The 56521-nt window shown below is 49.8% G+C and carries 59 protein-coding genes (2 of these 59 only partly in view); 43 read left to right on the forward strand and 16 right to left on the reverse strand.

Going from position 1 to position 56521, the window contains the following annotated elements:
* Positions 1–729 carry the end of a helicase-exonuclease AddAB subunit AddA gene (gene addA, locus GPK90_RS12540; protein ID WP_215703137.1) on the forward strand. The gene continues 3018 nt to the left of window position 1, outside the view, so only the last 729 of its 3747 coding nucleotides appear in the window; the start codon falls outside the window, past its left edge; it ends in the stop codon at positions 727–729.
* Positions 730–1182: 453 nt separating this feature from the next.
* On the opposite strand, the gene GPK90_RS12545 is transcribed toward addA, so the two are convergent.
* The gene (locus GPK90_RS12545; protein WP_215703138.1) at positions 1183–1788 is read right to left on the reverse strand and encodes a helix-turn-helix domain-containing protein; all 606 of its coding nucleotides are present in this window, start codon (positions 1786–1788) and stop codon (positions 1183–1185) included.
* 129 nt (positions 1789–1917) lie between these two features.
* Here GPK90_RS12545 and GPK90_RS12550 point away from each other — a divergent pair, with 129 nt between their 5' ends.
* From GPK90_RS12550 to GPK90_RS12590, 9 genes are all read left to right on the forward strand, one after another.
* A complete protein-coding gene (locus GPK90_RS12550) occupies positions 1918–2157 on the forward strand; it encodes a helix-turn-helix transcriptional regulator (RefSeq protein ID WP_215703139.1) in 240 nt (79 codons plus the stop codon).
* A gap of 12 nt (positions 2158–2169) precedes the next feature.
* Positions 2170–3963 carry a Mu transposase C-terminal domain-containing protein gene (locus GPK90_RS12555; RefSeq protein ID WP_215703140.1) on the forward strand — a complete coding sequence of 598 codons (1794 nt, stop codon included), beginning with the start codon at positions 2170–2172 and terminating at the stop codon, positions 3961–3963.
* A 10-nt stretch (positions 3964–3973) separates the two neighbouring features.
* The gene (locus tag GPK90_RS12560; protein WP_100932144.1) at positions 3974–4882 is read left to right on the forward strand and encodes an AAA family ATPase; all 909 of its coding nucleotides are present in this window, start codon (positions 3974–3976) and stop codon (positions 4880–4882) included.
* A gap of 269 nt (positions 4883–5151) precedes the next feature.
* On the forward strand, positions 5152–5727 hold the full coding sequence (locus GPK90_RS12565) for a hypothetical protein (protein ID WP_178301888.1): 576 nt from the start codon (positions 5152–5154) through the stop codon (positions 5725–5727).
* Positions 5728–5811: 84 nt separating this feature from the next.
* Complete coding sequence (locus GPK90_RS12570; protein WP_118655882.1) at positions 5812–6087, forward strand: Mor transcription activator family protein; 276 nt, start codon at positions 5812–5814, stop codon at positions 6085–6087.
* A gap of 25 nt (positions 6088–6112) precedes the next feature.
* A complete protein-coding gene (locus GPK90_RS12575; protein WP_158237093.1) occupies positions 6113–6403 on the forward strand; it encodes a Mor transcription activator family protein in 291 nt (96 codons plus the stop codon).
* Between the two features lie 4 nt (positions 6404–6407).
* Positions 6408–6593 carry a hypothetical protein gene (locus GPK90_RS12580; protein ID WP_100932140.1) on the forward strand — a complete coding sequence of 62 codons (186 nt, stop codon included), beginning with the start codon at positions 6408–6410 and terminating at the stop codon, positions 6591–6593.
* A 5-nt stretch (positions 6594–6598) separates the two neighbouring features.
* Positions 6599–7186 carry a DUF4355 domain-containing protein gene (locus GPK90_RS12585; protein ID WP_215703141.1) on the forward strand — a complete coding sequence of 196 codons (588 nt, stop codon included), beginning with the start codon at positions 6599–6601 and terminating at the stop codon, positions 7184–7186.
* 15 nt (positions 7187–7201) lie between these two features.
* Positions 7202–8035, forward strand: coding sequence for a major capsid protein (locus GPK90_RS12590; protein ID WP_118655886.1), 834 nt, complete (start codon positions 7202–7204; stop codon positions 8033–8035).
* Positions 8036–8402: 367 nt separating this feature from the next.
* On the opposite strand, the gene GPK90_RS12595 is transcribed toward GPK90_RS12590, so the two are convergent.
* Positions 8403–9023, reverse strand: coding sequence for a hypothetical protein (locus GPK90_RS12595; RefSeq protein ID WP_118298539.1), 621 nt, complete (start codon positions 9021–9023; stop codon positions 8403–8405).
* Between the two features lie 275 nt (positions 9024–9298).
* Between GPK90_RS12595 and GPK90_RS12600 the strand changes: the two genes are divergently transcribed.
* The 4 genes from GPK90_RS12600 (at position 9299) to GPK90_RS12615 (ending at position 13939) form a co-directional block, all read left to right on the forward strand.
* Entirely contained in the window at positions 9299–9832 is a 534-nt protein-coding gene (locus GPK90_RS12600; protein ID WP_118529390.1) for a dihydrofolate reductase, read from the forward strand.
* A gap of 230 nt (positions 9833–10062) precedes the next feature.
* On the forward strand, positions 10063–10950 hold the full coding sequence (locus GPK90_RS12605) for a sulfide/dihydroorotate dehydrogenase-like FAD/NAD-binding protein (protein ID WP_118529391.1): 888 nt from the start codon (positions 10063–10065) through the stop codon (positions 10948–10950).
* A 22-nt stretch (positions 10951–10972) separates the two neighbouring features.
* On the forward strand, positions 10973–12367 hold the full coding sequence (gene gltA, locus GPK90_RS12610) for an NADPH-dependent glutamate synthase (RefSeq protein WP_142411048.1): 1395 nt from the start codon (positions 10973–10975) through the stop codon (positions 12365–12367).
* A 189-nt stretch (positions 12368–12556) separates the two neighbouring features.
* On the forward strand, positions 12557–13939 hold the full coding sequence (locus GPK90_RS12615) for an MATE family efflux transporter (protein ID WP_215703142.1): 1383 nt from the start codon (positions 12557–12559) through the stop codon (positions 13937–13939).
* Between the two features lie 267 nt (positions 13940–14206).
* Here the strand turns inward: GPK90_RS12615 and GPK90_RS12620 are convergent, their stop codons facing one another.
* Both GPK90_RS12620 and GPK90_RS12625 read right to left on the reverse strand, forming a co-directional pair.
* The gene (locus GPK90_RS12620; RefSeq protein WP_118298533.1) at positions 14207–15226 is read right to left on the reverse strand and encodes a GGGtGRT protein; all 1020 of its coding nucleotides are present in this window, start codon (positions 15224–15226) and stop codon (positions 14207–14209) included.
* Positions 15227–15245: 19 nt separating this feature from the next.
* Positions 15246–15938, reverse strand: a complete 693-nt coding sequence (locus GPK90_RS12625; RefSeq protein ID WP_118298532.1) for an iron-sulfur cluster assembly scaffold protein — start codon at positions 15936–15938, stop codon at positions 15246–15248.
* 407 nt (positions 15939–16345) lie between these two features.
* Here GPK90_RS12625 and GPK90_RS12630 point away from each other — a divergent pair, with 407 nt between their 5' ends.
* Complete coding sequence (locus GPK90_RS12630; protein WP_182426547.1) at positions 16346–16588, forward strand: acyl carrier protein; 243 nt, start codon at positions 16346–16348, stop codon at positions 16586–16588.
* An 81-nt stretch (positions 16589–16669) separates the two neighbouring features.
* Positions 16670–17323, forward strand: coding sequence for an endonuclease III domain-containing protein (locus tag GPK90_RS12635; RefSeq protein WP_118298529.1), 654 nt, complete (start codon positions 16670–16672; stop codon positions 17321–17323).
* Positions 17324–17480: 157 nt separating this feature from the next.
* On the opposite strand, the gene GPK90_RS12640 is transcribed toward GPK90_RS12635, so the two are convergent.
* Entirely contained in the window at positions 17481–18326 is an 846-nt protein-coding gene (locus GPK90_RS12640; protein ID WP_118529482.1) for a D-amino acid aminotransferase, read from the reverse strand.
* A 255-nt stretch (positions 18327–18581) separates the two neighbouring features.
* Between GPK90_RS12640 and GPK90_RS12645 the strand changes: the two genes are divergently transcribed.
* Positions 18582–19313 carry a GTP pyrophosphokinase gene (locus tag GPK90_RS12645; protein WP_118298527.1) on the forward strand — a complete coding sequence of 244 codons (732 nt, stop codon included), beginning with the start codon at positions 18582–18584 and terminating at the stop codon, positions 19311–19313.
* Positions 19314–19407: 94 nt separating this feature from the next.
* Here GPK90_RS12645 and GPK90_RS12650 read toward each other — a convergent pair whose 3' ends face one another.
* Complete coding sequence (locus GPK90_RS12650; RefSeq protein ID WP_215703143.1) at positions 19408–20268, reverse strand: GNAT family N-acetyltransferase; 861 nt, start codon at positions 20266–20268, stop codon at positions 19408–19410.
* 362 nt (positions 20269–20630) lie between these two features.
* Here GPK90_RS12650 and GPK90_RS12655 point away from each other — a divergent pair, with 362 nt between their 5' ends.
* The 16 genes from GPK90_RS12655 to purD all read left to right on the forward strand — a co-directional run bounded on the left by GPK90_RS12655 (position 20631) and on the right by purD (position 35786).
* Positions 20631–20990, forward strand: coding sequence for a CidA/LrgA family protein (locus GPK90_RS12655; RefSeq protein ID WP_118529483.1), 360 nt, complete (start codon positions 20631–20633; stop codon positions 20988–20990).
* Between the two features lie 2 nt (positions 20991–20992).
* Positions 20993–21667 (forward strand): LrgB family protein, encoded by a 675-nt coding sequence (locus GPK90_RS12660; RefSeq protein ID WP_118298524.1) that lies wholly within the window; start codon positions 20993–20995, stop codon positions 21665–21667.
* 28 nt (positions 21668–21695) lie between these two features.
* Positions 21696–23492, forward strand: a complete 1797-nt coding sequence (gene pepF / locus GPK90_RS12665; protein ID WP_215703144.1) for an oligoendopeptidase F — start codon at positions 21696–21698, stop codon at positions 23490–23492.
* Positions 23493–23667: 175 nt separating this feature from the next.
* The gene (locus GPK90_RS12670; RefSeq protein WP_215703145.1) at positions 23668–24435 is read left to right on the forward strand and encodes a nitroreductase family protein; all 768 of its coding nucleotides are present in this window, start codon (positions 23668–23670) and stop codon (positions 24433–24435) included.
* 318 nt (positions 24436–24753) lie between these two features.
* Positions 24754–25671 (forward strand): orotidine-5'-phosphate decarboxylase, encoded by a 918-nt coding sequence (gene pyrF, locus GPK90_RS12675; RefSeq protein ID WP_118298521.1) that lies wholly within the window; start codon positions 24754–24756, stop codon positions 25669–25671.
* Between the two features lie 135 nt (positions 25672–25806).
* Entirely contained in the window at positions 25807–26640 is an 834-nt protein-coding gene (locus tag GPK90_RS12680) for a dihydroorotate dehydrogenase electron transfer subunit (protein WP_118298520.1), read from the forward strand.
* Positions 26637–27539: a dihydroorotate dehydrogenase gene (locus GPK90_RS12685; RefSeq protein ID WP_118298519.1), complete on the forward strand. Its 903-nt coding sequence runs from the start codon at positions 26637–26639 to the stop codon at positions 27537–27539. Before GPK90_RS12680 ends, GPK90_RS12685 begins: the two co-directional genes overlap by 4 nt.
* A 112-nt stretch (positions 27540–27651) precedes the next feature.
* A complete protein-coding gene (gene pyrE / locus GPK90_RS12690; RefSeq protein WP_118298518.1) occupies positions 27652–28326 on the forward strand; it encodes an orotate phosphoribosyltransferase in 675 nt (224 codons plus the stop codon).
* 15 nt (positions 28327–28341) lie between these two features.
* Positions 28342–28491: a hypothetical protein gene (locus GPK90_RS12695; RefSeq protein WP_182426546.1), complete on the forward strand. Its 150-nt coding sequence runs from the start codon at positions 28342–28344 to the stop codon at positions 28489–28491.
* A 166-nt stretch (positions 28492–28657) separates the two neighbouring features.
* Positions 28658–29125 (forward strand): VanZ family protein, encoded by a 468-nt coding sequence (locus GPK90_RS12700; RefSeq protein WP_215703146.1) that lies wholly within the window; start codon positions 28658–28660, stop codon positions 29123–29125.
* The gene (locus tag GPK90_RS12705; RefSeq protein WP_118529487.1) at positions 29106–29423 is read left to right on the forward strand and encodes a calcium:proton exchanger; all 318 of its coding nucleotides are present in this window, start codon (positions 29106–29108) and stop codon (positions 29421–29423) included. The genes GPK90_RS12700 and GPK90_RS12705 overlap by 20 nt, the downstream gene beginning before the upstream one ends.
* A gap of 19 nt (positions 29424–29442) precedes the next feature.
* Positions 29443–31512, forward strand: coding sequence for an aminopeptidase (locus GPK90_RS12710; protein ID WP_215703147.1), 2070 nt, complete (start codon positions 29443–29445; stop codon positions 31510–31512).
* 550 nt (positions 31513–32062) lie between these two features.
* Positions 32063–32581 (forward strand): 5-(carboxyamino)imidazole ribonucleotide mutase, encoded by a 519-nt coding sequence (purE, locus tag GPK90_RS12715; protein WP_215703148.1) that lies wholly within the window; start codon positions 32063–32065, stop codon positions 32579–32581.
* A 221-nt stretch (positions 32582–32802) separates the two neighbouring features.
* Positions 32803–33834: a phosphoribosylformylglycinamidine cyclo-ligase gene (gene purM / locus GPK90_RS12720; RefSeq protein WP_118298513.1), complete on the forward strand. Its 1032-nt coding sequence runs from the start codon at positions 32803–32805 to the stop codon at positions 33832–33834.
* Positions 33828–34421: a phosphoribosylglycinamide formyltransferase gene (gene purN, locus GPK90_RS12725; protein ID WP_118298512.1), complete on the forward strand. Its 594-nt coding sequence runs from the start codon at positions 33828–33830 to the stop codon at positions 34419–34421. Before purM ends, purN begins: the two co-directional genes overlap by 7 nt.
* An 87-nt stretch (positions 34422–34508) precedes the next feature.
* Complete coding sequence (gene purD, locus GPK90_RS12730) at positions 34509–35786, forward strand: phosphoribosylamine--glycine ligase (RefSeq protein ID WP_118529490.1); 1278 nt, start codon at positions 34509–34511, stop codon at positions 35784–35786.
* A gap of 133 nt (positions 35787–35919) precedes the next feature.
* Here purD and GPK90_RS12735 read toward each other — a convergent pair whose 3' ends face one another.
* Positions 35920–36690 (reverse strand): hypothetical protein, encoded by a 771-nt coding sequence (locus tag GPK90_RS12735; protein WP_215703149.1) that lies wholly within the window; start codon positions 36688–36690, stop codon positions 35920–35922.
* 293 nt (positions 36691–36983) lie between these two features.
* Here GPK90_RS12735 and GPK90_RS12740 point away from each other — a divergent pair, with 293 nt between their 5' ends.
* From GPK90_RS12740 to GPK90_RS12760, 5 genes are all read left to right on the forward strand, one after another.
* Positions 36984–38381, forward strand: a complete 1398-nt coding sequence (locus tag GPK90_RS12740; protein ID WP_215703150.1) for a P-loop NTPase family protein — start codon at positions 36984–36986, stop codon at positions 38379–38381.
* A 534-nt stretch (positions 38382–38915) separates the two neighbouring features.
* The gene (locus tag GPK90_RS12745; protein ID WP_215703151.1) at positions 38916–40295 is read left to right on the forward strand and encodes a Na+/H+ antiporter NhaC family protein; all 1380 of its coding nucleotides are present in this window, start codon (positions 38916–38918) and stop codon (positions 40293–40295) included.
* 98 nt (positions 40296–40393) lie between these two features.
* A complete protein-coding gene (locus GPK90_RS12750; RefSeq protein ID WP_118321574.1) occupies positions 40394–40753 on the forward strand; it encodes a TIGR04076 family protein in 360 nt (119 codons plus the stop codon).
* Positions 40754–40772: 19 nt separating this feature from the next.
* On the forward strand, positions 40773–41822 hold the full coding sequence (locus tag GPK90_RS12755; protein ID WP_215703152.1) for an aldo/keto reductase: 1050 nt from the start codon (positions 40773–40775) through the stop codon (positions 41820–41822).
* Between the two features lie 315 nt (positions 41823–42137).
* The gene (locus tag GPK90_RS12760; protein ID WP_118298505.1) at positions 42138–42923 is read left to right on the forward strand and encodes a tRNA threonylcarbamoyladenosine dehydratase; all 786 of its coding nucleotides are present in this window, start codon (positions 42138–42140) and stop codon (positions 42921–42923) included.
* A 148-nt stretch (positions 42924–43071) separates the two neighbouring features.
* On the opposite strand, the gene GPK90_RS12765 is transcribed toward GPK90_RS12760, so the two are convergent.
* Genes GPK90_RS12765 through GPK90_RS12775 form a run of 3 tightly spaced genes read right to left on the reverse strand, consistent with a single transcriptional unit; the run spans position 43072 to position 46295 of the window.
* Complete coding sequence (locus GPK90_RS12765; RefSeq protein WP_118529495.1) at positions 43072–44070, reverse strand: isocitrate/isopropylmalate dehydrogenase family protein; 999 nt, start codon at positions 44068–44070, stop codon at positions 43072–43074.
* Positions 44071–44106: 36 nt separating this feature from the next.
* Complete coding sequence (locus GPK90_RS12770) at positions 44107–45420, reverse strand: SLC13 family permease (RefSeq protein WP_118529496.1); 1314 nt, start codon at positions 45418–45420, stop codon at positions 44107–44109.
* Positions 45414–46295 (reverse strand): DUF6282 family protein, encoded by an 882-nt coding sequence (locus GPK90_RS12775; RefSeq protein WP_118529497.1) that lies wholly within the window; start codon positions 46293–46295, stop codon positions 45414–45416. Before GPK90_RS12775 ends, GPK90_RS12770 begins: the two co-directional genes overlap by 7 nt.
* 143 nt (positions 46296–46438) lie before the next feature.
* Between GPK90_RS12775 and GPK90_RS12780 the strand changes: the two genes are divergently transcribed.
* Together GPK90_RS12780 and GPK90_RS12785 are read left to right on the forward strand one after the other, a co-directional pair.
* Complete coding sequence (locus tag GPK90_RS12780) at positions 46439–47359, forward strand: LysR family transcriptional regulator (protein WP_215703153.1); 921 nt, start codon at positions 46439–46441, stop codon at positions 47357–47359.
* Positions 47360–47534: 175 nt separating this feature from the next.
* A complete protein-coding gene (locus GPK90_RS12785; protein ID WP_215703154.1) occupies positions 47535–48926 on the forward strand; it encodes an alanine/glycine:cation symporter family protein in 1392 nt (463 codons plus the stop codon).
* Positions 48927–49073: 147 nt separating this feature from the next.
* Here the strand turns inward: GPK90_RS12785 and GPK90_RS19120 are convergent, their stop codons facing one another.
* The gene (locus GPK90_RS19120) at positions 49074–49334 is read right to left on the reverse strand and encodes an ATP-binding protein (RefSeq protein ID WP_346011258.1); all 261 of its coding nucleotides are present in this window, start codon (positions 49332–49334) and stop codon (positions 49074–49076) included.
* On the opposite strand from GPK90_RS19120, the gene GPK90_RS12795 reads away from it, so the two are divergent.
* On the forward strand, positions 49299–49832 hold the full coding sequence (locus GPK90_RS12795) for a GTP pyrophosphokinase (RefSeq protein ID WP_215703155.1): 534 nt from the start codon (positions 49299–49301) through the stop codon (positions 49830–49832). The two genes, GPK90_RS19120 and GPK90_RS12795, sit on opposite strands and share 36 nt — an antisense overlap.
* Positions 49833–49839: 7 nt before the next feature.
* On the opposite strand, the gene GPK90_RS12800 is transcribed toward GPK90_RS12795, so the two are convergent.
* Entirely contained in the window at positions 49840–50268 is a 429-nt protein-coding gene (locus GPK90_RS12800) for a hypothetical protein (RefSeq protein ID WP_118298497.1), read from the reverse strand.
* 190 nt (positions 50269–50458) lie between these two features.
* Between GPK90_RS12800 and GPK90_RS12805 the strand changes: the two genes are divergently transcribed.
* A complete protein-coding gene (locus tag GPK90_RS12805) occupies positions 50459–50722 on the forward strand; it encodes a helix-turn-helix domain-containing protein (protein ID WP_118529503.1) in 264 nt (87 codons plus the stop codon).
* Here the strand turns inward: GPK90_RS12805 and GPK90_RS12810 are convergent.
* Positions 50676–51086 carry a helix-turn-helix domain-containing protein gene (locus GPK90_RS12810; protein ID WP_147352701.1) on the reverse strand — a complete coding sequence of 137 codons (411 nt, stop codon included), beginning with the start codon at positions 51084–51086 and terminating at the stop codon, positions 50676–50678. The two genes, GPK90_RS12805 and GPK90_RS12810, sit on opposite strands and share 47 nt — an antisense overlap.
* A gap of 479 nt (positions 51087–51565) precedes the next feature.
* Positions 51566–52930: an MATE family efflux transporter gene (locus GPK90_RS12815; RefSeq protein WP_215703156.1), complete on the reverse strand. Its 1365-nt coding sequence runs from the start codon at positions 52928–52930 to the stop codon at positions 51566–51568.
* Positions 52931–53499: 569 nt separating this feature from the next.
* On the opposite strand from GPK90_RS12815, the gene nudC reads away from it, so the two are divergent.
* Positions 53500–54384 carry an NAD(+) diphosphatase gene (gene nudC, locus GPK90_RS12820; RefSeq protein WP_215703157.1) on the forward strand — a complete coding sequence of 295 codons (885 nt, stop codon included), beginning with the start codon at positions 53500–53502 and terminating at the stop codon, positions 54382–54384.
* A 166-nt stretch (positions 54385–54550) separates the two neighbouring features.
* Here the strand turns inward: nudC and GPK90_RS12825 are convergent, their stop codons facing one another.
* Positions 54551–55447, reverse strand: a complete 897-nt coding sequence (locus GPK90_RS12825; RefSeq protein WP_118298492.1) for a LysR family transcriptional regulator — start codon at positions 55445–55447, stop codon at positions 54551–54553.
* A gap of 460 nt (positions 55448–55907) precedes the next feature.
* Positions 55908–56521: the 3' portion of a DUF4392 domain-containing protein gene (locus GPK90_RS12830; RefSeq protein ID WP_215703158.1), read on the reverse strand. Its footprint extends 277 nt past the window's final position; the window shows 614 of its 891 coding nt (coding positions 278–891); its start codon lies off the right edge, out of view; its stop codon occupies positions 55908–55910.

The following is a 56521-nucleotide window of genomic DNA, read 5'->3' on the forward strand; positions in this document are numbered from 1 at the left end:
CTTTCCCTGCATGCGAAGATGTCCGTCTCGGAACTGAAGATGCAGGGACAGTTCACGGATGATGCGGAAAGCGCGTTCCTGGTCCGTTCGGAGCGGGAAGATCCGGCGGAAGAAACGGAACGGGGGCCAGAGGGAGAGCCGGAGAAATCTCCGGAAGCGGAAGAACGTCTGTCTGCCGCTGAGAAGAGGGCACGTCAGAAACAGGCAACAGACCGCGGTACCGCCTGCCACCGGATGCTGGAACTGATCCATTTTTCGGATATTTCCGGGTATGAGGATGTGAAAAAAGAATTTGACCGGGTTCTCTCTGAAAAGAGAATGCAGCCGGATGCGGTCCGCCTGGTGTCACCCGGCATGATCGCGAAGTTTTTCCGGTCCGGGATCGCCGGCCGGATGAAGATGGCAGACAGGCAGGGAAAACTGAGAAAAGAGAGCCAGTTTATCCTTGGAATTCCGGCCCGGGAGATGAAAGCGGCGGATTCGAATGAACTCGTTCTGATTCAGGGAATCATCGATGCATGGTTTGAGGAGAAGGACGGACTTGTGATCGTAGACTATAAAACCGACAGAGTGAAGGAAGGGGAAGAACAGACTCTTCTGGACCATTATCAGGTCCAGCTTCAGTATTATGCCCGGGCGCTCTCCCAGATCACAGGAAAAAGAGTGAAGGAAGCGGTCATCTATTCCCTGACGATCCAGAAGGAGATAAACGTACCGATCGGGCAGTAGAGAAGGCAGCTGCGAAAGGCTGCCGGAGCTGACTGAAAAGGAAGGCTGCATAAAAAAGACTGCCCGATGTTGTGAAAAAAGGTTACTTTTCACGTGTTGTCCTGTGAGTAAAATGTAACTATTCCCTTAGTCTTTGGGGGATTCATGAACCCTTAAAAAACCTTAAAAGACTTTAAAAATCCCCAAAAATCCTTATTTTATGCGGCTTTCTCCTTAAAAGCATTTAAAACAACGTAATTGTTGACTAAGGGAACAAAACGCAACTAACCATTCAAAAATAACTGACTAAGGGAATTCATAGCAATTTAAACAAAGTCCGAAAAATACGTTTAAATCAGTATTTTTCGGACTTTTTGGATGCCATTTCTTAAAAATGGACTAAGGGAAAGAAAGGAACTTTGTTACGTATAAATATTCATAAAATATGTATAAATATGCTATTTTAAAATATGCCTATAAAGTTAAGTCTTTTCCGTACTGTGTGAGATAGCAGGATAAAGCTTTTTTAATATCATCATCTATTTTGCTGATCCCAGTATCAACCTTTGTCTTATGTTGTAAAAGAGCTTTGTAATTGTTATCGGATACGGACTTCAACATATACGAACTATATGTGATTTGCTCCAGTATATCAATTACACCATGAAGAGCTTCCAAATATCTCGATTGGTTATCGTTATTCAAGCCAGGCATAGTGACAAGGCTGACAAAATGCGAATAGGCTTGAACAATATTTTTTAGATTGTCTCCAGTCTGCTCTACGATTTGCTTTTCAAGAAAGTCTTTCATGGTCTGATATTTAGAATTTAATCCTTCATCTGTTATAGTATCAAATCCTTTGCTACTCTCCTTTATTTCTCCGATGCCATCCTTTAACCAATCAAGAGAAATCTTAAAATCCAAAGCAATCAATTTTAAAAGCATATCTGTAGGAACCTCTTTGCCAGATTCGACTTTGCTAATATATGATGCTGATACGGAAACGCGCTCCGCAAATTCTTTCTGCTTGATATTATACATTTTTCTTATTATCTTTATTCGTTCTCCTATATGTTCCATGGCAACCTCCTAAAATGAGTATAATCAACTTTTGTATTGACAAGTTGAGTATACTCAACTATAATACAGATAGTCACAATAAATATAACAAAGAAGAAAAAAAATTTCAACGGTTAAGGAGGTGGAGAAATGCCGAGACCTACTAATATGAAAACAAAAACACGCTTCGGAGTGCTTATATGTAACCAGCTTAGCAAAATGGGGAAAAATCAGAAAGATCTTGCTCAAGAATCTGGTCTCTCACCGTTCTATGTGAGCGAGATTCTTAATGGTAAACATAACCCATCTGTAAGGGCAGTGTACAACATTTCGAAAGCGATTGGAATCAGCATTGAAGAACTTACTAAAACCTTACTTGATGAAAGCTAGGCGGTGAGAACTTTGACATGGCTGAAAGTAAAAGAAGCAGCTAGGCTTTTAGATTTAACAGATAGTGCTATTAAAAAAGCGATTAAGAAAAATAAATATGAATTCCGCCATGTCGAAGGAATTGGCCGGGGCGGTGTTCAAATCGAAATCGCCCTGGAGTCGTTGCCGCAGGAAGTACAGGACAAATACAACAACATTCAAAGGGAACATACTCATAATGACATGATGCAGTTCACCGGGAAACAGCGGGAGGAAGCCAACTTTAAGGCATTGATCGTAGAAAACTATCAGAAAGCGCAAAAATCCCCGGATGACTACATAAAAGATTTTAATGAGCGAAACCCGGACAGTGTGATCACAAAGTCCCAGCTTTTCCGCTGGCAGCGCAAGTATAAGAACGGCGATGTTGCCGGGCTGATCGACACACGCGGAGGGCATAACCGTGGAAAGACGGACATCCCACCGGACGCATGGGAATATTTCTACGCGCTGTATATGACTTTGCAAAAACGCAGTATAGAGATCTGTTGGGAATACACAAAGACGGAATATCCGGAGATTCCTTCCGTATCTGCCTTTGAACGGAAAGTCAAAACAATTCCGGAACCCGTGATCATCTTTTACAGGGAAGGCGAAAAAGCGTTCAATGATTCCCTTGTATGTATGGAACGAAGCAAGGAAGACATCCACTCCAATGACATCTGGTTTTCTGACCACCATTTAATGGATGTAGCAGTTTTAAACAATCGCGGCCGGGTGTTCCGCCCATGGCTCACTGCTTTCTTTGATGCACGTTCCAACAAGGTTATTGCTTTCATTATCCGGGATAAATCCGCAGACGCAACCGTGATAAAGCAGTGCCTCCGGAAAGGAATGGAAGAATTTGGAGTTCCTAAAGAACTTTATTTCGATAACGGAAAAGATTACCGCGAGAAATCATTCAATAAAGATTTCCCTCTTTCCCTTACCAAACAGTTGGGAATCAATCAGATTTACGCGACACCATACCATGGACAGGCAAAGCCCATCGAGCGGTTCTGGGAAACCCTGGAAGACCGTTTCTGTAAGTTTTTCCCCACCTATCTGGGAAAAGACGCGAAGAAACGACCGGAGGATATGCGGGTAACCTTTGAGAAGCTGAAAGATAAATGTCCTACCATGGAGCAGTTCACAGATCTGCTTGGGAAACACATGAACAAGTACAATAATACACCATCTGGCGGAATCGACATGGACGGAAAATGTCCGGATCAGGTATATTTTGAAAACCTGGCCGTAAAGAATGAAGTCCATGACAAGTCAATCCTGCGGATCCTCTGCGGAACCTTTGACGAAAGAACCGTACAGAAAAACGGCGTACAGTACCAGGGAAGATTTTACTACCATACGGATCTTATCGCCCACCAGGGAGAGAAAGTTATCATCAATTATGACCCGTCCAACATGGATGAATTAAATGTTTTTGATGAAAACATGCGTGCGATCTGCAAGGCAGCCGCAAAGGTAAGAACCCCGTTCCGTCACACTACCCAGGAACAGATCCGGGAAGCAATGAAAGAAAAAAAGAATGCCAGAAAGCTGGTCGAACAGTATGCACCGACCAGGGATCTGGACGTTATGGCAATCGTTGCCCGCAACCAGCTTGTAGAAAAGCAGTTCACAGAAGGCGAACATACAAAGACTATTGAGAACATTAACCCTGTTCTTTCAGAAAACAGCAAAATCCTGGAGGAATCAACAAAGCAGAGACGCACGAGCCGCGAGGAGAACCTTTTAGGAAAACTTATGGAAGCAAGCAACCAGTAAGGAGGAACACATGGAAAAGAAAGAATTTCGGGAAGAATTTTCCCAGTTTATGAAGCAGACAGGGAAGTCACAGAAACAGGTCAGCAAAGAGACCGGGCTTTCTACTTCTGTCATCTCCCAGTTCCTGGATGGGAAATACACCGGGGATAACGGGAAGGTGCAGGACATTTTAAACAAGTTTTTAAGCATCAGTAAAGACCGTTTAAACAGCGTTTCAGGAACAACGTACTATCCTGATCTTTACAACACAAAAGAAGTTTTATATGCCTGCTGGTATGCCCATAAATATAACGATATTGCCCTTGTTGCAGGGGATGCCGGAGCCGGGAAAACCACCGCGCTGGAACACTACAGGGACAGCAACGCAGGCGTGACCATGGTAACAGTAAATACCTGCACCACATCCGCAACGTCTGTATTAAAGCTGATCGCGGATAAGATCGGACAGGCAACAGACGGAAGGCGCAGCGCGGTAATGCAGGAACTTATCTCTCAGCTTTCCGGAAGCAACCGTCTGATCATCATTGATGAGGCCGACCGCTTGTCTTTACAGGCTTTACAGGCAATCCGGGACTTAAACGACCAGGCACATGTGGGGATCATTCTTTCTGGCAATGATAAGATCTATAAGCAAATGCTTACAGGCCAGAAAGGCCGGGAATTTGACCAGATCCGGACGAGAATCATTGTTAGGAAGCGTGTAGAAAACAACTATACCGTTGAGGAGATGCAGCATATTTTTCCAGGAGTGCCGGAAAGCTGCCTTGCCTTTCTGATCCAGATGGCAAATCTTGAAAGTCTGCGTACAGCGATCAAGCTTTATGAGATTGCCCTGGAATATGCCCGTATCAGTAAGGAAGCCGTCACATTAAAGATGCTGAAAGATACACAGAAGCAGCTCTTTGGGAGGATGTACTGATGAAGGGCAAAAAAGAAATAGCCAGCCCTGCAAGACTGACTATTCCATCCGGCATAAGCCGGAACACAAGTGTTCACAGATAGTATAGCAGGCCGTTCCCGGTGTTGCAATCATTTTTTGCAGCCGTTCCCAAACCATGAGACGCAGATGGGCGCAGGAATCCGTTTTCAGCGATATATAAAGACTTCCTTACCACGAATGCTTTAAACGGTTTTAAAAGGGATATGAACGGTTTTAAAAGGGATATAAAGCCAAAGGAGGATATGAACATGAAGAAAAATACAGAAACTGCTAAGATCCCCATGATTAACCAGGTGCTGAAAGATGCCGCGCTTGGACATCTGGCAGAATGCGGGCTTCCCCAGAGTCTGATCTCTGGCGTGGACTGCTCCAGCTATGAGCGGATGGAGGAGACGCTGCTGGAAGTGAAGAACTGCTTCTATTCTTCCGTAAGAAAGAATATCGAAGACACTTACGGCCCATCCTGCCGGGCCTATACTCCGGATGACGAGTATAAGCATTTGATGGAATATAAAGAACGGGATTACTGGAAAATGTTCGACAACATGGACTGCCACACAGAAAGCAACAAGTATATTGCAAACCTTTACTGCGTCATCGGAGACCATGTAAAGCTGGGTGAATTTGGAAAAGAGAACGCGAAGCTCTTTGAAAAGGAGCGGCTTTTAGAGAAGATCCTGGAAACAGGCGTGGATGAGGAGCTGCTGGAAAAATTAAAAGCCTACTGGGAACTGCAGGGAGAGATCCGCGGCGAAGTTGAACGTGAAGGGTTTATTTGTGGATTCCGCACCGCTTACCACCTCTTAAATGAATGCAGGTCATAAAGCGGCGCGAAAAGTAAGGGGAACTGTTTTGTCTGTCAAAGCGGTTCCCCATTGTTATATTATCCAGAATGGAGGGATGGACAGATGGGCGCTTCTATTAGGGAATCACAGATCCGCCTTTTAACACCGGATCAGAAGGAAATGGCGGAATGCATTGGGTTTGAAGCATACAGCAAGCTGGCCGCCTACTATGGCGGAAGCCGTGTTTATGTTGCAAAACTGGCATCATTGGAGCTTGCGGAACGTGACAGCCGGATCATCAGAGATTACAAAGCCGGGAAAACGTCAACGGCAGAACTTGCGGCAAGGTACGGCGTAAGCCCCAGGCGTATCCGGGAAATCATCAAAAAGCAGCAGTAAAACAAGGATGTGGAGGAACTACACAATGGGAAAAACACCGGAGGAATTATTAAATGAACTTAGTGAAGCGGATGCAGCCCTTTTGGGTGAAGACTGCCAGGCACTGATCCGAGCCATCGGGCTGGAAGGTTTCAAAAAGCTGATACAGGAATTTTCTGGAGTACAGCTGTATATCCCCAAACAGGAAAAAGTATGCCGCTATCTCAGGGATAAGAAGATCCGCCAGGAGTTTGACGGAAGCAACCACAAGACACTGGCGAAAAAGTATGGTGTTACAGAAGCCTGGTGCCGCAAGATCATTGCAAGCGAGTTTTAGAGCCATGAGCCTGTTTTTAATGATTCAGCAGTACGAAAACGAATTAGCCAGGATCCGGGGACAGATCAGAAGCATGGAACAAACCGGAGAAGCGGACACAGACCGGAGAAAGTACCGTCAGTTAAAGCAGATCCGTTCAGAATTACAGTCCAGTATCCGCCAAATGAAGCAGTATACAAAGAAAGGATGATGAGCATGGGATTTATTGATCAGATCATGGGAGCCATGGGCATGGAAGCAGCCCAGACAGTAACAGAGGAACCTACGAGCAACGCGGATCCGCAACGCACAGAGGAAACCAAGACAGACGAGGTAAAAGAAAAAGCTGAAAAAATCCAGGATTTGGATGATGGAACCGATCAGGGTGAAGGAGCTTCCAGCGAGGAAAAAACTTATTCCCGGGATGAGTTAAACGACATTCTGAACGAAAAGAGAAAAGAATGGGAAGAGGAACGCCTCGCCAATCTCTCGAAGGATGAACAGATCAGCCAGTTGAAAAAGGAACTTTTCAAGGCAAATATGAAAGACCAGATCAATAACCGCCTGACGGAGGAAGGCATCCCCGTAAAGGCTGCGGAGCTGATCCAGTATACAGATGAAGCCGGTACACTTAAAAGCCTGGAAACGGTCATTTCCACCATTAAGGAACTGGTATCCGATGGAATCACGGAAAGACTTCGTGGAAAGACCCCGGAAGGGCTTGGAAAATCAGCTTCTACCGGGTTCTGGGGAAAACCGGAAAATGATTTTGAAACTGCATTTGTCAAAGCAATGAAAAACTAACAGGGAGGTAAAACGATGGCAGTAAACTACGCAGAGAAATTTTCTCAGACAATCGACGAACAGTTAAGTAAGGATTCTCTTACAGATAAAGCGGTCAACAAAGATTATGATTTTGATGGAGTAAACAAGGTCAATGTCTATTCTGTTGAAACAGTGCCTTTAAATGATTATGATATCAATGCAAAAAGCAACCGATACGGAACCCCGGTGGAGCTTGGGAATGATGTGCAGACACTGGAACTGACACAGGACAAGTCTTTCACTTTCAGCATTGACCGTAAAAACGCAACAGACACCATGATGGCAATGAGCGCAGCCAAAGCACTGGCGCGGGAATTAAAAGAGGTGGTAACTCCTACGATCGACCGCTACAGGATCGCGAAATACACGGCCGAAGCGTTAGCAGCACATACCAAAGAGGAGACACTTACCACAGAAACAGCATACAGTGCATTTCTGGAAGGCTCCATGGTGCTGTTTGATGCTAAAGTGCCCACCGAAGGCCGTATCGCCTTTGTAACGTCCGCCTACTACAAAGCAATCAAGTTAGACAAGAATTTCGTATCCTCCGGGGATAAAGGCCAGGAAATTGCCGTTACTGGGGCTGTGGGAACTATTGATAAGACTACGATCATTGTAGCCCCGGCAGATTACTTTGTAAAAGGTACAAACTTTATAATCTGCCATCCAATGGCTATGACTTCCCCGGTAAAGCTTGCGGATTACAAGATCCACGAGAATCCACAGGGAATTAACGGCTGGCTTGTAGAGGGCAGAATTTACTATGATGCTTTTGTGCTGAATAATAAAAAAGCAGCTATTTACCTGTCAAAGCAGGCAGCAAAATAGCCGTTAAATATGGATTAAACACGATTTAAACCGCCTTTCAAATTCGTTTGAGGGCGGTTTAAATCTTTTAAAAAGTAAATCTTTTTTCGTGCCAAATGCAAAAAAATGTATAAAACTTTGCATAAAAAACAGGGCTCTGTAACGGTTCAGTTACGTTTTGCGCGAAGCTCAGTTACGTTTTGCGCGAAGCGCGACATCACGGGTAGGAATTTTCTGAACTGAAAATTCCGTATGATACCGTTGTGGTCGCGGATTTTGCCGATTTGGAATGCGAAGCATCGGCAAAATCCTGTTACAGTACGCGGGCATGGAGTGACCGTGTACTGTAACGAAAAAAGCGCCGGGCAGTCTTTTTATGCAAACTTATTTATTCCGCGATGATCAGCTCTTTCGCATACGGGAGAGATGCGATCCAGTCGCAGAAGGTGTGCCACTCGGTGAGCTTATGATTCTTTCTCGCGTGATAGATGTTCACGAGAGTCTCATAGTTCATCGTGCAGGTGCGCATCTGGTTGTAGCTGGACGGGAGGAGCTGGATCATATCGTACCAGTCCTCTTTGTTCTTGCCCTCGTTCATGTATTTCAGGCGGATCTGCTCAAGGCGGTCCACAACGGTCTGCATGTAGGCGAGAGTGTCCGGAGTCATATGGTCGTGGCTGAAATCGTCGATGTCGAACGGTTTGGAATGGATCTTGTGCATGGTACTCGTGGAGTTTGCGACGGTCGCCACTTTGTAGGTATCATATTCCTTCCACCAGTAGAGCGGAGCTGTAATGTCCACGGAGACGAAGATCTGGCGGATGAATTTGCGGTGGTCGCTTCCGGCCATGCGGAGACGTTTCGCAAGATCGATGTCATTCGGGCCGAAGACGAAATTTCCATCTTCATCGTAGCTGCTGTCCATGCGTGCCCAGCTGTTCATCGGGTTTCTTGCGCCGCGCATGGCGTTCTCGAAATTCATGACGCTTGTGCGTTCAAATTTTATCATAATGGGTGTTCTCCTTCATAAAAAAGTCTGGCGGAAGAGAAAGCAGCGGAAGGATTTTCCAACCGCCTGTCCTGCGCCGGATGCTTTCCCTATTATAACGGGTTTTGTGGGAGGATACAAGATGAAAATTAGGAGGATCACATGCTTTTTGGGCTGTTCTTCTGGGCAGATCGGGAATGCGGATATGACAGCTTGCGATTCAGGCGTCTTTTCGCTATAATAGGGAAAAAAGAAAGAAGAGTGGCTTTGCCATCAATATAAAGGAGGAAACAGCCATGAATATCATTGCGGCGGTGGATAAACACTGGGCGATCGGAAACAGGGGGAAACTTCTGGTGACGATCCCGGATGACCAGAAGCTTTTCCGTGAGGAGACAAAAGGAAAAGTGATCGTCATGGGAAGAAAGACGCTGGAAAGTCTTCCGGGCGGGCAGCCGTTAGCGGGGAGAGTCAATGTCGTTCTCACGAGAGACGAGTCTTACAGGGCAAAGGGGTGTGAGATCTTTCATGATCTCTCTTCAGCCATGGAATATTTAAAACAGTTTGCGTCGGAGAATATCTACATTATCGGCGGCGCGGAGATCTACAGGGCGTTCCTGCCGTACTGCGACACGGCCCACATCACATGGATCGACTACGAGTACATGGCGGATACATGGTTCCCGGATCTCGACAAAGATCCGGACTGGGAAGTGACGGCGGACAGCGATGAGCAGACGTATTTCGACCTTTGCTATGAATTCCGGCGGTATGAGCGCACGGGAAAGAAGGCTCTGGCACTGGGAGAAAAAACAGATTCTTTGCTGTGACGCGTAAAAGTGATACAGAAATGCAGAAAAAACGCAAAACCGGAAGAATCGATGTTGCGTATCTGACTAAAAAATGTTACACTGAACTCAGTGTGTGTCAGTGACTTTGCAGACCCAGCTCCGATGGAGGGCGGGAGAATGATCTGAAAAGTTCTGTGTTGCAATCTGATTTCAGCTGCCGGAAAAGTCTTTTCGGCGGAACATGTTTGAGAAAACAGGAGGTATGGGATATGTATCCTATTTTAGAGGCAAAAAAGCTTGCGGATAAGATCTATCTGATGGTCGTAAAAGCTCCGAGAATTTCCGCAAACTGCAAACCTGGTGAGTTTGTGATCGTAAAGATCGATGAGAAAGGCGAGCGTATTCCGCTTACGATCTGCGATTATGACCGCGAGAAGGAGACGATCACGATCGTATTCCAGACAGTCGGTGCGTCCACAGAGCGTATGTCCACATTACAGGTCGGAGATTCCTTCCGTGATGTTGTCGGACCGCTCGGAAACCCGTCTGATTTCGTAAAAGAAGACATCGAAGAATTAAAGAAGAAAAAATATCTGTTCGTTGCGGGCGGTGTCGGAACAGCTCCGGTATATCCGCAGGTAAAATGGTTAAAAGAACATGGGATCGACGCTGACGTCATCATGGGATCCAAGACAAAAGATCTCCTGATCCTCGAGGACGAGATGAAGGCGGTTGCCGGAAACCTCTATGTGACGACCGATGACGGTTCCTACGGACATAAAGGAATGGTTACCGAGGTCATCAAAGAACTCGTAAATGAGCAGGGAAAGAAATATGACGTCTGTGTCGCGATCGGACCGATGATCATGATGAAATTCGTATGTCTCCTGACAAAGGAGCTTGAGATCCCGACAGTTGTAAGCTTAAACCCGATCATGGTAGACGGAACCGGAATGTGCGGTGCATGCCGTGTGACGGTTGACGGAAAGGTAAAATTTGCCTGTGTCGACGGACCGGAATTTGACGGACATGCCGTAAACTTTGATGAGGCAATGAAACGCCAGCAGATGTACAAGACAGAAGAAGGCCGTGCCCTTTTAAAACTCCGTGAGGGCGAAACCCACCACGGCGGATGCGGAAACTGCGGCAACGATTGATCGGTGATATGGAGGAAATGACATGGATGGAATGAAGAAAGTCCCGGTAAGAGAACAGGAGCCGAAGGTTCGCGCAACGAACTTTGAGGAGGTCTGTTACGGATATAATGAGGAAGAGGCTGTCGCTGAGGCGTCCAGATGCTTAAACTGCAAAAACGCGAGATGCGTTCAGGGATGCCCGGTCAAGATCGATATTCCGGCATTTGTAAAAGAAGTAAAAGAAGGAAACTATGCTGAGGCTGCAAAGGTGATCGGAAAATCTTCCGCACTCCCGGCTGTCTGCGGCCGTGTGTGCCCGCAGGAGAGCCAGTGTGAAGGCCAGTGCGTCCGCGGCATCAAGGGCGAGGCTGTTTCCATCGGTAAACTTGAGCGTTTTGTTGCCGACTGGTCCAGAGAGAACGGGATCGTTCCGGAAAAGCCGGAGAAGACAAACGGCATCAAGGTCGCTGTCATCGGTTCCGGCCCGTCCGGACTTACCTGTGCAGGAGATCTCGCGAAACTTGGCTATGAAGTAACGATCTTCGAGGCACTTCACGAGCCGGGCGGAGTTTTAACATACGGAATTCCGGAGTTCCGTCTTCCGAAACAGGGCGTTGTACAGCCGGAGATCGAGAACGTGAAGAAACTCGGCGTTGACATCGAGACAAACGTAATTATCGGCAAGTCTGTAACCGTTGACGAGTTGATGGACGAAGAGGGCTACAAGGCAGTCTTCATCGGTTCCGGTGCCGGTCTTCCGAGATTTATGGGAATCCCGGGCGAGAACGCAAACGGCGTATTCTCCGCAAACGAGTACCTGACAAGAAGCAACCTTATGAAGGCGTTCCGCGACGATTATGACACACCGATCGCTGCTGGTAAGAAAGTTGCTGTTGTCGGCGGTGGAAACGTAGCGATGGACGCAGCGAGAACGGCTCTCCGTCTCGGTGCAGAGGTTCATATCGTATACAGAAGAAGTGAGGCAGAGCTTCCGGCAAGAGCAGAGGAAGTTCACCATGCAAAAGAAGAGGGGATCATCTTCAATCTCTTAACGAACCCGACTGAGATCCTGACCGATGAAAAGGGCTGGGTAAAAGGCATGGTCGTAAGAAAGATGGAACTTGGCGAGCCGGATGCATCCGGAAGACGCCGTCCGGTCGAGATCGAAGGTTCCGATTATACGATCGATGTTGATACGGTCATCATGGCGCTCGGTACTTCCCCGAACCCGCTGATCTCCTCCACAACAGGCGGACTTGAGATCAACAAACATAAATGCATCGTTGCGGATGAGTCGAACGGAAAGACTTCCCGTGAGGGCGTATTTGCAGGCGGAGATGCTGTGACAGGTGCTGCTACCGTTATTCTTGCCATGGAGGCAGGAAAAGCAGGAGCGCGCGGAATCCACGAGTATCTGAGCGGTAAGAAAGCTGAATAAAAAGAGTTGTGCCTGACGGAGCGCAGATGCGTTCCGAAAGGCACCTGCTTGAGTCATCATGACAGAAAGAGCTGCCGTTGGAAGGGGATTCTTCCGCAGGCGGCTCTTTATACTATTTGGCCCCGGGGCGGCAGGATGGGACAGCCGCACCTTTTGCAGAGTTAATATACGAAACGGAGGAAAAAGAACATGAAGAGCCCCATGACCCAGAAACAACGCTACATAAAAATGACGGAAACCCCGATCTCCCGGCTGATCCCGAGCCTGGCGATCCCGACGATCATCAGTATGCTGGTGACTTCCATCTACAACATGGCGGATACATTTTTCGTGAGCCGGATCGGCACGAGTGCATCGGCGGCCGTCGGCGTGAGTTATTCGTTGATGTCCATGATCCAGGCACTTGGATTTACGCTCGGAATGGGAAGCGGAAACTATCTATCGCGGGTCCTCGGAAGCAGGGATGAGGAAAAAGCAGAGCGGATCGCTTCCACCGGCTTTTATTCCGCGATCCTGATCGGGCTCCTGTTCGCGGTCGTGTGTCTGCCGAATCTTGATGTGCTCGTGAGACTTTTAGGAGCTACGGACACGATCGCTCCTTACGCAAAGGATTATGCAAAGTATATCCTGATCGCGGCCCCGGTCATGACAGGGTCGCTGGCAATGAATAACCTGCTCCGTTTCCAGGGACTGGCTGTCTACGCGATGATCGGGATCACGACCGGAGGCATCTTAAATATGATCCTGGACCCGATCTTTATCTTCGGACTGGATCTCGGGATCTCCGGCGCCGCACTTGCAACTGCACTCAGCCAGTGCATCAGTTTCGGGATCCTGTTTTTCCAGAGTCTTTTGAGAAAGGACTGTGTGCACCTGAAACCGGGAAAAATCACGCTTTCTTTAGCCCTCTACGGTGAGATCCTTCACGGCGGGATCCCGTCCCTCTGCCGTCAGGGGATCGCGAGCATTGCGACTGCTGCGCTGAACCTTGCGGCAAACCCATTTGGGGATGCGGCGATCGCGGCTCTCTCCATCGTGAGCAGGTATATGATGTTCATCGGCTCCGCCATGATCGGATTCGGACAGGGATTCCAGCCGGTCTGCGGCTTCAATTTCGGTGCGAAGCGGTATGACAGAGTCCTGGAGTCCTTCTGGTTCTGTGTGAAGGTCTCGGTTGTCTTTCTGGCAGTTCTTGCAGTCGGAAGTTTTGTCGGTGCGCCGCAGATCATGCGTGCATTCCGGAAAGAGGACCTCGATGTGATCGAGATCGGGACCTGGGCGATGCGGTTCCAGTGCGTCACGCTGCCGCTGTCCGCCTGGATCGTCATGTCCAACATGATGACCCAGACGATCGGATACGGGTTCCGCGCATCACTTGTCGCGTCCGGCCGCCAGGGACTTTTCCTGATCCCGGCGCTCTTCATCCTTCCGTCCGCATTCGGGATCCGCGGACTGCAGTTATGCCAGCCGGTCGCAGATGCGCTGACATTTGTCCTGGGCGTGGTGATCGTTCTTGGAATTTTGAGGGAACTGAAGGAAAAGCAGAGGGAAGAAGTGCAGATGCAGCAGTAAAGGAATCCCGGACGAGGCGCAATTGCTGCTTCAAAAAGATGGAAATTTCTGAACCGGAGATTCTGCAAGATACGGTTGAGCGTGAAGTTTTTGATGATGTCAACAAGTGAAAACACGATTCGCAGTTTTTCCCTTGTTATCGCGACAGTCGCCAAGGTCTCGTGCAAGCGCGGACTTTGGTTCGTTGTTCGCATAAATAGAAAAGCCCGGGGAATTATGATCCCCGGGTTTTTCGTATGATGCTTCGCAAGGAAGCGCCTGATTTTTTTAGAATTTACCTTCATCAGCAGCCTGCTGTACGGAAACAGCAACAGCAACGGTAGCGCCGACCATCGGGTTGTTGCCCATACCGATCAGACCCATCATCTCAACGTGAGCCGGAACGGAGGAGGAACCTGCGAACTGTGCGTCGGAGTGCATACGTCCCATGGTATCTGTCATACCGTAGGAAGCCGGACCTGCTGCCATGTTATCCGGGTGAAGAGTACGGCCTGTGCCGCCGCCGGATGCTACGGAGAAGTACTTCTTGCCTTTCTCTACGCATTCCTTCTTGTATGTACCTGCAACCGGATGCTGGAAACGGGTCGGGTTGGTGGAGTTACCGGTGATGGAAACGTCTACGCCCTCTTTCCACATGATCGCAACGCCCTCTGTTACGTCGTTAGCGCCGTAGCAGTTTACTTTTGCACGCGGGCTCTCCGGATCTGTGGAGTAGCATTTGCGGAAAACTTCCTCAACTTCGCCTGTGTAGTAGTTCATCTTTGTCTCAACATAAGTAAAGCCGTTGATACGGGAGATGATCTGTGCAGCGTCTTTTCCGAGACCGTTTAAGATAACACGGAGTGGTTTTTTACGAACTTTGTTTGCTTTCTCAGCGATACCGATCGCGCCCTCAGCGGCTGCGAAGGACTCGTGACCTGCGAGGAAGCAGAAGCAGTCTGTGTCCTCTTCCAGGAGCATTTTTCCGAGGTTGCCGTGTCCGAGACCAACTTTTCTCTGGTCAGCAACGGAACCCGGGATACAGAAAGCCTGAAGACCTTCACCGATCGCAGCAGCAGCGTCTGCGGCACGGCGGCAGTTCTTCTTGATTGCGATTGCAGCGCCTACTGTGTAAGCCCAGCATGCGTTCTCGAAACAGATCGGCTGGATCTTCTTTACCTGGTCATATACGTTAAGGCCTGCATCCTTTGTGATCTTCTCAGCTTCTTCAATGGATGCGATGCCATAGCTGTTTAAAACGGAATTGATCTTGTCAATTCTTCTCTCATAGGATTCAAATAATGCCATTGTTTTCTTCTCCTTCCAATCATTCCTGACGCGGGTCAATGATCTTCACTGCATCTGCTACGCGGCCGTACTGACCTTTTGCTTTTTCGTAAGCAGTTGTCGGATCGTCGCCTTTTTTGATGAAGTCGGTCATCTTGCCGAGGTTTACAAACTGGTAGCCGATGATCTGGTCATCAGCGTCAAGAGCGATACCGGTAACATAACCTTCTGCCATCTCGAGGTAACGCGGACCTTTCTTTAAAGTACCGTACATCGTACCAACCTGGGAACGAAGACCTTTACCGAGATCCTCAAGACCAGCGCCGATCGGAAGACCTTCCTCGGAGAATGCACTCTGGGTTCTTCCGTAAACGATCTGGAGGAAGAGCTCTCTCATTGCTGTATTGATCGCATCACAGACAAGGTCTGTGTTTAATGCTTCAAGAATTGTTCTGCCCGGAAGGATCTCTGCTGCCATAGCTGCGGAGTGAGTCATACCGGAACATCCGATGGTTTCCACAAGAGCCTCCTGAATGATACCTTCCTTTACATTCAGGGTCAGCTTACAGGCACCCTGCTGCGGAGCGCACCAGCCAATACCGTGTGTCAGACCGGAAATATCTTTGATTTCCTTGGACTGTACCCATTTCGCTTCCTCCGGGATCGGAGCTGCGCCATGGTTTACGCCCTGCGCAACCGTGCACATCTGTTCTACTTCATGTGAATAAATCATGTTGAGACTCCTTTCAATATATGGTTTTTAATGCTCGTTAAAAAAATCACATCATACCCGTTCCATTTTCTCACAAAAATGAAGTTTCGTCCATACCTTTTTCCAAAATATTCAGGTTTTGGGAAGGAATTTCAACAGAAAAAAGAACCTCCCCGGGTAGGAATAAGAATGGGATTTCTTATTGCGAAACACATTCTATATAGCGGAAAAACGATGGATCAAACCAATGAAATCCTGTTCATACAGGAGAAGAGAAAAGAGATTGTAAACCCGGGATTTCAGCGTTATACTAAAAGGAACGAAATGTGATCGGGGCGGCGGTCAGATCCTGCCTGGTGCGGGAAACGATCGGCGGCTCATGTAAAAAATAACGAGGTGGATCAATGAACCTTCATGAGGATGCAAAGATGAAAATCGAACGGAAGGAAGAGCAGGAACTGGAAATTCTCGGAGAGATCCTGGAAGCGTATGTCGATACGCCGATCAAAAAGGATGCGTTTCTGATCGGAGATCTTGGTCTCGATTCCTTTCTGATTGTATATTTTATATCGGAAGTAGACGACCGTTTCGGCGCTGCGATCGAGATGCCGGAACATGTGGAGTATATGACGGTCCAGGATGTGCTGGATCAGTTAAACGGGAGAAAGTGACCGGCCAAAAAGGTGTGAAGCCGCAGCCGGATACCGGAAAGCGGCTCGTACAGCAGAACCGGAGGACAGGAGAAAATACATATGGAAAAAACACTGGAAGAGAAAAAAGAACTTGCTGCGAAGGTGATCGCGGCATTAAAAAAAGAGTATCCGGATGCGGACTGCACGCTGGATTACAACGAAGCATGGAAACTTTTGGTCAGCGTGCGCCTGGCGGCCCAGTGCACGGATGCGAGAGTCAATGTGGTCGTTCAGGATCTCTATAAAAAATTCCCGGATGTGAAATCGCTGGCGGAAGCGGATGTGAACGAGATCGAGGAGATCGTCCGTCCCTGCGGACTCGGGAAGAGCAAGGCGCGCGATATCAGCGCCTGCATGAAGATCCTCTGGGAACAGTATCATGGAAATGTGCCGGATGACTTTGACGCACTCTTAAAACTCCCGGGCGTCGGAAGAAAGAGTGCGAACCTCATCATGGGTGATGTCTTCGGAAAACCGGCGATCGTCACCGATACCCACTGCATCCGCCTGACAAACAGGATTGGTCTCGTGGACGGGATCAAGGACCCGAAAAAAGTTGAGATGGCGCTCTGGAAGATCATTCCGCCGGAGGAAGGAAATGATTTCTGCCACCGCCTCGTGGAACATGGACGGGCTGTCTGCACTGCGCGAACAAAGCCGTACTGTGACAGGTGCTGCCTGGCGGAGTTCTGCGAGAAGAACGGGGTCGAGTAAAGAAGGTCTGAACTGCCATGAATCCGAACGGAACTATCGGTGGCAGATCGTGTAAATGAATATAAAGAAAGGTCAGAATGGAAAGGCGTCCATTCTGACCTTTTTGGTATCAGGATTCGTTTTTGCGATCGTGCAGTGGGAAATCAGGAACTCTGACCTAGTTTGCCGTCTCGTTCTCAAATTTCTCCATGTATTTTTCCTGAATCAGCTTTACGAGTTCCGGAGCTTTTCCGCCGATCGGAGTTCCGTTCATCTCGCAAGCCGGAGAGCAGAATTTTGTGGAGCTGGAGACTATGATCTCATCGGCATCCATGAGTTCCGCCATTGTGAACGGTGTCTCATCGACCGGGATCCCGTTGTCTTTGCAGATCTGGATGATGTGCATTCTTGTGATGCCCGGGAGGATGTAGTGGTCGGTCGGGTGAGTCTTGAAGATCCCATCTTTGATGATGGAGACATTGCTGTGGGCGCACTCGGTGACAACATCGCCGCGGTGGAAGACGCATTCCCCGCATCCCATGGACTCGGCTTTCTCAGCAGCCATAACGTTCACAAGGAGGTTTAAGGTCTTGATGTTGCAGTGAAGGAACCGGGTATCCTCAACATCGGTGAGCTTCAGGCGTTTGCTGGAATCTGCCGGTTTTCCCGGTTTCATAAAGATCCAGAGATTCGGTTTTGTGCCTTTTTCCGGGAACTGGTGCTGGCGGATGCCGGTTCCGCGGGTCATCTGCCAGTAGATGAAGATATCGCTGTCGTCCATCTTCGCGAGCATGTCATAGAGGATCGCGGTCAGTTCTTCCCGTGTATAAGGAATCTCGATCCTGAGAAGGCCCGCACTGTTGAAAAAGCGGTCGAGATGTTCTTTTAAGGCGAAGATCTTTCCGTTTCTTGCAAGTGTTGCTTCATATACACCGTCCCCGAAGTAGCAGGCACGGTCATTCATCGGCACGGTCATCTCCTCGAGAGGACCGAATTTCCCATTGTAATATCCAAGTGTTTTCATAATGATTTCCTCCTGAATTCAAGTGGTTGCGGCACAAGGGCAGGGCTTGTTCCCTTTGTGGTATCATAGCATGAAACGCGGGCGTTGTAAAGAATATGGGGTGAACAGGGTTGTGGAAACTTCATAAAAAGTTCGGAAATCTTTCGTTGTAATATGGCATATTTTCCGGTATAATAGGAATGATCATGAAAAGAAACCACCTGTGCAGAAATGGGTGGCGAGCATAATATTGAAGGAAAGTGCAGGAAATTACCAATGAACATCAGTATGAACCCAAATGGTGAACTGTACCAGTCGGCTGTCAACGCGCCGGGAGCGATCGATATCCCGGAGAGCTTTTTAAATGAGGCACGTCAGTTCCGGGAGTTAAATATGCGCTACGCATGCGCGATCCGGGAAGTGAAGACGAAATTGGAAGTATTGAACGACGATCTCGCAGTTCGGAATCAGAGAAACCCGATCCAGATGATCAAATCCCGAGTGAAAAAGCCGGAGAGCATCATCGAAAAACTCCACAGAAGAGGATTCCCGATCTCCGTAGAGTCGGTGCGGGAAAATCTCTACGATGTGGCGGGGATCCGCGTGATCTGTTCGTTTGTGGATGATATCTATACCGTCGCCGAGATGCTGGCGCGACAGGATGATATCAACGTTCTCATGGTAAAAGACTATATCCGCTGCCCGAAGGTCAACGGATACCGCAGCTACCATATGATCATCGAAGTTCCGGTATTCTTCTCCGACCGGAGGGAAAACATGCGCGTGGAGGTCCAGATCCGGACGATCGCGATGGACTTCTGGGCAAGTCTGGATCATCAGATGAAGTATAAGAAGGATGTGGAAGATGCGAGTGAGATCAGCGATGAACTGAAAGAGTGTGCAGAGGTGATCGCACAGACGGATCTTAAAATGCTGGCGCTTCGCCGGAAAATCGAAGACCGTGAAAGCAGGGAAAATCCCCTCAAGTTTGATAAAGATCTGCCGTAGGCCGAAAAGAACAGCCGGCAGCAGATGCAAAAAAGAGAAGAGCGGGCAGACGACAAAAGAAAGCTGAGGAAAAAGCTGTTTGTCGAATGCGTCCTTAATAGAGATAGCAGCACAGGGTTTCGGTGATCCGGAACCCTGTTTTTTTGTACAGGGCAAGAGCCGGAGTGTTATTTCCGGCAACCTGAAGGAGGACCGGACGTTTATGATCACCAGAAGCACCGGTGCGGGATGAAACCGCGACCGGGGTGTCGGAAACAGTCCGACCGGTGTAAAGATCCGTCAGGAGATTTTCGGTGTCTGAAAACAGTCCTACAAGGACAGTTTGTAAAAATGAGGTTCCGTATCCTTTTCCACGCTGCGATCTTTCCACTTCAAAACCGTAGAGATAGTAGTGGGACGGGAAGACAGAAAAATTTACGATGGCATGTCCGGATCGAAAACAGAGTGTCAGGGTCCCGTCGATATCCAGAGTTTCGAGCTGAACATCGGTGAGAAAGCCGGATGGTGCAGCCGCAGATTCCGCATGGTCAGTTCGCCGGACAGCAGTAGAAAAATCCTCCGGCAGCAGCTCCATCATATGTTCCTCAGAGTCCTGTTCCGCTCCGATCGCCTCAAGGACAGCGGCAGTGTTCCGGTCTTTCTGATCCACATAGAAGAGCAGTTCGGAATCCTCTGGAAGTTCCTGGATCCCCTGATCCAGAAGCGCAGAGAAGAGTCCCTGACCGCGGAATTCCGGGTCTGTAAAGGCGGAGCACTCAAACAGAAGGTCGTCCACCGGAACAAAAGCGATGGCGGAGACGATGCGCCCGTCGTATTCAGAAAAAAGAAACAGGGATGCATCCTCAAAAGGGAAAGAGAGCGAGGTGTGATCGTGAGCTGTGCATGTATTTACCATGGTTTGGATCTGGTCTTTCCGGAAAGAATCTAAAGAAGAGACGCAGTATGATTTCATCATAAACCTCCTGTAACTAAGTGGAAAAATCGGTGAAAAACATTCCCTTTCAGGAACAAAGTATGTGGATCCGGCGGGAGTTTTATCTGCCGGGGATAAAAATGCAGAAGTGAAATGCGGAAGAGAGACAAATTCCGCACCATAGAATCACTGCCGCCATCGTGTTCAGATGAAGATAAGTATATACAGAAAAATACTTCAATTCAAGGAATTTTCCGTGTTTTTTTCTATTGCCGCCATGCAAACGGGGTGATAAAATGGTTCCTAGTCTCAAAAATGGTTGGACCATTTTATACTGTCTCTCCGCAAGCCTGCGAAGATCGCAGAAAACAGAGACAGAATCTGACAACAGGAGGAAAACAAAAATGAAGTACGTGAAAGAAATTGTGATCATTTTCGGGATCACGATGGTGGGGGAACTCTTGAATATGTTCATTCCGCTGCCGGTTCCCGCCGGAGTGTATGGACTGTTCATTCTTCTCGGCGGTTTATGCACGAAAGTGATCTCCCTTTCTGATGTGGAAGTGACGGGAAACCTGCTTCTGGATCTGATGCCGGTTATGTTTATTCCGGCCGCTGTCGGGATCATCGATAAGATCGAAGAGTTAAAAGCCATTATGATCCCGATGCTCATCATCACCTTTGTGACCACTTTCATCGTCATGACCATCACCGGCAAGACGGCAGAGTGGATCATCAAGAGACAGAAAAAGAGGGAGAAATAGAAATGTCATTGTACTTTGGAGTATTTATCAGTCTGTTCGCATACCTGATCGGTATGAAGTTAAAGAAAAAATTCGGATGGCCAGTGTTAAACCCGCTGCTCGTCGCGATCATCCTTGTGATCGCATTCTTAAAAGCGACCGGGATCAGCTATACCGATTACAACACAGGTGCATCCTATATCAGTTATTTTTTGACACCGTCAACGGTTTGTCTTGCAATTCCACTGTATAAGCAGTTAGAATTATTAAAGAAGAACCTGACAGCAGTCGCAGCAGCGATCACAGCCGGAGTCATCGGAAGTGTCGTCAGCGTCTATGTGATGTCCATGATCTTCCGTCTGGAACATGTCCACTATGTTTCCCTGCTTCCGAAGTCCATCACGACAGCGATCGGAATGGGAGTATCGGAGGAAGCCGGCGGGATCGTGACGATGACGATCGTCAGCATCATCCTGACGGGAATCCTCGGTAATATCGTTGCAGATGGCTGGTTTAAGCTTGTCGGCATCAAGGAACCGATCGCGAAAGGACTGGCACTCGGAACTTCCGCGCATGCGATCGGAACCGCAAAGGCGCTGGAGCTCGGCGAGGTCGAAGGTGCGATGAGCAGCCTGTCGATCGCGGTAGCAGGCCTTATGACGGTCGTTGCAGTGCCGATCATGTCAGGATTGCTCTAAAATAAAAAGTGCAAAAGGAGAGAAAACCATGGCTGAGAGAGTAAAGAAACGTTCAGAGATCAGAGAACAGGATACCTGGAAACTGGAGGACATGATCGCATCGCCGGAGAAGTTTGAAGAACTTGCGGACGGAGTGGAAGAGCGGATCCCGGGGTATGAGACATACCGGGGAAAACTCGGAAGTTCGGCAGATCTGCTTAAAAGTTACCTGGAATTTGATGAATCGATGGATGAGACGATCTCTCTCCTCTATGCGTATGCGATGCAGAAACGCGATCAGGATACCTCTGTCAGCGAGAATCAGGCACTGGTGTCCAGAGTCCAGTCTCTTGCGGTAAAAGCAATGGCTGCTTCGTCCTTCGCCCAGCCGGAGATCCTGGAGATCCCGGATGAGACGATGAACGGATTCCTGGAAACGGATGAGTTAAAGGCGTATAAACTCCAGATCGAACGTCTGCTCGCGAAAAAACCGCATATGCTTTCAGAGAAGGAGGAAGCAATCTTAGCGTCTGCTTCCGAGATCGCGCACACTCCGTCATCGGTATTCTCCTTATTTAATAATGCAGATTTGAAATTTGACCCGGTTGAGGACGAGAACGGGGAACTCGTTGAGGTGACCCACGCGAGATACGGGAAACTTATCGAGAGCAAAAAGCGGAGTGTCAGAGAGGCGGCTTTCCATTCCCTCTACAAAGGATACCGCCAGTTTGCGAACACGATCGCGGCAACCTACGAGGGAAATGTCAAGCAGGGAAATTTCTATGCGAGAATGCGTCAGTATCCGTCGGCAAGAGCCATGTACCTTGCGGAAAACGAGATCCCGGAGCGTGTTTACGATAACCTCCTGGAATCAGTCCATGATGCGCTCCCGCTGCTGCACCGGTATATGGGATTCCGGAAAAAATGCCTGGACATTCCGGAGCTGCACATGTATGATCTCTACGTGCCGCTCACGGATGAGTATGAGAAAACGTACTCCTATAAAGAGGCACAGGAACTGATCCTGAAGGCATTAAAACCTCTCGGAGAGGAATATTTAAACCTCTTAAAGAATGGTTTCGGGAACCGCTGGATCGATGTCTATGAAAATGAGGGAAAGCGGAGCGGAGCCTACTCGAACTGCGTTTACGGCGTGCATCCGTACGTGCTGATGAGCTTTGACGGAACGCTGGATTCCGTCCTCACCCTGGCACATGAGATGGGACATTCGATCCACTCCTGGTACTCCAATGCCAACCAGACCTACACGTATGCCGGATATAAGATCTTTGTGGCGGAGGTTGCATCGACCTGCAATGAGATCCTGATCTTAAACTATATGATCAATGAGACGAAGGACAGGAAGGAGAAGTTTTACCTCATCAACCAGCTCGCTGAGCGTTTCCGCACAACGCTGTTCCGCCAGGCGATGTTCGCGGAATTTGAGGCAGAGACTTACCGGCTTTCCTGGAGCGGGACTCCTCTCACAAAAGATTTGCTCTGCAGTCTTTACCATGAGCTGAATTCGGAGTATTATGGAGAAGAGACTGTGATCGATGAGGACATTGATCATGAGTGGGAGCGGATCCCACACTTCTACATGCAGTTTTATGTCTACCAGTACGCGACAGGATTTTCCGCGGCGATGGCGATCGCAAGGCGGATCCTTTCTGGGGACGAAAAGACAAAAGAAGGTTATTTCCGGTTCTTAAAGGGCGGATGCTCAAAGACGCCGGTGGAGCTTTTAAAGTTAGTCGGGCTTGACATGGAAAAGCCGGATGTCGTCAATGAGGCGATGAAGGTGTTTGAAGGACTCATCAAAGAGTTGGAAGGTTCCTTTTCATGAACGGAAATTTTCTGAACTGAAAATTCCGTGTGATCAGCTGCGGGGCGGATCTTGTCAGACCGTCTTCCGGACTGAATTGGTGAGGAGCGGACCGGAGTGGATGGAAAAAAGGAATTGACAGTTTTGCCGGATCTGGCGATCGATCATCCGGCATGAGGGGAAGAGGCGAGCGGTTATGAGTATTTATGAGGCGATTTTTAACAGATGTTCGGTCCGCGAGTATGAGATGGAGAAACTTGCACCGGGACGGCTGGAGGCGCTGGAGCGGTATCTGAAAAATATCGCGCTCCTCGATGAGGAGAAAACGGTAAAATTTGAGATCATAGACAATTCAGACGGAAAGCGGAAGATCCATGGTCTCTGGAAGGTCGAGGCGCCGTACTATCTTGCCGTCTATTGCGGGAATGACCAGCTGTCCGTGCGGAATGCCGGATATGCGGCTGAGCAGGCAGTCCTTTACCTCACATCAAAGGAACTCGGAACCTGTTATCTCGGGGCGACGAAGGCCGGAGAGGAGAAAAAAGACGGTCTGAAACGTTTCCTCGTGATCGCGTTCGGACGGGCTGCGGGACGCCCGTCCCGCGATTCTTCCCTGGCTCACCGCGCTTCCCTTGCGGCGCTCTGCGCGTTCAAGGACGAACCGGGGGAGCAGGTGAAGGCGATCCTGCGTGCCGCGAGACTCGCTCCGTCCTCATTCAATTCCCAGCCATGGCGCTTTGTCGTCTATTCGGACCGGATCTATATCTTTGCGAAAAAAACACTCCCGTTTTCCGGAAAAGAAAAGCGCGCCTTTAAGGAATTCAACATCGGCATCATGCTCTCCCACATCATGCTGGCCGCCGAGGAGCTCTGGATGAACATGGAGACCCAGGTGGAAGACCAGTTCGCGAAGAAAGATTACAAGAACGGGGAATACGTCTGTACGATCATGTTCCACAGTTGATAAAAGTATAAAAACAGAGAACGGCAGCTGGCGTGGGTACCAGGTGCCTAAGATGCGCACTCGCGCGAAGATGAAGGTTGTCGCAGGCGACCGCGCTCGGCGCGAGAATGTGCCGAGGCACATTCCATTTTGTTTAGCAAATGAATTGAACATCATAACGATGCAGAAAAAGACTTCTGTCACAATATTTGAAAAATCTTTGCAAAATGCGGAAATTTTTTCAGAACCTATATTTTTACTTGAAACAGAAAAACTCTTATGCTAAAATTGGTAAGAATAAGGTGTTTTAGAAACGTAACTACATCGGAGGAGGAAACTATGATCAGTCAGCTCATACAGAAGATTCAGAAGACAAAGGCACCGATCTGCGTCGGTCTTGACCCTATGTTAGGTTATATCCCGAACCATATTGTACAGAGAGCATTCAAGGACTTCGGCGAGACCATGGAAGGCGCTGCCGAGGCTGTATGGCAGTTTAATAAAGAAATTATCGATAACACTTATGATTTGATTCCCTCAGTGAAACCGCAGATTGCAATGTATGAGCAGTTTGGCATTGAGGGTCTTAAAATATATGCCCGCACGATCGAGTATTGCCAGAACAAGGGACTCCTTGTGATCGGCGATGTCAAGAGAGGCGATATCGGATCCACTTCCTCCGCGTATGCAGTTGGACATATCGGAAGCGTAAAAGTCGGAAGCAACGTATGCCGTGGCTTCAATACAGACTTCATTACCGTAAATCCGTACCTCGGAACAGACGGCATCAAACCGTTCGTCAATGTCTGCAACGATGAAGACAGAGGACTTTTTGTTCTCGTTAAAACCTCCAACCCGTCCAGCGGTGAGTTCCAGGACCGTCTTGTAGACGGAAGACCTCTCTATGAGTTAGTCGCTGAGAAGGTCGTTGAGTGGGGCGAAGCGAGCATGGACGGCGATTACAGCAACGTCGGTGCGGTTGTCGGCGCTACTTATCCGGAGATGAGCAAGATCTTAAGAAAGCTCATGCCGAAGACTTATTTCCTGGTACCGGGTTACGGTGCACAGGGCGGTACTGCGAAAGACTTAATGCACTGCTTTAACGAAGATGGACTCGGAGCTGTCGTAAACTCCTCCCGTGGTATCATCGCAGCTTATAAGCAGGAGAAATATGCGAAATTCGGTCCGGAGCACTTTGCAGAGGCATCCAGACAGGCCGTTATCGACATGATCGCAGATATCAATTCTGTATTATAAATGAAAAAACGCAATTGTTCAGAAAAGTATTGTAACCAGAAAAGCTGTACAACTGCGGAATGATCCACATTGAAAAAATAATCATCAGCCATGGCCATTCGTCCGTGGCTGATGTGTTGTAATAAGGAGGGAACCATGGCACAGAAAAAAGTAAACGCTGTGATCCACAGCCAGGAGAAGCTGGCGGAGGGGATCTACAGCATGTGGCTTGACGCACCGGAGATGGCAGAAGCGGCTGTTCCGGGACAGTTTATCGCTGTTTACACAAATGACCCGTCAAAACTTCTTCCGCGTCCGATCAGTATCTGTGAGGCGGACAAGGAGAATGGAAGACTTCGGATCGTTTACCGCATCGCGGGAGCCGGCACAAAGGAGTTTTCCGAATGCAAGGCAGGCGATACCCTGGATATTATGGGGCCGTTGGGAAATGGATTCCCTTTAAAGAAGAAAAAGGCATTCCTGATCGGCGGAGGGATCGGAATCCCGCCGATGCTGGAACTCGCGAAGAACCTGGACTGCGAAAAGACAGCAGTCATCGGTTACAGAGATCAGGAGACCTTCCTTGCGGACGAGCTTCGCAAATATGCTGATGTTGTGATCGCAACGGAGGACGGAAGCGTCGGAACAAAAGGAAATGTCATCGATGCGATCCGCGCGGAGAAGCTCACCGCGGATATCATCTACGCATGCGGACCGACTCCGATGTTAAAGGCACTGAAAGCCTATGCGATGGAGAACGGGATCGAGTGTTACATTTCCCTGGAAGAGAAGATGGCGTGCGGGATCGGTGCCTGTCTTGGCTGCGTATGCCACAGCAAAGACATCGATGAGCACAGCAACGTGAGAAACAAGAGGATCTGCAAGGACGGTCCGGTCTTCCGCGCCGAAGAGGTAGAGCTCCTGACTCCGGACGAGCAGCGCGAGCGCATCGCCTCCGGCATCATGATCAAAAAGGAGGAACAGGCATGAATACAAAAGTAACACTGGCCGGTGTGGAGTTAAAGAACCCGGTGATGACCTGTTCCGGTACCTTTGGTTCCGGTATGGAATACGGCGAGATGATCGACCTTGACCGTCTCGGAGCTGTTGTGACAAAGGGAATCGCAAATGTTCCGTGGCCGGGAAATCCGACTCCGCGTGTGACGGAAGTTTACGGCGGAATGTTAAATGCGATCGGTCTTCAGGGACCGGGTGTTGATGTTTTCATGAAGCGCGACGTTCCGTTTTTAAGACAGCATGATACAAAGATCATCGTCAATGTCTGCGGAAAGTCCGAGAGCGACTATGTGGACGTTGTGGAGCGCCTTGCGGACGCCGACGTGGACATGCTCGAGATCAACATCTCCTGCCCGAATGTAAAGGAAGGCGGGATCGCGTTCGGTCAGGATCCGAAATGCGCGGAGCAGATCACAAAGGCAGTCAAAAAGGTTGCAAAGCAGCCGGTGATCATGAAACTTTCCCCGAACGTGACCGACATCGCGGAGATGGCAAGAGCCGTTGAGGCAGGCGGAGCGGACGTGGTATCCCTGATCAATACGATCACGGGTATGAAGATCGACATCAATAAGCGGACCTTCGCGCTGGCAAACAAGACCGGCGGTATGTCCGGTCCGGCGATCAAACCGGTCGCTGTCCGCATGGTATATCAGGTTGCGAACGCAGTAAAGATCCCGGTAATCGGAATGGGCGGCATCATGACAGCTGAGGACGCGCTGGAGTTCATCCTCGCGGGCGCGACAGCCGTGTCCGTCGGAACCGCGAACTTCATCAACCCGGATACAACGATCCAGGTGATCGAGGGAATTGAGGCATATATGAAGAAGTACGGCGTGGAGGACATCCACGAGCTGATCGGCGCCGTACACTGAACATAATGATCGCATTCCTGCACGGCAGGGACGCCATCTGACAAAAAGCCGGCAGATAACGATATCGGAAATCTGCGAAACAGTATATTATCTTGAAAGGAATGGATGAAAAATGGAAAAGTACAAGCAGGAATTTATCGAATTCATGGTTGATTGCGGCGTATTAAAATTTGGAGACTTCGTGACAAAGAGCGGAAGAAAGACCCCGTTCTTCGTAAACACAGGATTCTATCGCACAGGCGCTCAGCTTCGCAAGCTCGGCGAGTACTATGCGAAAGCGATCAATGACACATTTGGAACAGACTTCGATGTTCTCTTCGGACCGGCTTACAAGGGAATCCCGCTGACTGTTGCGACCAGCATGGCGATCAACGAGCACTTCGGCGCAGACATCAAATACTGCTCCAACAGAAAAGAAGTAAAAGATCACGGCGACAAGGGAATCCTTCTTGGCAGCCCGATCGCTGACGGTGACAAGGTTGTGATCATCGAGGATGTAACAACAGCAGGTACTTCCATCGAGGAGACTCTTCCGATCATCAAGGCACAGGGCGATGTCGATGTTCTCGGTCTTGTTGTCTCTGTTGACCGCTGCGAGAGAGGAAAAGGCGAGAAATCCGCACTCACAGAGATCCAGGAGAAATACGGTTTCCGCACAACAGCGATCGTAACCATGAAGGAAGTCGTTGAGCACCTTTACAATAAGGAGTACAAGGGAAAAGTGATCATTGACGATACATTAAAAGCAGCGATCGACGCATACTATGAGCAGTATGGTGTAAAATAATAAAGGAGCGGTTCTATGGAAAAGATTTATAAGACCATGAGAAACACAGGCGCAGCGAGCATCGCGGTCGGAATCATCGTTGCATCTGTCGGACTTGCTGCCGGGATCATCGCGATCGTGAACGGCGCACTGCTTCTTAAGAGAAAATCAGATATTACTTTCTAAAAAATTGATTTCAGGGAAAGATGATGCAGCGGGAGATGCGGCTGAAATGGCGGCATCTCCTTTCCTGCTTTTCTCCCGTAAGGTCCGGTTCTGCAAGAAATGCGAAAAGAATGCGGGAAAGCACCTGCCCGGGAACGGGAGAAAATAAAAATGGAGAAGTTTGAAGATGAAAAAACACAGACATCGGATTCTTGGGGCGGTCATTTTCGTCCTGTATCTGGTTCTGCTGACATATTTCCTGTTTTTCGCCGAAGAAATGGGGCGCAGCCCCGACGCAAGGGCCGAATATTCCTACAACCTGACCCTTTTTAAAGAGATTCGGCGTTTTATTTTATACAGGGACATTCTTGGCTGGCGCGCGGTATTTTTAAATATTTTCGGCAACGTGCTGGCGTTTATGCCGTTTGGCTTTTTTTTGCCGGTCATCTGGGAGCGGACGAGACACTGGTATATCACCGTGATCTTAAGCTTTGCCATGAGTCTCACCGTGGAAACGATGCAGCTCGTCGGCAAGGTTGGAAGTTTCGATGTGGATGATCTGCTCTTAAATACCATCGGCGGTTTTGTCGGGTATATTATTTTTGCCCTTGCGAAAGGCGTGTGGGAGAGATACAGTGGAACGAATCGGAAATAAAGTATCGTATATAAAAAAGCCGCTGGCAAAAAACAGTTTTGTGGCGGCGGGACTTGTGGCGGCGGCGCTTCTTTTTTACGCCGCGGCCATCGGTTTTTCCTATCACACCCAGGGGAATGCGCCGCTTGCGGCAGCAGCTCTGGGTTTTTGCAGTATTATCACTGCGGTATCATCGGTGGTCTACGGGATCTTCGCGATGATGGAGAAGGAGAAAAATTACATTCTGGCGAAGATCTGTCTCGCGGCGGCGGGGATCCTGCTGCTCGTGTGGGCACTGATGATCGTATTTGCTCTGTAATGAAATGGAGGCATGAGACATGGAACAAGATCTGATCAGAGAGCGCTATGACCTTTCCATGGCGCGGATCCGGGATTTTCTGACGGAAGAGACAGTACCGGAAGTTTACCGGGATTATTTTAAAAAGGTGACGGAGCTCATCATTCAGTGCGGCGAAGTCCTGAAGGCAAAGAAAGACGGAAGTCTTGACAAGATGACTCTGGAAGAGGGGAGAGCCTTAAATCAGAAGCTCTATGCGGACGTTCTCCCGGGAGCTTATGAGACAAGTTATGCGAATCCGGCTTATGCTGTGCAGACGCTCGGAGAGGAGTATGGAAAGCTTCTTTCTTATCTCTATGCGGAGATCCGTGCGGACATCGTCTATGCATTTGAGGGGCGTGTTCTCGATCTCGTGATCGGAAACGAGGCGCTGATCGAGATCTACAACCTGTTTGAGGGCGAGGCGCTTCCGGCGGCGAAGGAGATCAAGGACGTCCTCTACTGGAGTGCGAGCGATTACTGTGATGTGACATTGACTTACCGTGTGCGGGAAAGTGTCGATCCGACGCTTGATTTTGCGAAGAAGATCATCATGGAGAGTGATCTCTCGGATCTTTCTTACCTGTACCGCTTCGGCGAGTATATCTCCCCGGAGGAGGAAAAGATAGCGGCGTTCTTAAACAGCCTGCCGGAGGAAGAGATCAGGAAGATGGCGGATACCTATACAGACGGATATATCCGCGGGTTTGAGGTCATGGGACGTGATCTCGCAAAGAAGGAAACGGCGGCAATCCGGTATCCGGTCGGAATGGAGCGTATGGTTCGCCAGGCGGTGAAGAATTTCGAGGCAGCAGGTCTTTCTGTGATCTTCCCGCGAGGTGCGGTCGGCAGCATCAACCGGAATCCGGCGGGGCGCGGCGGCTATACATCGTCTTCCCCGAACAGACAGTACGACTATGATCACCGGTATGACAGCGCGGTCTATATGGACAAGGCGTTCCGTGACCGGAAGATCGGCGTTTTGAAGACGGCGTATGAACAGTATAAGGAGGACGCGGCTGTCTATGCGGGACCGGCGGTCATCGAGACGTTCGGTGAGACGGGATTTGAGCCGGTGAACAAGCCGGAGGCGTGGGCGTTTACGGAGAAACAGCAGAATCTTTATCTGGAGTACCGGAATCTTTCCATGCCGGTCGTGAACGAGTATATTCCGGGAGATGAGACGAGCTTCACGATCATCGCATTCCCGGTTCCGGCGATCGGGGAACACTTCCCGGAAATATTTAAAGAGACGATCCGGATCAACACTCTGGACTACGAGCTTTACCGTGATATGCAGCAGAAGATCATCGATGTGCTCGATACGGCAGAGTATGTGGAAGTGATCGGAAAAGGTGAGAACCGGACGAACATGCAGGTACGTCTGGCGGCCCTTTCTGATCCGGAAAAGCAGACGAAGTTTGAGAACTGCGTGGCCGATGTGAATATTCCTCTCGGTGAGGTGTTCACTTCCCCGAAGCTTGCGGGGACGAACGGAATCTTAAATGTGGGAACAGTCTATATCGGAGATATCCAGTACCGGAATCTGCTGATGGAGTTCAAAGATGGACGTGTGGTTTCTGCAGTCTGCGACAACTTTGCGGAAAATGGGGAGATCGATAAAGAGGCGGGACACCGCCTGATCGTGCAGGGGATCATGAATGGACATGAGATCCTGCCGCTCGGCGAGTTTGCGATCGGAACGAACACGACAGCGTATGCGATGGCGGAGAAGTTTGGGATCCTGGACCGGCTGCCGATCCTGATCGTGGAGAAGATGGGACCGCATTTTGCGGTCGGTGATACTTGTTACAGCTGGTCGGAGGACAGTCCGATGTATAATCCGGATGGGAAAGAGATGATCGCACGGGACAATGAGGTTTCAATCTTGCGGAAGGAAGATGTCTCGAAGGCGTATTTCGGAGTGCATACGGATATTACGATCCCATATAAGGAGCTGGAGAGGATTTCGGCTGTGCGTGAGGATGGGACGAAGGTGGATCTGATCCTTGATGGGAGATTTGTGCTGGCGGGTCTGGATGAGTTGAACAGGCCGCTGGGGGAGGAGTAAGATCGCTTTTTAAGTTGAAATGGGTGCCTTTGGAGGTGCAGGTGGGCTGCATGTTCGGGGGCACCTTTTTTGTGTATTGGCGAGGGTACGCGGTGAGCTTCCGGGCTGGAGTGCACAGGGATGCGGGGATGGTTCCTCTAAGCCTGCAGGTGACTGCTAAGGGCGAAAACAAGACGACACAACTCGCTGCGCTCAGACAAGTGTCGTCTTGTTTTCAACGCAGTCACCCGCGGGCTAAGAGGAAGCCAGATCCCCGGATCAAGGCACTCCAGCCCGGAAGCTCACCGCTGGGATGTGGCAGAGATTGCGCTCGCGCGGGGCGCATCGCTGAGAGATGCGGCAGATGTATGCTCGCGTGGGGCGCATCGCTGAGGAGTGGCAGGAATAAGATTGGAGGGACGCTCGTGCGGGGATGTGGCAAAATCTACGATTCCCACTTGACGTGCATGGAAAAACCTTGTATTATGATTGATAAGGAATTATTGTTATTCAAATGCTATATATTAGTGAAACTTATCAATATTTGTTACACTCATAAGGAGAAAAGACAATGGCAAAAGTTGGAATTGTAATGGGCAGTGACTCTGATATGCCGGTTATGGCGCAGGCTGCCGAGGTACTGGAACAGTTTGGGATTGATTTTGAGATGACGATCATTTCCGCACACAGGGAGCCTGATACTTTCTTTGAGTATGCGAAGAGTGCTGAGAGCAGGGGCATGAAGGTGATCATTGCCGGTGCAGGTAAGGCGGCTCATCTTCCGGGAATGTGTGCAGCGATCTTCCCGCTTCCGGTTATCGGAATCCCGATGAAGACTTCTGACCTTGGCGGGGTGGATTCCCTCTATTCGATCGTGCAGATGCCGTCCGGGATCCCGGTTGCAACGGTAGCGATCAACGGCGGAAAGAATGCTGGTATTCTTGCTGCAAAGATCCTTGCGGCTTCGGATGCGGATCTCCTTGAAAAGTTAAAGGCTTATTCTGAGAAGATGAAGACGGAAGTGGAGAGCAAGGCGGAGAAGCTCGACAATATCGGATATAAGGAGTATCTTGCTTCCATGAAGAAGTGATCGGATGATACCACTATCCCAAACCATGAATAAGCAGCCGTTTTGCGCAGGAAAATGAGCAGAGTATGGCTGTTTTAGGAAATTGCAGGAGCACGAAGTGTGGAACAATACGGTATCAGGGGGCAAAAAATTTTGCACACGATATCATCTGATATAGAAAAATTAAGGAAAGGAAAAGCTATCATACATCTTTTGGATGTCTGCGATAGCCGGGAATACATATGGATTACAAGAAAGCCGGAGTTGATATTGAGGCTGGTTACAAGTCTGTGGAGCTGATGAAAGAGCATGTGAAGAAGACGATGCGTGAGGAAGTTTTAGGTGGTCTTGGAGGATTTTCCGGTGCTTTTTCTCTTGCAAAGATCAAGGATATGGAGGAGCCGGTTCTTCTTTCCGGTACGGACGGATGCGGAACGAAGGTAAAGCTTGCGATGATCATGGACAAGCACGACACGATCGGTATCGATGCAGTTGCGATGTGTGTGAATGATATCGCATGTGCGGGCGGCGAGCCGTTATTCTTCCTGGACTATATTGCATGCGGCAAGAACTATCCGGAGAAGATCGCGGATATCGTCAAGGGTGTTGCAGACGGCTGTCTCCAGTCCGAAGCTGCTCTGATCGGCGGTGAGACTGCGGAGCATCCGGGTCTGATGGCTGAGGATGAGTATGATCTTGCCGGTTTTGCGGTTGGCGTCTGCGATAAGAAGGAGATGATCACAGGTGAGAATCTCCAGCCGGGTGATGTCCTGATCGGAATGGCTTCCACGGGTGTTCATTCCAACGGTTTTTCTCTTGTACGCAAGGTTTTTGAGAAAGAGATGACAAAAGAGGGCTTAAATACCTATTATGATGAGCTTGGAAAGACTCTCGGCGAGACGCTTCTTGCTCCGACAAGGATCTATGTAAAGGCTTTAAAGAACGTAAAGAATGCAGGTGTTACGATCAAGGCGTGCAGCCATATCACAGGCGGCGGTTTCTATGAGAATGTTCCGCGTATGTTAAAGGATGGCGTCCGTGCGGTGATCCACAAGGACAGCTATCTGATCCCGCCGATCTTCCCGATGATGCAGCAGAAGGGTGAGATCGATGAGAAGATCATGTACAACACGTTCAACATGGGAATCGGTATGGTCGTTGCAGTCGCTGAGGAGGATGTCCGTGCGGCGATGGCAGCCATGAAGGCAGCGGGAGATACCCCGTATATCATTGGTTCCATCGAGGCAGGAGAAAAGGGAGTGACCTTATGTTAAGAGTCGGCGTTCTCGTTTCCGGAGGAGGAACAAATCTTCAGGCGATCCTCGATGCGATCGATGCGGGTACGATCCGCAATGCGAAGGTGGAGGTCGTGATCAGCAACAATGCGGGTGCATTTGCCTTAGAACGCGCGAAAAAGCACGGGATCCCGGCAGAATGCCTGTCCCCGAAGGAGTTTGCGTCCAGAGAGGAATTTAATGAGGCGCTTGTCGCGAAGATCGATTCCTACCATCTGGATCTGATCGTGCTGGCCGGATACCTGGTAAAGATCCCGGCGGCTATGATCGAAAAATACAGAAATAAGATCATCAATATCCATCCGTCCCTGATCCCGTCCTTCTGCGGTGTCGGCTTTTACGGACTGAAGGTCCACGAGGCTGCGCTTGCGAGAGGCGTAAAGATCACCGGTGCGACGGTGCATTTTGTGGATGAGGGAATGGATTCCGGTCCGATCATCCTGCAGAAAGCGGTTGAAGTGGAAAAAGGCGATACGCCGGAGGTTCTTCAGCGCCGTGTCATGGAGCAGGCGGAGTGGAAGATCCTTCCGAAGGCGATCGACATGATCGCGAACCACGAGATCTGATCGTATCTGTCCTGGCTGATATGTATTTTTACATGTTGCCAGGACAGTCGGCTTATGTCATAGGGAAGTTTACAGGAGGAAGAATAGATGAAGGTTTTAATCGTTGGAAGCGGCGGAAGAGAGCATGCGATCGCATGGAAGGTCGCCCAGAGCAAAAAAGTCGACAAGATCTACTGTGCGCCGGGCAATGCCGGAATCTCCGAGGTGGCGGAGTGCGTGCCGATCGGAGCCATGGAATTTGATAAATTAGTTGCATTTGCAAAAGAGAAAGAGATCGACCTGACCGTGATCGGAATGGATGATCCGCTCGTCGGTGGGATTGTGGATGTCTTCGAGAAAGAGGGACTCCGCGTATTCGGACCGAGAAAGAATGCGGCGATCCTTGAGGGCTCAAAGGCATTCTCCAAGGACCTCATGAAGAAATATCATATCCCGACAGCCGCTTATGAGACATTCACAGACCCGGAGAAGGCGCTGGAGTATCTTGAGACGGCGAAGATGCCGATCGTCTTAAAAGCGGACGGTCTTGCGCTCGGAAAGGGCGTTCTGATCTGCCAGACATTGGAAGAGGCAAAAGAGGGCGTGAAGACGCTCATGATGGATAAGAAATTCGGCTCCGCAGGGGATGAGATCGTCATCGAGGAGTTTATGACCGGCCGTGAGGTTTCCGTTCTGTCCTTTGTGGATGGAAATATCGTGAAGATCATGAGTTCCGCCCAGGACCACAAGCGTGCAAAGGACGGCGACCAGGGCTTAAATACAGGCGGTATGGGAAACTTCTCCCCGAGCCCGTTCTACACGGAGGAAGTCGATGAATTCTGCAAAAAGTACATCTACCAGCCGACCGTTGATGCGATGAAGGCAGAGGGAAGACCGTTCAAGGGCGTGATCTTCTTCGGACTGATGCTGACACCGGAGGGACCGAAGGTCTTGGAGTATAACGCGAGATTCGGCGATCCGGAGGCGCAGGTTGTTCTTCCGAGACTGGAGAACGATATCGTGGACGTCTTTGAGGCGTGCATCGACGGAACGCTCGATAAGGTAGACTTAAAGTTCGACAATGATCGTGCGACGGTCTGCGTTATCCTTGCATCCGACGGCTACCCGGTCGAGTACAAAAAGGGATTCCCGATCGAAGGACTTGAGAAGTTCAAGGGAAAAGACGACTATTATGTCTTCCACTCCGGAACAAAATTCAACGACAAAGGCCAGATCGTCACAAACGGCGGCCGTGTCCTCGGTGTGACCGCAACCGGAAAAGACCTGAAGGAAGCCAGAAAGAAAGCCTATGAGGCGACGGAGTGGGTTTCCTTTGAGAATAAGTATATGAGACATGATATTGGACGGGCGATCGACGAGGCGTAAGTGATCCGGAAAATTTTCTGGATCTGCAGGATCAGAAGAAAAATGACAGATTGATATTGAGAAAACCGGCGATGAATAAATCTTCGCCGGTTTTTCTGCTCTCATGCATCTGAAATGCTCTCATAGCTCATCATCACAAGCTGGAAGATAATCCTGAATCCTCAATAACAACTTTAACAGATGGGATATTGCATTCTGCTGTTATTTGGGCTCCGCTTATTCTGCGGAAAACATCTTCAGTACAGAAGGCTGCTTCATTAACTAAATCAGAGATATCGTTTAATGCACCCCGATTATACCGAAATTGAAAGGTTTCTGAAATATAATTATCGTTTTCAAACGCCATTTCCTTTTCTGGTGCACTTCCTTCTTCATTCAAAACAATATCTCCTATTTTTAAGGTTGCCATTACTGGAACGATATCCTTAAATGACTCGATCGAAATTGTTATATCAAAAACTCCGGTATATAATTTATCTACAGTGACTGAAGTGATAGAGAACCAAGGTTCATCAGCATAGTAAGCCACACTTCCAACGCTGCATGGTGTCATGGATGAGTTTGATCTGTCTTGTTCAAATACATAAATATCTGGTGCCTTTATATAAATTTTATCAGGCAGTGTGTCATATTGATAATTATAAATATGTTCATTTGTATTTCCATCGGAACTTTCTGAAATTTGTTGAAGTTCATGTAAGAACTTGTTATCTATGGCACATTCCATCGTAGAAACCGGTGTTATAACGGCAGTTTCATATTCTGGATACTTTATTGTAACGCTTAAGGTTCCGTCCTCATCAGCGGGCTTGCTATAATAACTCCATATCAGAACTGCAGACAAAAAAACGCACACAAAACAAATAACAGGAACAATTATTTGGGATTTTTCCGCTTTATTCATATGGCCTCCTAAAAATTCTGCTTATCTTGGTTTTATGCGATAATGTACTGACAAAAATAAGATTTTGTTTAAATTGTACTTATATAATAACGGTTTGCTGATCCAGTGTCAACATTCAAGCTCCCATTACAGTGCACGGTCACTGCCATATCAATAAAACAATTGACAGGATGAAATTTTTGTTTCATGATGTTAGAATATTGATGTGATGACCGATGTGCTCACATTGGCGCATTGTAACTGTTCAGTAGGTCTGCGCACTTACGACGCATTTTATATTCAGGAGTGTATCCATGAAATCAATATCCATCTACGCACTGACTAGAAAACAGAATATCGCCTGTCTTTCCAGGCTGGAGCATCAGCTGTCGGGCAGGGAAAAACCTTTAAAGATCCGGACATGGGAACTGAACAGTATGCGGGCATTTGTGGATCACCTGGAAGAACATATGCCGGAGGTGTACCGGCTCCGCTTCTTTTATTCTTTCCAGATCCCGCGTCTCGGAAAAGAGTTTGACCTGCTCCAGGTGAAGGAAAAACAGATCGTGAACATCGAGCTGAAGAGCGGCGCTGTCTCCGGGGACGCGATCCGCAGGCAGCTGATCCAGAACCGTTATTACTTATCGGTGCTGGGGAGAACGATCCGGTCCTATACCTATATCAGCAGTGAGGACCGTCTGGTCCGTCTGACGAATCATGATAACCTTGTGGATGCGGACTGGGACCGGCTATGTGAAGAGTTGAAGGAGCCGGGTAAGGATGAGCCGGGAGATCTCGAAGACTGCTTCCGGGCAGAATGGTATCTGATCTCCCCGCTGACACAGCCGGAGCGGTTTTTGCAGAAGGAATATTTCCTGACGGCCCAACAGAAGGATATTGAGCGGCAGATCTTAAAGAAAGTCCGCGCGGAGCGAAGCGGATATTACTCATTTTCCGGACTTCCTGGGACGGGAAAGACGCTGCTTCTCTACGATATCGCGATGAAACTTTCCGGGCGTCAGAAGGTCTGCATGATCCACTGCGGGACATCGGGAGAGGAGTGGAAGAAGCTTCATGAGAGACTCAGGCGAATTCTCTGGATGTCGGACCGGGAGATCACGGAGGAGACCGGTTTTGAGGATTATGGTGCTGTTTTTGTTGATGAGGCGCATCTGCTGAGTGAGGAGCCCCTGAAGCGGATCATACGGGCAGCAGGAACACGTCCGGTTATCTTTTCCAGTGACTGCGAGGACCAGCTCTCCCCGGAAGAGGCGGACCGGAGTGCGAAGAATGAGCTGGAAAAACTTCCGGGGATCCAGCTTTTCCGACTGACAAACAGGATCCGGACAAATGTGGAGCTTTCCTCGTTTATCCAGAATCTGATGCACCTTCCGGACCGGAAGACCACCCGGCATTTCCCGAATGTCACAGTGCTGTATGCAAATGATGAGCGGGAAGCGGAAAATCTGATGTTGGATGCAGGGGAACACGGGTTTCAGATCCTTTCGCGACAGGAAGACAACGGGAAAACGATGGACCGGTTGGCGGTGCTGTTGGATGAGAAGTATTATTACGATGAAAACAGGTATCTGCGATCGCAGGATCATACGGTGCGCACACTGTTTTACAGGCTAAACGGTGCGAAGGAGAAGCTGATGATCGTAGTGAAAGAGAATGCTCCGGTTTATGAGAGAGTATTGGAGTTGTTGTGAAGAGCATGGGAGAAGATAGTTGGGATATCAGCAGCCAGTTTCCGATAAAAAAGTCTTGACAAATCCGTATGACATTGCTATTATTGCTTTAAACCGTTGAAGAGGAAGTTGTACCAGAAAGAACAGTCTCCCAGAGAGTCCGGGGCGGTGGGATCCGGACAGAGTGTTGTGGTAAGTGGGCCTCAGAGGGCAAGGTGAAAAAGAGGAACGGATCAAGAGGAATCTTTAGTAGCCGAGACGCAGGGTCAGCGTTACGAGACCAGGAATGTAACTGCATTCTGTAAAGAGTGGGTGCTTGGCACCAAACAAGGTGGTACCGCAGGTATATGACAGCCTGTCCTTGAACGAAGTTCAGGGATGGGCTTTTTTGATAAAAAGATTTCCCGATCTTCTGAACTTGAAATGTCAGTCCTTTATGAAAGCCGGAAAACGGAGCGGTGAGAAAATGCATCGTGGCATGCAGAAACGCATAGTCTCCCGGGAGGCTTTCGTATATGACAAGAGTTATGTTACAGAAGAAAGGAAGGCAATCGTATGAGCGAGGAGAGAAAACTTCAGTTTCGCGGCGGGATCGGAATGTCCCTGATCCCGGTAGCAATTTATGTATTCTTCTGCATGGTGCTGTTCGTCGGCTTTAAAGCATTCAACATGGAAGCACTTGCAGTCGGAGGATTTTTAGCCCTTTTGATCGGCGGCGTGTTCTGCACGAGCTACAGTGAGTTCTGGGAGAGTGCGATCCGGGGAATTTCCTCGATCACGTCGGTATCGGTCGTTGTGATCCTGCTGCTCGTCGGCATGTTCAGCGCCCTGATCAAGCTGTGCGGTCTTTCCGGCGGATTCGTATGGATCGCCAACGCGGTCGGCATGAAAGGCGGGATCTTCGTTGCATTTACATTTCTTGCCACATGCATCGTATCGACAGCGACCGGTTCCTCGATCGGAACCATGTTTATCGCGTTCCCGATCTTTTACCCGGCGGGGATCATGCTGGGTGCCAACGAGATGATGATGGCCGGCTGCATCGTATCCGGCGCGATCTTTGGAGATAACCTGGCGCCGATCTCCGACACGACGATCGCTTCGGCTTCCACGCAGCAGTTTAAGAACGGAAAACCGGCCGATATCGGTGGTGTCGTGTCAAGCCGTATCAAGTATTCGCTGGTGGCAGGACTGATCACGATCGTGATCTTCGCGATTTTCGGCGGTGTTGGCGGTACTTATGAGGGAGGTTCCATCGATGCGGCGTCCAACCCGGTTTCGTTAGTCATGCTGATCCCGGTTGTCCTGATGCTGACGGTTTCGACAAAAACAAGAAATATCTATGAAGGCATCCTCGTTGGTCTTGCGACAGGAACGCTTGTCGGCCTTGCAGCGGGATTATTTACTCCGGCGCAGGTATTTTCCAACGATGCGGCAAACAACGCCGCAGTCGGCTTCCTGGTTGACGGGATCAACAATATTTTACCAACCTGTGCGCTTGTCATCTCCGTATTCGGCATCATGGGAGTTTTAAGCGACGCAGGCATGCTGAACCTGATCGCCGAGAAGATCCTCGACAGTAAGATGGCTGGTACAGCGAAAGGCGCGGAGCTCGTCTGCATGATGGGGATCGCATTTACAACGATCTTACTTGGCGGTGTGACGAGTGCCTCCATCCTGACATTCGGACCGATCTTAAATAAGATCGGAGCGGCGAGAAACATTCACCCGTACCGCAGAGCGAACCTTTTAGATGGAACGGCGAACAGTCTTCCGGCGATCATCCCGTTCATGAGCGTGTTCGTATTCATCGGATCCGCATTGACAGGTCTTTCCCCGGTCATCGTTGCGGGCGGAACGATCTACGGATTTGTCCTGTTCTTTGTATTCCTTGGAGCTGTCCTTACGGGATGGGGATGCCAGAAAGAAGAATAGGGGAGTGGTTTCCCGGATCTGGATCATGAAAGCTCATGAAGTGTCAGGATGGCACAGACATTGGAACGAGTACACGAGAGAAAAGAGGTTATGGAAAAATGGATGATACCTTTACATTATACGATCTCAAGGTGGAAGTAGTCGCCGGTGACCGCCCGATGGTGTGCAGCCACAAGGTGGGGGACTATTTCCTGGTACAGGGAGAAAACCTGGTGTTTCCGAAGGAAACATCGTTTTCCATGTATTCCCTGAGCGCCATCCTGCCGCTTCTTCCGGCAAAAGAACGGCCATTGGACCCGAACGACTGGATGCTCTCCGACGCGGAGATCGCCTGCCCGGATCCGAACTGCGGGGCGAGATTTAAGATCACAAGAGTCGGAAAGCGGATCCAGAGTCATGGGCAGTGCACGGTCGTGCCGCTCATGAGACCGGATGCGGGAAAATATCATGAGAATTAGATAATAAGGAGAATCGATCATGAAGAAAAAAGTTCAGTTTAAAAATGGATATACCTTCAACCGCGTCATCAATGGCTGCTGGCAGCTCTCCGCGGAGCATTGTCTTCAGGGACACCTGGACTATGACGATGCGATCCGCGCGTTCCACGAGCTGGTGGAGCAGGGATTTACGACGTTTGACTGTGCCGACATCTACACGGGCGCTGAGGAGGTCCTCGGCCGCTTTGTGACAGAGTTAAAGGCGAGCGGACATTATCAGGAGGAAGACATCCAGATCCACACGAAATTTGTGCCGGACAAGGACGTTCTTCCGGTGATCAACATGGAGTACACGGAAGGAATCGTGGACCGCTCCTTAAAGAGAATGCACCGCGAAGCTCTGGATCTGGTACAGTTCCACTGGTGGGATTTCAATGTGCCGGGCATGATGGAGACGGCCTTTGACCTTGTAAAGCTTCAGGAAAAAGGAAAGATCCGCAACATCGGTATGTGCAACATGGATACAAACGCCTTAAAGCAGATGGTTGACGCCGGTATCCCGGTCGTATCCAACCAGGCGCAGTATTCCGTCTTTGACCGCCGTCCGGAGAGAACACTTTTGGATTACAGCGCAGAGCACGGCATCTACACATTCGCTTACGGCACACTGGCCGGTGGATTTCTCGCGGAGCGCTACATGGGAAAGACATATGAGGCGCCGGAGACCCGTTCCCAGGTGAAATACATGCAGATCATCGAGGATTCCCTCGGCTGGGACGGAATGCAGAAGCTCCTTCCGGTCCTGAAAGCGATCGCAGACAACCACGGCGTCAGCATCGCCAACGTGGCAACCCAGTACATCTTAAACCAGAAGAGCGTCGGAGCCGTCATGGTCGGAACCAGAAACTCCAAACATGTAAGATCCAACATCCAGACACTGGAATTTGATCTGACCGCGGAGGAGATGAAGATGATCCGCGACTTTATCGATCAGTACCCGACTCCGGAGGGAGAATGCTATGAGCTTGAGCGCACCTCTCCGAGATATAAGGGGATCATTCTGACGGACAGAAACCATGTGGATAAGTAAAATGACATGCAGGGATCATGGCAGGAGATTTCCAGAAAAGCGGGATCAGCGATGACAGAGAATCAGACTGCAAGAATGGTTCGGACAGTTTTGTGAGAATATCAGAAAGTACGGAAGGGACACCAGAGATGGTGTCCTGTTTCGTTACAGGACGCAGAAAAACTGCTGCTTTTCATGGGAAGGAATCTTTCTCTTTACACATACCGAATTAGTAGGTATAATGGTAAAGGTTTCAGGGGCAAAATCCCGTCGAATGGTTGTTTTAACAGGGAGATTGCCGGTAACATTGCAGGAAAGACAGGATTGGAGATAGAGATGTTAAATCAGTTCTCAAGAACACAGCTCCTTTTAGGAGCAGAAAATATGGACCGCCTTGCGAAGGCGAAGGTTGCGATCTTCGGAATCGGCGGAGTCGGCGGATATGTGGCGGAGGCACTGGCGAGAAGCGGAGTCGGTTCCTTTGTGCTGGTGGACGATGATAAGGTCTGCCTGACGAATATCAACCGCCAGATCATCGCGACGAGAAAGACAGTTGGACAGTATAAGGCGGAAGTCATGCGCGACCGGATCCTGGATATCAATCCGGATGCCCAGGTCGAGGTCAGAAAGTGCTTTTATCTCCCGGAAAATGCGGATGAGTTCGACTTTACGGAATATTCCTATGTGGTCGATGCGGTGGACACGGTGACGGCAAAGATCGAGATCATCATGCGGGCGATCGACTGTAAAGTTCCGGTCATCAGCAGCATGGGCGCCGGAAACAAGCTGGATCCGACGCAGTTCCATGTGGCGGATATCTATAAGACGAGCATGTGCCCGCTCGCGAAGGTCATGCGCCGCGAATTAAAGAAGCGCGGAGTGAAGAAGTTAAAAGTCGTTTACTCCACGGAGCAGCCGGTTGAGCAGCAGGAAGACATGAGCATCAGCTGCAGAAAGAACTGTATCTGTCCGCCGGGCGCGAAACATAAATGCACCGAGCGCCGTGCGATTCCGGGCAGCATCGCGTTCGTTCCGTCGGTTGCCGGACTGATCCTTGCAGGGGAGATCGTGAAAGACCTGACAGTGATGCCGCCGAAGAAGGTGGAAGAGCAGGGGCAGTGATCAATGCCAGGAGCGAATAAAAGATCATAAAAAGACATCACAAAACCGGAAATTGGAGTGGATTCCATTCGAACAAGGTTTTGTGATGTCTTTTTACTTTCAGGGATACAGAAAGAGCTGCCAATGGCAGCCCCCTCTGATTTCAGTTTTATAATCTTTCCAGGATCGCATCCACATACTCTTCGGTACTTGCTGTTCCGTGCAGGTCTTTTGTGAGGTGTTTTCCTTCTGCGAGAACTTCATCGACGGCTTTGCGGATCCGCGCTGCAGTCTCATTTTCCCCGAGGTACTCTAACATCATGCAGGCGGACCAGAGGAATGCAGTCGGGTTTGCAAGGTGCTTTCCGGCGATATCCGGCGCGCTGCCGTGTACAGCTTCAAACATGGCGTAATCGGCACCGATATTGCTGGATGGAACGAGTCCGAGACCGCCGATCAGACCGCTGCAGAGGTCGGAGAGGATGTCTCCGTACAGGTTCTGCATGACCATCACGTCAAACTGGTTCGGGTTCATCACGAGCTGCATGCAGGTGTTGTCGATGATCTTGTCATCGCTCTCGATCTCCGGATATTCTTTCGCGATCTCCTTGAAAATGGATAAGAACATGCCGTCGGACATCTTTAAGATGTTTGCCTTGTGGACGCAGGTCACTTTTCTGCGGCCGTTTTTCTTTGCATACTCGAATGCGTCACGGATGATGCGCTCACTCGCTTTTCGTGTAACGATCTTGATCGCATGGACGGTGTCCGGATCGATCTGCTCTTCGACGCCGACGTAGAGGCCTTCCGTATTTTCACGGAAAATGACGATATCCACATTTTTGAACGGTGTTTTTACGGCATCGTTGGATCTTACCGGGCGGATGTTTGCGTAAAGATCATATTTTCCGCGGAGTGTCACGTTCAGGGAGCGGAATCCCTTTCCGACCGGGGTCGTGATCGGGGATTTTAACAGCACTTTTGTCCGCTCAAAAGATGCGTAGGCTTCCTCCGGGATCAGTGCGCCGTTGCGTTTCCATTCGTCCTCTCCGACGTTGTAGATTTCATATTCGAGAGGTGCGTTCGCTGCCTTTAAGATCTTTAACACATTGTCAACAAGTTCCGGACCGATTCCGTCACCGCGGAATACTGTAATTTTGTGATTCATATGATGATTCTCCTTTTTGAATGATTTGATTTGATCCTACAGTACAAATGTCACGATCAGGTTATAGACTGCACAGCAGATCACACTGATCGGAACGGCAACAAAGAGAAGCCGGTTAAACAGATGGTTGCGGTCTTCCTCGTTTCCACAGGAACCGAGGATCAGACTTCCGCCGGATGAGAACGGGCTGATCGCGCTGCTCTGTGCGCCGAGGATCGTGCAGGCAAAGAGAGCGGCTGGGTTCAGTCCGGTTGCAGCGGCGAGTCCCGGGATCAGCGGGAATAATGCCGGTGCAACAACGCCGGTCGTGGAACTGAAGAAGCTCATAAACGCACCGACGAAGCTGAATGCCAGCGGGATCAGGGCAGCCGGTACATTGGATCCGATCCATGCGGACAGGGCATCGATCGTGCCTGCTTTTACAGCGACCGCGATCAGCATGCCGGCTCCGGCGATCATGAGGATCGTATTCCACGGAACACGGGCGATGACCTCTTTCTGAGGTGCCAGATCAAATAACAGGGCAATGATGGTAAAGCAGAAAGCAACGAGACCGACATCAACTTTTCCTGCAATCGTTCCGATCAGGGCATTGTCCGGAAGCGCGAGCTTTAAGAGTGGGAAGATCAGGACGATCACCATCATCAGCAGCATCAAGTATAAAGTCAGCTTCTGCTTCCTGTCAAACGGTTCCGGCCTGGAGAAAGTAACTCCTTTGCCGATGCCGCGGTTGCTCTTAAAACCGAAGCGGAAGATCGCGATCAGGATCAGGGAGAAGATGATGGCGAATCCAAAAATCTTCATTTCGTCCACAAACGAATTCGGTGTTCCAAAAGCCGGTTCTGACTCGTAAGCGGTATCGATCAGACCGCGGAATACGACACCGAGAGAGGCTGTCGGAAAGTTTCCGCCTGCAAGCGCACCGCAGTTGATCGCGACAGCGCCGGTCAGCTTGTCCATTTTTGCTTCCTCGCAGATCAGGATCGTGATCGGAGCCAGAAATGCGAGAACAGTAAAGTAGGCAGCTCCCATTACCGAGAGAACAACTGCTACAAAGAAGAGGGCAAACGGCAGCATGCCCGGGAAACGGCGGCACATGTAGAGAAGACTTGCAGACATCTTCTCAAGCGTTCCGTTGACAGCCGCAAAGTTGTAAAAAAGGGAGACGGACAGGATCACAAACATCGTGCTGACCGGCCAGAAACTAATCAGCTCTTTTGGCTTGATCCCCATACCGAAACATCCGATCAGGTAAGCGAACGCGATACAGAAGAATCCGGTATTGATCTTTGTCTTGTAGCCAAGAACGACGGCAACTGCGATGGATGCGACCAGAATGATACTTAACATGCGGATTCCTCCTGTTCGTTGATGCCGAGCAGGGATGCCGGGATCGTGTGAGTCATATGGTAAACATGTTCTTCCGGAATTCCGTGATCGACCAGATACTGCATGTATTCCGCAAGTGCGAGTTCCCAGTGCGGATTTTCCGTCTGTCCGCCGTCGGTGTCGACCATGACATTTCGGTAGCCGACTTCTTTGATGATCTCCAGATTGTCTGCGAGATTGCTCTTATATTTTCCGCCGCCCATGTTCTGTGCGTAACAGCGCTCCAGGATGACGTTGTAATCCTTCACGAGGCGGAGCTGGTCTTCATGGCTCATTCCCACGATCCACCACTCCGGATGGGTGATCACGATATTTTTGACTCCGAGGTCGCGGGCTGCCTCGACGACGGTAAAGATCTCATCAGGTGCGATATGGGCAGTTCCAAGGACTGCATTGTGATCGCGGACAAGTTCCAGTACAGAGCGCAGTTCCGGAACGATCTTTCCGTCTTTTACGACTTCCACGCACTGGCTCAGATCCTGGCCCATTTTCTGCATGTGATTTTTTGCGGACTGTGTCGGGAGCCAGACAACTTTTGCTCCAAGACGAAGTGCGGTATCGACGGCTTTCGGATTGATCCCGCCTACAACGCGGTTTAATGTGATGCTTCCGTACATGGTGAAGTTGTTCGTGTTTCCATGTACGATCTCGTTGTGACGGTTGCAGAGATATGCGCGGTCCATGGTTGTCCCCTGATGTGTCTTGATGACGATGGCACGCGCGCCGACGCGGATCGCTGCTTCCATGAGTTCGAAGTCATCGTATGCGCGAAGGCGCAGATCCGGATTCGTATGGACATGCATGTCGATCACGCCTTGCATGAGATCCTGTTTCATTCAAATTCCCTCCTGTGTGTTTTTGCTGTCTTCAGAGACATTGATTTTGCTATGGTTATATTTTATACTAGTCTTGATATAGGGGAAAGTCACAATTTACGATACCAGGTATCGGTAATTCCGATATCTGACGGAGGTGTTTTATGGACTTAAAAGAGCTGGATTACATTGTAACCGTTGCCGATGAGGGGAGCATTTCCCGGGCGGCGGAAAAATTGTTTATGGCGCAGTCAAGTCTCAGTCAGGCTGTCCGTCTGATCGAACAGGATCTCGGTACATCTGTTTTTGTCCGCACTGCCAGAGGAGTCCGCCTGACGGCTGCCGGGGAGGCGTTTATTTCTCATGCCAGACAGATCCTGCAGCAGTACCGGGAAGCGCGCAGTGAGGCTTCTGATATCGAAAACTTAAAAGGCGGGACGATCATCTTTGGGATCAGCACCTACCGGGGAACGTATCTGCTGCCGCCGGTCCTGAAAAAATTTCACGAGCGTTATCCAAAGGTGCATGTGGAGATCAGCGAGATGGACAGTATTGATCTGGAAAACCAGATCCTGGAGGGAATCCTGGATCTCGCACTGATCGCAGCACCTCCGGTCCGGATCAAGCATGGATTCGAGGAACTGATGAGGGATGAGATCATGCTCGTCACTACGAAAGAGCATCCTGTCATGAAATATGCACACGAATGCGAGAATGATCCGGAAGAACTGTGGATCGATCTGAAGGATACCGCCCCGTATGAATATATTTTAGGTCCGCCGAACACGGTACTCGGCCGGACGGCACGCCATTCTCTGCGGGAAGCAGGTGTGGAACCTCTCGGACTCGATACATACCTTTCCGCGGCGTTTGCGGCAGCTGTTGCGCGGGAAGGTGTTGCGCTGGCCTTTACCTACCGGTCCTGCCGGATCATGCGGGATGGATTCCGGTATCTGCGGATCGGAAAAGAGGGGATTTTCCTGGACCTTGCACTGGTCTGGCCGGCAGGAAAATACCGGTCCAGGGCGGCGAAAGCGCTCGCGGATCTGCTCCATGAGATGGCACCGGAACTGCTTCACCGATAGGATTTGACAGAGACACACTTGTATGTGTATAATAGAAATCAATGCATGACAATTTAACAGACTGGCGCGTCGTGGTGGTGAAGCTTTTTGTCGGTGCCGGTCTGGAACGACGGCTGTAAGAGGGAAAATGACAGAACAGCCGGAAAGATCGATCTGAAAAGGAGAAAAGAAAATTATGGTGTTAGCAGTCATCGAAGCGGTGTACCGCTTCCTGTGGGGAGATCTGTTCACGATCCCGATCGGCAACGGAAATGGGATCGGAATCCCTCTTCTCGTGTTGCTTTTGATCCCAACGGGGATCTATTTTACGATCCGGACGAAATTCCTTCCGGTCCGGCTGTTTCCGGATATGATCCGGGCGCTGGGCGGAAAAAAGAAGGAAGAAGGCGGTCTGTCACCGGTGCAGACCTTGTTTGTGTCGACAGCGACCCGTGTGGGAATGGGGAATCTCGTCGGAGTTGTCGCTGCGATCTCTGCGGGCGGTGCGGGAGCCGTGTTCTGGATGTGGATCTCGGCGATCTTTGGTTCCTCCACGGCATTTGTGGAGGCAACCCTGGCGCATCTATACAAAGAAAAAGATCCGCTCTACGGCGGATATCACGGCGGTCCGGCTTATTATATCCACAGCTATGCGGAGCGCGTGAGAAAAAAGAAATTGAAACACTCCGTCGTTGCCGTTTTGTTTGCGCTGTCCGGTCTGATCTGCTGGGGTGGGATCAGTCAGGTCATCAGCAATTCGGTGGCATCGGCATTTAAAAATGCATTTGGAATCTCACCAATGATCACGACGGTCATTCTTGTTGTGCTCTCGGCGGTGATCGTCTTAAGAAAAAATGCAACGGTCCGCGCGCTGGATGTGATCGTTCCGATCATGGCGGGATGTTATTTTGTGATCACCCTGTTCATCATCGCGACGCATCTCGGAAGCGTTCCGGGCGTTTTCAAGAGGATTTTTGAGGAGGCATTCGGACTCCGCCAGATCGCAGCGGGCGGTTTTGGCGCGGTTCTCATGAACGGAGTCAAGCGCGGTCTGTTCTCCAACGAGGCCGGTTCCGGTTCCGCACCGTGTGCAGCGGCAGCGGCGGAGGAGAGTGACCCGGTAAAGGTCGGACTTGTCCAGGCACTAGGCGTATTTATCGATACGATCGTGATCTGCAGCTGCACGGCGATGATCATGCTGCTTGTCCCGGAGGAACTGACGATGGGACTCGCAGGAATGGACCTTCTCCAGAAAGTCATGAGCTACTATATGGGCGAGTTCGGAGTGGTCTTTATCGCCATCACGCTGGCATTGTTCAGTTTCTCGACATTCCTCGGAATCCTGTTCTATGCGCGTTCCAACGTGGCATACCTCTTCGGAAACCGCTGGTGCTATCAGACTCTTTATAAGATCTTCGCCCTGATCATGCTGTTTGTCGGCGGTCTTCAGGCCTACACAGTCGTCTGGGACCTCGGCGATGTCGGCGTCGGACTGATGACCGTGTTCAACCTCATGGTACTGTTCCCGCTGTCCGGGGAGGCGCTGCGGGCGTTGAGGGAGTATGAAGAGAAGAAAAAGATGAAGTGAAATGCTGGAAAAGAATAGAAAAGCGGCAGAAATCTGAAAAACTGTGAGCGGAGGAACGGGACAGTTCCATGATCGCATAAAAAGATCCGTCAGGATACCGGGGGGAAGAAATTTTCGGTATTTTGGCGGATCTTTTTTGTTTGATCATCATCCCGGAAACACCGCCTCGATCGTCAGCGACTTCCCATCCTTCGTGGACGCCTGGATCTTTCCGCGGTGCGTGTTCACGATGGCTTTTGCGATCGCGAGACCGATCCCGTAGCCGCCGGTCGCGAAATTCCTCGATCGGTCGGAGCGGTAGAAACGGTCAAAAAGGTGCGGGAGCTCAGTAGGATCGACCTCAGATGCCGTGTTGAAACTGTGAGAACCGACATGCTGGAGCTGCTGAAGAAATTTCCGGATGATCAAAGATCCGGATTCCACGCGGTCCAGTATATCTGTTCCAGGATCAAATTGCCGGAGAGCATGATGGAGAAGTTAAAGAGGAAAGCGCTGCCGGAGACACTGGAGTCGGCACTCTGTGAAGTCCATGATGCGGTGGGAGTCCGGGTCATCTGTTCCTTTGCGGATGATGTGTTCCGGGTGGAAAAATGGCTGAAAAGTCAGGAAAACTATGAACTGGTCAAAGAAAAGGACTACATTTCATATCCGAAGCCAAACGGGTATCGCGGGATCCATCTGATCCTTCGAGGAATGACCGGAAAAACGGCGGGAACTTATGTGGAGATCCAGCTCCGGACGATCGCCATGGATTTCTGGGCGAGCCTGGAACACCAGCTGAAATATAAAAAGGAGATCGGACATGCGGCGATGATGAGCGGGGAATTAAAGCAGTGCGCGGATGATATCGCGTCCGTAGATCTTTCGATGCAGACGATCCGCGATATCATCGAGACGGAAGAGTGAAAAGCTCTCAGCCGCGGATCCGCGCATGGATCCCGGAAGTGAGATTCGGGTGTTTCAGACCGCAGATCCGCTGTTTCGGGCTGCCGCCGATGAAGACGCGTTTCCAGACATCCTGGTCCAGTTCATCGTCATGGACATACACTTCGATATCGGTCATCGGCGGGAGCGGAGTTCCGCCGAGCGTGAAGCTGCCGGATGGATCCTGGATCAGGATCCCCTCTTTCACGACGTCTTTCTGCATATAAGAAGCGGCAAACTGAGCGGAGGAGAGATGTGTGATGAGTTCCAGCATCAGGTCGATCTTCAGGCTTTCCTCGGCGGACATTTCCTGTTTATTCAGAGCGCTTGTGAGTACGGATTCATATTTTTCGAGAAAATTTCCGCATGCGGATTCCAGCGTGGAGAGATCCTGCTTCAGTTCGTTTGTGATTTCCATAAAGACATCCTCCTTTAAATATATTTGGGAATTGAGAAACCTGCTCCGGAAACGGCAGCAGGATTATTTTTCATGATGATAATCCAATAATTTCCACAAATGACATTCACTGAATGTCATCGGTGTTTCAATAATAACATATATTGTTTGGAGTGACAATCAGTGAATGCCAAACAAGGAGTGTTATTATATGTATAAAAATAAAACAATATCCGGCAGGAACAATATCTGCGGGATCAAAATTCATGAGCTTCGCTGTGCGATGACGGATGTATCGCAGAAGCATCTGGCGGACATGCTCCAGCTCAAGGGACTGGATCTCGATAAGAATGCGATCCAGAGGATCGAGAGCGGGAAGCGGTTTGTGACCGATATTGAGCTGCGTTATTTCGCAAAGGTCTTAAACGTCAGTTATGAGGCACTTCTGGATCCGGATGTTCCTGAGAATGAGTAAAAGCTTTTGTGTAGTAATTTCCCGCAAACAGATCTGAACGTGCTTTCGACCGTCTGTTTGAGGAAAAATCGTCTTTTTCCTGGAAGAGAAGACCGATATGGTACGGAAAACCGCCGTCAAAGATGCGGTGGTAGGCGGGACTTCCGTCCTCACGGATCAGGAGTGTTTCCAGCGGAACCTGAAATAATTCACCGAGTACCAGCATATTCGGGAGGGAAGGAAAGGATTCCCCCCGGAGCCATTTATAGATCGACTGGGGACTGTCCAGTTCCAGCGCGTCCTGGAGATCCCGCACGGTCATTTTTCTTCTTCGCATTTCATCCCGGATCTTTTTTCCGGTCAGTTTTTTCGACAGATTTTTCATACTTTCAATCTTATCCTCCATATTTCCAATCAGAACAGATCAATATCAACTGTCGGACATAAAAAACGTTGCCGGCAGCCGGATGGGAAAGTATTCAATATATTTTCAAGGGAAACGGACGGCGGATCCTTGCCGGCCGGTGTGAAGATCTGAAGCCTTTGTTCTGCAGGCAGGTCTATCATACTATAAAATTCCGGATTTGTCTTGAACTAAAAGGTTAAAATGAGAAATTTTATGAAAAAATATCAGGGAAGTGGATCCGGGGAGATGTACAGCTTACAGCGGGAAAGACAGAAAATGCACATTTTTCAGATGTAATGGGAAATAAAGATAAAAAAGATGGAAAACAGGAATCCGGCAGGACTGTCTTATCCCCGGACAGGAACCGGGAAAATGGTCTGCAGGGAATCTGTTTTCCACCTCTGAAAAATATAAATGATGTTATTTTAAGCATTGGAGACTGAGCTGCTCCGCTCCGGTTACTTTTCCTGACGTGCCTTTAACGGAAGGATTTCTTTCCGATACACATAGCCGAGGCAGACTGCACTGAAAATGATCGCGAAAACTTCGGCGATCGGGAATGCGAACCATACGACGTGAAGTCCTCCGAGTTTCGCAAAAACAAATGCGACCGGGAGAAGAACGACCAGCTGACGGAACACGGAGATCCATAAGCTCAGCATGCCGTGACCAAGCGCCTGGAACATGGAAGAGCAGACGATGGAGAATCCGGCGAACAGGAAGCTCAGGGAGATGGTCCGGAGTGCCGGGATGCCGATGGAGAGCATGGTGTCGGAGGCGCTGAAGATCATTAGGAGCTTATCCGGTATGAGCTGAACGACCGCTAAACCGATCAGCATGATCGTTACGGCATACATGGCAGCGAGCTTCAGGGTTCCCATGATGCGGTCCGGCTTTCCGGCGCCGTAGTTGTAGGCGATGATCGGGACCGTTCCGTTGTTCAGACCGAAGACCGGCATGAACACGAAGCTCTGGAGCTTAAAGTAGATGCCGAACACCGCAGTCGCCGTGGAGGAGAATGCGATGAGGATCTTGTTCATTCCGAAGGTCATGACACTTCCGATGGATGCCATGATGATGGACGGAATACCGACTGCATAAATATGGCTGATGATCTCGCTGTTTGGTTTAAAGTCACGGAGAGAGATCGTGATCTCATGGTTTCTCGTCTTGTTAAAGAAGAAACCGAGACAAAAGGCGATGATCTGCCCGATCACGGTAGCGCCGGCCGCACCCGCGATCCCGAGAGCAGGCGCCCCGAAATAACCGAAGATCAGGATCGGATCCAGAACGATGTTGATGATCGCGCCGAGACCCTGGGTGTACATGGAGTAGATCGTTTTTCCGGTGGACTGTAAGAGACGCTCACAGGCGATCTCCATGAAAAGTCCGAAGGAAGCGATCGTGCAGACTCTTAAATAAGTAGTTCCGAGATCCACGATCTCCTCGATATCGGTCTGGAGACAGAAGAACTGTCTTGCAAAGCAGAGGCCGAAGAGTGCAAATACGACATAGCTCAATGCAGCAAGGAACAGAGCGTGATCCGCAATCTTGTTGGCGCGTTCAAAGTTCTTTTCCCCAAGGTTTCTCGAGAGGGCGGCGTTGACACCGACGCCGGTTCCGGTCGCAACGGCGATCATCAGGTTCTGGGCCGGGAACGCCAGGGATACGGCGGTCAGGGCATTTTCACTGAGCTGTGCGACGAACATACTGTCGACAATGTTATAAAGTGCCTGGACGAGCATCGAGATCATCATCGGCACGGACATGGAGATCAGAAGCCGGTTTAGCGGCATGACTCCCATCTTGTTTTCTGTTGCCATAGAACATGACTCCTTTCATACATACATCCCTGCCTGTTTTCAGAAAAGAAAAAATGTAGGTAACGATTCATCAGGTCTGCGCAGTTGCTGCGCTGACCGTAAGAAAGCCTTGACTTGAGGGAAAAATTCCATCGGCGCAGCGATCTGGAATGGATTTTTGCTCATAGCTTGCCATGCATCCGAAGGGAAGCTCCGGGGGAGATTCCAGTAGGTGTGAAGGTACTGAACAGTTACAAATGTGGAAAGACTGCCGAAAGTTTGTACTTTGGCAGTCAGGATTCCTGAAAAAGGCATACTGTCTGGCATTATACGACAAATAAAAATGTTCGTCAACATAGATCTCATAGGTTGCCGTGCCGGGGGAAGAGTTTTGCTGATCTTAGCGGATTTTGCCGGATTGACAAAAGGGCGGGGGCGGCGTATCATAAAAACGATGCGGTAATTTTTGCGGACAGAGTGTGTCCGTGTACTGCAGCATGAAAATTTCATGGTTTCCGTCTGAGAAAAACGAGGAAAGCTGTGTACAGAGCAGAGAGCGGAAACTTATATTAATGAATAGGAGAGAAAGAATGATCCAGGAAATCGCCCCACATAAATTTGATCTGACTTACGGACAGCCGAAGGCGCAGGATGAGGACTTTGTCCTCTTTATCAAGAAGAGCAAGACACTTTTGAGAAAAACAGCTGAGGAGAATCATGAGATTCCGAAGTTTTCTGATTTCCAGGAAGACAAAGAAGCGCTGAAAGAGAACGCGTACTATCTGTTCGCGATCGATGGAAATCATTATTATTATGTGACAGAGATGCCGGAACATGTCTCCGACGCATATGAGCTCTGCCCGACAGCGGCATATCGGAAGATGCATCCGATGTACCAGGCGTTCGCAGGGATCACTGCTACCCAGCTTCACCGCTTTAAGGAGAGCAGAAAGTACTGCGGATGCTGCGGTCACCTGATGGAAAACAGCAAGACCGAGCGCGCGCTGGTATGCCCGGAGTGCGGACAGACTGAGTATCCGAAGATCTCCCCGGCTGTGATCGTTGCGATTTCCGATGGGGACCGTCTCCTGATGTCCAGATACCGTGTGAACAACAATCCGTACCGCGGATATGCGCTGATCGCCGGTTTTGTAGAGATCGGAGAGAGTTTTGAGGAGACGATCCACCGCGAGGTCATGGAGGAAGTTGGCCTGAAGGTCAAAAATATCCGCTATTATAAGAGCCAGCCGTGGGCATTCTCCGACACGGAGATGATCGGATTCTTCGCGGAGCTCGATGGACCGGACAAGATCAAGCTTCAGGAGGACGAGCTCTCCGAGGCTGGCTGGTACCACCGCGATGAGATCCCGGATGAGACGATGATGAACAGCATTGGAAGTGAGCTTAAGATGGTGTTCAAGTACGGAAGTCTCGAGAAGTTCTATGAGGCGACCGGGTATCACGACGAAAATTAGGGATATGGGAATATCGGATCAAGTGTGATCCTGATGGGGATCCTGCAGAAAGAATCGATGGCAGGTTGTAAATTGAAAAAAAGCCGGAGACTGAATTTCAGACTGTACGAGAAATTCAGTTTCCGGCTTTTTGCAACAGAAATTTTCTGCTAAAAAGACAGATGGATCAGGCTTTGCGGAATGTCCGGCAGAATTCCAGAAATTCTCGCAGGGTATCAGGAACATCCTGTGGATGATAACAGAATCCGATTACGCGTTTCGGAATCGGGATATCAAGCGGGATCTCGATAAGCGTACCGTTTTTCAGATCATCTTCGATGAAGTCTTTGATGACGCAGCCGATCCCGAGTCCGATCCGGGAGAACTCGATGAGGAGTTCCATGTCAGTCGTCTCGAGGATCTGGTTGATCTCGATCTGATTGTCGGACAGGTAGGCATCGACGTGTTTCCGGCTCATGTTGGAGCGGTTTAAGAGCATGATATTTCCGGTCTTAAAGATATCCGGGTCGTTTCCTTCTCTTAAATGAAGATTCTCCAGGTAGGCAGGCGTACAGACGAAGATGTCGCTGATCTCCATCAGGGGCTGGAAGTGGAGTCCTTTTCTGTTTTTTGGCTCAGCGACAAGGCCGATATCGATCTTTCTGGCATCGAGCATGTCGAGTGTCTGGTAGGTGGACTGGCTCTCGATGGCGATGTTTACATGTGGATATTTTCCGATAAATCCTTTTAAGTAGGGGAGGAGGACGTATTTACACAGGGTGTTGCTGACGCCGATCTTTAAGTTTCCGATATGGAAGTCATGGATCCGTTTGAGTTCGCGTTCGCCGTGACCGATGGAGTCGAAGGCTGTGTTCACATGCTGGAAGAGGATGGTTCCTTCTCTTGTGAGCTGGACTCCGCGGGAGTTTCGGTTGAAGAGTCTGGTTCCGAGGCTTTCTTCAAGTTTGCTGATGGCTTTGCTAATGGCGGGCTGGCTGATGTAGAGTTCTTTGGCAGCCCGGGAGATGTTGCCGCAGCGGGCTACCTCGTAGAAGATTTTGTATTGTGACAGATGTTGTTCCATGAAAATACCGCTGTCCTGTCAGGGACCGCAGGAACATAACCCCCTTTCATATGTGGTATTCGTATTATTTATAGCTATTATAATGAATGGGGGTGGGGATGTCAATATGAAATTGATGGCGAAAGGTACGCGCCGGTCGGCCTCCGGCTCCGGGCACTCGGGATTTTAGGGGCGGTTCCTCTAGACTTGCGGAAGAATGCTAAGGGCGGAGAAGATGGGACACAACTCGCTGCGCTCAAACAAGTGTCCCATCTCCTCCAACGCATTCTCCCGCGAGCCAAGAGGAAGCCAAGCTCCTGAAATCAGGCACCCGGATCCGGAGGCCGGCCGGCGCTGAAATTGGCTGTGCTGGGTGGGGATTGCAGGCGCTGCGCTGTGCGATCCTGGATAGTGGTGATGTCAGATGCGGTATGTTTTGAAGATTTCTGATATCTGGTACTGGACTGTGTGCAATCCTGGCTTAGGCGATCGCACAGAGGCCCAGTTCTTTTTTGAGGATTTCATCGACGGAGTCGAGGATTCCGAGGTGTGTCTCGAGATCGAGGTGGTCTACGGTCATTTCATTTTTTCGGGTGCAGCCGTCGACGCTGCCTGCGGCTACGGCGAGACGGAGAGATTCGGTCTCTTCGGCGCGGGTCGGGAGCAGGCTCTTCTCGGCGAGGAGGGAGCAGAGGGCGGCGATGCCGATGCCCCACCAGTTGGAGACGCCGCTTGCGAGTGTGAGATCGGCGGCTTCGGCGGTGCAGATCTTATCTCCGAACGGGACAAATGTCTCGATCACATTCCGGTAGGTTCCCATTCCCATTTCGTTTCCGCCGTCACCGATGGAGATCGTGACTGCTCCGGCTTTTTTTGCCTCGGAGAGGAAGAGGGCGGAGTCGGTGATCATGTCGTCGAGGACTTCACCGCGCATGCTGTGATAGTGGCCATTGGCGGCTTTTCCTGGGCGTTCTAAGGAGATGAAGTGGGTCGGGGAGAAGTTTTTGATGCAGCTTCGGATGAAGTCTTCGGTGTCTGTTTTTGGCAGCATCATGAGTTTTGCTTTAGGTGCGCGGTAGCAGACGACGTCGCTCA

Origin of the sequence: Clostridium sp. MCC344, from assembly GCF_018785365.1 — a bacterium.
Lineage (GTDB): Bacteria > Bacillota > Clostridia > Lachnospirales > Lachnospiraceae > Pilosibacter.

Bases quoted from the DNA above. Each gene is read 5' to 3' on its own strand.
- purN (WP_118298512.1), top strand. From the start codon at position 33,828: ATGTTAAGAGTCGGCGTTCTCGTTTCCGGAGGAGGAACAAATCTTCAG.
- GPK90_RS12545 (WP_215703138.1), bottom strand. From the start codon at position 1,788: ATGGAACATATAGGAGAACGAATAAAGATAATAAGAAAAATGTATAAT.
- GPK90_RS12600 (WP_118529390.1), top strand. From the start codon at position 9,299: ATGAATATCATTGCGGCGGTGGATAAACACTGGGCGATCGGAAACAGG.
- GPK90_RS12765 (WP_118529495.1), bottom strand. From the start codon at position 44,070: ATGAATCACAAAATTACAGTATTCCGCGGTGACGGAATCGGTCCGGAA.
- GPK90_RS12735 (WP_215703149.1), bottom strand. From the start codon at position 36,690: ATGAATAAAGCGGAAAAATCCCAAATAATTGTTCCTGTTATTTGTTTT.
- GPK90_RS12695 (WP_182426546.1), top strand. From the start codon at position 28,342: ATGGAAAAGATTTATAAGACCATGAGAAACACAGGCGCAGCGAGCATC.
- GPK90_RS12815 (WP_215703156.1), bottom strand. From the start codon at position 52,930: ATGGCAACAGAAAACAAGATGGGAGTCATGCCGCTAAACCGGCTTCTG.
- GPK90_RS12795 (WP_215703155.1), top strand. From the start codon at position 49,299: ATGCTGGAGCTGCTGAAGAAATTTCCGGATGATCAAAGATCCGGATTC.
- GPK90_RS12750 (WP_118321574.1), top strand. From the start codon at position 40,394: ATGGATGATACCTTTACATTATACGATCTCAAGGTGGAAGTAGTCGCC.
- GPK90_RS12570 (WP_118655882.1), top strand. From the start codon at position 5,812: ATGGGCGCTTCTATTAGGGAATCACAGATCCGCCTTTTAACACCGGAT.
- GPK90_RS12710 (WP_215703147.1), top strand. From the start codon at position 29,443: ATGGAACAAGATCTGATCAGAGAGCGCTATGACCTTTCCATGGCGCGG.
- GPK90_RS12565 (WP_178301888.1), top strand. From the start codon at position 5,152: ATGAAGAAAAATACAGAAACTGCTAAGATCCCCATGATTAACCAGGTG.
- pyrF (WP_118298521.1), top strand. From the start codon at position 24,754: ATGATCAGTCAGCTCATACAGAAGATTCAGAAGACAAAGGCACCGATC.
- GPK90_RS12640 (WP_118529482.1), bottom strand. From the start codon at position 18,326: ATGAAAACACTTGGATATTACAATGGGAAATTCGGTCCTCTCGAGGAG.
- gltA (WP_142411048.1), top strand. From the start codon at position 10,973: ATGGATGGAATGAAGAAAGTCCCGGTAAGAGAACAGGAGCCGAAGGTT.
- GPK90_RS12805 (WP_118529503.1), top strand. From the start codon at position 50,459: ATGTATAAAAATAAAACAATATCCGGCAGGAACAATATCTGCGGGATC.
- pepF (WP_215703144.1), top strand. From the start codon at position 21,696: ATGGCTGAGAGAGTAAAGAAACGTTCAGAGATCAGAGAACAGGATACC.
- GPK90_RS12575 (WP_158237093.1), top strand. From the start codon at position 6,113: ATGGGAAAAACACCGGAGGAATTATTAAATGAACTTAGTGAAGCGGAT.
- GPK90_RS12630 (WP_182426547.1), top strand. From the start codon at position 16,346: ATGAAAATCGAACGGAAGGAAGAGCAGGAACTGGAAATTCTCGGAGAG.
- GPK90_RS12590 (WP_118655886.1), top strand. From the start codon at position 7,202: ATGGCAGTAAACTACGCAGAGAAATTTTCTCAGACAATCGACGAACAG.
- GPK90_RS12625 (WP_118298532.1), bottom strand. From the start codon at position 15,938: ATGATTTATTCACATGAAGTAGAACAGATGTGCACGGTTGCGCAGGGC.
- GPK90_RS12655 (WP_118529483.1), top strand. From the start codon at position 20,631: ATGAAGTACGTGAAAGAAATTGTGATCATTTTCGGGATCACGATGGTG.
- GPK90_RS12800 (WP_118298497.1), bottom strand. From the start codon at position 50,268: ATGGAAATCACAAACGAACTGAAGCAGGATCTCTCCACGCTGGAATCC.
- GPK90_RS12770 (WP_118529496.1), bottom strand. From the start codon at position 45,420: ATGTTAAGTATCATTCTGGTCGCATCCATCGCAGTTGCCGTCGTTCTT.
- GPK90_RS12580 (WP_100932140.1), top strand. From the start codon at position 6,408: ATGAGCCTGTTTTTAATGATTCAGCAGTACGAAAACGAATTAGCCAGG.
- GPK90_RS12560 (WP_100932144.1), top strand. From the start codon at position 3,974: ATGGAAAAGAAAGAATTTCGGGAAGAATTTTCCCAGTTTATGAAGCAG.
- GPK90_RS12585 (WP_215703141.1), top strand. From the start codon at position 6,599: ATGGGATTTATTGATCAGATCATGGGAGCCATGGGCATGGAAGCAGCC.
- GPK90_RS12745 (WP_215703151.1), top strand. From the start codon at position 38,916: ATGAGCGAGGAGAGAAAACTTCAGTTTCGCGGCGGGATCGGAATGTCC.
- GPK90_RS12620 (WP_118298533.1), bottom strand. From the start codon at position 15,226: ATGGCATTATTTGAATCCTATGAGAGAAGAATTGACAAGATCAATTCC.
- nudC (WP_215703157.1), top strand. From the start codon at position 53,500: ATGATCCAGGAAATCGCCCCACATAAATTTGATCTGACTTACGGACAG.
- GPK90_RS12780 (WP_215703153.1), top strand. From the start codon at position 46,439: ATGGACTTAAAAGAGCTGGATTACATTGTAACCGTTGCCGATGAGGGG.
- GPK90_RS12635 (WP_118298529.1), top strand. From the start codon at position 16,670: ATGGAAAAAACACTGGAAGAGAAAAAAGAACTTGCTGCGAAGGTGATC.
- GPK90_RS12595 (WP_118298539.1), bottom strand. From the start codon at position 9,023: ATGATAAAATTTGAACGCACAAGCGTCATGAATTTCGAGAACGCCATG.
- purM (WP_118298513.1), top strand. From the start codon at position 32,803: ATGGATTACAAGAAAGCCGGAGTTGATATTGAGGCTGGTTACAAGTCT.
- GPK90_RS12670 (WP_215703145.1), top strand. From the start codon at position 23,668: ATGAGTATTTATGAGGCGATTTTTAACAGATGTTCGGTCCGCGAGTAT.
- GPK90_RS12700 (WP_215703146.1), top strand. From the start codon at position 28,658: ATGAAAAAACACAGACATCGGATTCTTGGGGCGGTCATTTTCGTCCTG.
- GPK90_RS12685 (WP_118298519.1), top strand. From the start codon at position 26,637: ATGAATACAAAAGTAACACTGGCCGGTGTGGAGTTAAAGAACCCGGTG.
- purE (WP_215703148.1), top strand. From the start codon at position 32,063: ATGGCAAAAGTTGGAATTGTAATGGGCAGTGACTCTGATATGCCGGTT.
- GPK90_RS12550 (WP_215703139.1), top strand. From the start codon at position 1,918: ATGCCGAGACCTACTAATATGAAAACAAAAACACGCTTCGGAGTGCTT.
- GPK90_RS12650 (WP_215703143.1), bottom strand. From the start codon at position 20,268: ATGATGAAATCATACTGCGTCTCTTCTTTAGATTCTTTCCGGAAAGAC.
- pyrE (WP_118298518.1), top strand. From the start codon at position 27,652: ATGGAAAAGTACAAGCAGGAATTTATCGAATTCATGGTTGATTGCGGC.
- purD (WP_118529490.1), top strand. From the start codon at position 34,509: ATGAAGGTTTTAATCGTTGGAAGCGGCGGAAGAGAGCATGCGATCGCA.
- GPK90_RS12660 (WP_118298524.1), top strand. From the start codon at position 20,993: ATGTCATTGTACTTTGGAGTATTTATCAGTCTGTTCGCATACCTGATC.
- GPK90_RS12810 (WP_147352701.1), bottom strand. From the start codon at position 51,086: ATGAAAAATCTGTCGAAAAAACTGACCGGAAAAAAGATCCGGGATGAA.
- GPK90_RS12645 (WP_118298527.1), top strand. From the start codon at position 18,582: ATGAACATCAGTATGAACCCAAATGGTGAACTGTACCAGTCGGCTGTC.
- GPK90_RS12615 (WP_215703142.1), top strand. From the start codon at position 12,557: ATGAAGAGCCCCATGACCCAGAAACAACGCTACATAAAAATGACGGAA.
- GPK90_RS12680 (WP_118298520.1), top strand. From the start codon at position 25,807: ATGGCACAGAAAAAAGTAAACGCTGTGATCCACAGCCAGGAGAAGCTG.
- GPK90_RS12605 (WP_118529391.1), top strand. From the start codon at position 10,063: ATGTATCCTATTTTAGAGGCAAAAAAGCTTGCGGATAAGATCTATCTG.
- GPK90_RS12785 (WP_215703154.1), top strand. From the start codon at position 47,535: ATGGTGTTAGCAGTCATCGAAGCGGTGTACCGCTTCCTGTGGGGAGAT.
- GPK90_RS12825 (WP_118298492.1), bottom strand. From the start codon at position 55,447: ATGGAACAACATCTGTCACAATACAAAATCTTCTACGAGGTAGCCCGC.
- GPK90_RS12755 (WP_215703152.1), top strand. From the start codon at position 40,773: ATGAAGAAAAAAGTTCAGTTTAAAAATGGATATACCTTCAACCGCGTC.
- GPK90_RS12775 (WP_118529497.1), bottom strand. From the start codon at position 46,295: ATGAAACAGGATCTCATGCAAGGCGTGATCGACATGCATGTCCATACG.
- GPK90_RS12760 (WP_118298505.1), top strand. From the start codon at position 42,138: ATGTTAAATCAGTTCTCAAGAACACAGCTCCTTTTAGGAGCAGAAAAT.
- GPK90_RS12740 (WP_215703150.1), top strand. From the start codon at position 36,984: ATGAAATCAATATCCATCTACGCACTGACTAGAAAACAGAATATCGCC.